Source organism: Mycobacterium colombiense CECT 3035 (assembly GCF_002105755.1).
In the GTDB taxonomy this organism is placed as follows: Bacteria; Actinomycetota; Actinomycetes; order Mycobacteriales; family Mycobacteriaceae; genus Mycobacterium; species Mycobacterium colombiense.
Map to the genome: position 1 here is coordinate 2236586 of NZ_CP020821.1, position 55795 is coordinate 2292380.

Here is a 55795-nt window from a genome sequence, read left to right on the forward strand (position 1 = left end):
GACGCAGCCGATATGGTTCAGACCGCGGTGTCGACGTTCGGCACCTTAACCGGAGTCGTCAACAACGCCGGGATCGTCCGCGACGCGATGATCAGCCAGGCAACCGAGGCCGACTGGGACGGCGTCATCGCGGTGCACCTGAAGGGCACATTCGCGGTAACCAAGCACGCCTGCGACTATTGGCGCGGGCAAGCCAAGGGCGGAAGTGCGGTGGACGCGCGGATCGTCAACACCGTTTCGGGCTCGGGACTGTGGGGCAACATCAGCCAGAGCGCGTACGGTGCGGCCAAGGCGGCGATCGCCAATCTCACCGTGGTGTCGGCCATGGAAATGCGGCGCTATGGCGTGACAGCCAACGCGATTTCCCCACTGGCCGCCACACGGATGAGTGCTGAGGTGTTCGCCGACCGGGCCGGCGACCCGGCACTGGAGCCCGCGCGCAGCTCGGCTGTGGTGGCCTGGCTGCAATCGGCCGAATCGTCGTGGCTCACCGGGCAGATTCTTCGGATCAATGGCCATACGCTCAGCCGGATCGAAGGCTTCACCGAATCCGACCACTGCTACCGCGCCAAGGACGGAATGAATCTGGCTTTCTCAGAAGTCGGTCAAGCGGTCAGCTGGCTGTGGGGGGCCTCCCCGCGCGGGTTGGCGGGCCCTCTACCTACAGCATGATTCTTTGCTACGATAGCTAATCATTTAGCGGATTTGGAGTCTTAGGTGTCGGCTGTCGACAATGCGGTGCGCGTGACGGATTACGCCACGCGAATCTCCGATTATCGTCATGCCTTACGCCACTATCTGGCTGAATTGTCATGGGCCGCCCAGTGGCGGTCAGCTGCGTTCGGTAGCAGCGAGGAAGCGATCGCTTTTGACGCCGAAGTGTTGTCTCGGTTGTATGCGGCGGGATGGAACCGCTACGGCTGGCCGACCCAGGTCGGTGGCCTAGGCGGCAGCGAATTGCACCGGGGTGTGCTCTTCGAGGAGCTCGCCAACGCCATGTTGCCGGTGCCGGCACAGTTCTGGACCCTCGAAGTGCTCGGGCCGGCCTTGCTGAAGTTCGCGCCCGCGTTGGCCGCAGAGTATCTCCCGCGATACCTGCAAGGTGCCGAATGGTGGGGCCAGGGCTTCTCTGAACCCCAGGCGGGCAGCGACCTAGCCGCTTTGGGCACCCGAGCCAGTGACGACGGCGCGGGATCCTTCGTCATCAACGGCCAAAAGACCTGGACGAGTCAGGGCACTACGGCGACAAGGCTGCTGGTGCTGGCGCGGACCGGTGCACCTGATAGTCGCCACCACGGATTGAGCATGTTGCTCGTCGATGCCGACGCGCCCGGTGTCACCGTACGACCGATCGAGTTGGCGAGCGGACGGCGGGAGCTGGGCGAACTGTTCTTCGACGATGTCCGGGTGCCGCACGACCGATTGATAGGCGAGCTCGGTGGCGGTTGGGCAGTCGCGATGTTCTTGATGCAGTACGAACGCGGCATGTACGGCTACGGGGTTTCCACCAAGCTGCTGGGCGACTTGAGTCGGCTCAGGGAACACATGGTGGCGAGCGGCGCTTCGGAGGTGGACCGCAACCGGTTCGCCCGCATCTATATTTCCGTACTCACAGCCCAGGCACGCTCGGCCTCTACCGTTCGCCAACTGGCAAGAGGTAGTGCCGTCGGCGCGGACAGCAGCATCGACAAACTTTTGTTCACGCGTGCCGAGAAGGACGTCAGCGACCTCACTTTCGACGCACGTCGACAGTGGATGATCGCGGGTGAACCTCACTGCAGTGCAGCCGAATTGGATACCGAACGGGCACAGTGGTGGTACTCGCGAGCCGCGACGATCATGGGCGGGACCGCTCAGATCCAGCGCGGGATCGTCGCCGACCACATCCTCGACCTACCAAGAGAGGGGCGAGGGCGATGACCGATGAGTCCTGGCCGATCATCGAAGAGGCGGTCCTGCGACTGTTCGGCGAGACGTCCGGAAGGTATACCGTCATCGGGCCGCGGCTTGCCGAACTCGGCTGGGCAGAGATCCATGCCGAATATCCGGTCGAGGCTTGTGAATTGCTGTTTCGTGCGCAAGGCCGCACGCTGGCGCAGACCGAGTGCCTGGACCAGATCATGTTGGCCGAATTAGCTGCCGCCCTCGGGAGGCCGGCTGATGCAGTGCTTATGCCGCTTCCCGCCCATGGCTGCAAGCCTGGCTCGTCGATCGATCGCGCCAGTGGGCTCGTCCTAGGCGAACTACGGGGACAATTGGCGGTTCCGGTCGTGACCTCGATGGGCGGGGTTGCGGTAGGCGTCGTCGACACCCAAGATCTGCACGGTCAGCGGTGCGACGCCTTCGACGCATCCGTGCTCTGGACCGCGGTGAGTAGCCCCTTGCGGGGTTCCTTCAATGAGTCGAACGACGCATGGCGACGTGCAGTGGCGGCGGCACATCGCGCCCTGGCCACCGAACTCGTCTCACTCGCTGGTGAAATGTTGCGGATTGCGGTCGATTACGCGAAGGCGCGCAACCAGTTCGGTGTGCCCATTGGCGCTTTCCAATCGCCACGCCATTTGCTCGCTGAGGCGTGCGCTGCTGTGGAAGGAGTGCGAGCGCTCCTCGATGAAGCGTGGCGGTTTGGCGAGCCGCTCTGTGCACATGCGGCGAAAGCCGCCGCGGGCCGTGTCCACCGATCGGTAGCGGGTACGGCCATACAAGTATGCGGTGCAATCGGACTCACAGCCGAACACGACCTGCACCGGTACGTCAGGCGAGGGTTCCAAATAGATGCGTTGTTGGGCTCTTATCAGCAACTCGAGACATCACTCGCCGAGCAAATTTTTGATTCCTACGCGCCTGGACGTCCGCTGCCCGCGGTCGTCATGTGCGCCTGACCGGACGGGGAAGCATGCGCCGCAACATTTTCGAGCAGGTCCACGACGATTTCCGAGACACTGCTCGCACATTCTTCGAACGCGATTGCGCACCCAACACTGACGTTTGGGAGCGCGAGGGCAAGGTGAGCCGCGAAGCCTGGCTCTCCGCCGGAAAACATGGGCTGATCGGCTGGGCGCTTCCCGAAGAGTATGGCGGACTCGGTGTCACCGATTACCGGTTCAACCAGATCATCTCCGAGGAGTTCTTCGGCACCGGCACGGTCGGCATGGGGTTAGGGGTGCAGAACGACATCCTGGTCCCCTACCTGGACGAGCTCACCACCGAAGAACAGAAGGAACGTTGGCTGCCGAAATTCATCAGCGGTGAATACATCGGTTCCATCGCCATGTCGGAACCCGCCGCCGGATCGGACCTTGCCGGAATCAAGACCACGGCACGCGACGAGGGCGACCATTGGGTGGTAAACGGCCAGAAGACATTTATCAGCAACGGTTTGCTGTCCAGCTTGGTGCTCACGGCGGTCAAGACCGATCCCTCGGCCGGTCACCGAGGTGTCAGCTTGTTGATGATCGAAGACGGAATGCAAGGCTTTACCCGCGGACGCAAACTCGACAAAATCGGGCAATACTCCGCCGATACCGCCGAGCTGTTCTTCGACAACGTGCAGGTCCCGAAGAACAACCTCGTCGGCGAACTCAATCGCGGCTTTTACCACCTCGTTTCGCACCTGCCCAGCGAAAGATTGGGTATCGCGTGCTACGCGCTGCCCATGGCGCGCCGCGCGCTGGAGCTGACCAAGACCTACGCGCTGGACCGCGCAGCGTTTGGTCAGCCGATCGGGAAGTTTCAGGTCAACCGCCACTTCCTCGCCGAGATGCAAACCAAACTCGATGCGGCTCAAACGTATCTGGACCAGTGCGTGCTGGCCGCGAACGAGGGCGAGCTGACCGCCGCGGATGCGGCGGGGCTCAAGTGGTGGACGTCCGAGGTGCAGTGGGAGATCATCGATCGGTGCCTGCAGATGCACGGCGGGTACGGCTACATCAACGAATATGAAATCGCCAGATTATGGCGCGATTCACGAGTGCAGCGTCTATACGGCGGCACGACCGAGATCATGAAGGACCTGATGGGTCGCGCCATGGGTTACTGACGGCGCTGTTGGGCGAACGATCAGTTAGCCTACAACGAGTTATTTGTTCACCGCGACAGCCATCGCCGAGAGGGGCTCCATGGACAGCGTCGATGTTCCGGTGGTAAGTCTCCGTGAGCCGAAAATGGCGGCGCGAGTGGCCGATCAGTTGCGCCGGATGTTCATTCGCGGTGAGATCCCCGAGGGCGCCCTACTGCCGCCTGAATCGGAGCTGATGTCGCGGTTTGGAGTATCCAGGCCGACGTTACGGGAAGCCTTCCGGGTGCTTGAGTCCGAATCGCTCATCGAAGTGCAACGGGGGGTCCGTGGCGGCGCCCGGTTCACCCGCCCCAAGCGAGAAACGCTGGCACGGTATGCAGGCCTGATCCTCGAATACGAGGACGTCACCCTCAAGGATGTCTACGACGCGCGCGCCACGCTCGAGACGCCGATGGTGATCGAGTTGGCAAACCGCCGAAACCCGGAGGCAATCGCCGAACTCGAAGACATCCTCGAGCGCGAGGAACAGTTCACCGGCGCCGCCGGAATCAACGTACGGACTGAATTTCACGCCGCCATCGCGCGACTATCGGGCAACAAGACGATGCAAATGGTCAGCGAGATGTTGCACCACATCATCGAGACGGCAAACCGTTCGCTGCAACCCACCAAGGGCGCACGCGCCGAGTCGTCCGCGAAACGCGCTTCGAAGACTCATCGAATGCTGCTTGATCTCATCAAGGCAGGCGAGGGCGACAAAGCCGCCGAGCTGTGGAACAAACACTTGAAGAAAGCCGAGGAGTACGTTCTCACCGGCGCGGAGATGTCGAAGGTCGTCGACCTCCTGGAGTGACTACTTTGCGGTCCGGTTGCGGAACGCAGCCACCCGTTCCTTGAACTCCTCGGTACTGAATGACATGTACTCCTCGGCGAGCGCATACTCCAGCACCCCCAGCGCGGCCCGGCTGAGATGCATATTGAGTGCCACCTTGGATGACCGAACGGCCTGCGCCGGTAGCGCGGCGAGCCGCTCGGCAAGGCCCAAGGCCGTTTCAAGCACCTCGCCGTCGGGCACGACTCGGGTCACCAAGTTCAGCTCTTTGGCGATTGACGCAGTGATCTTGTCCCCGAGCAATACGTATTCCTTGGCCTTCATCATGCCGATTAGCAGTGGCAGCATCGCCGCGCCGCCGTCGCCGGCGGTCAGCCCGACAGCCACGTGCGGATCGGCCAGATAACTGCCCTCCCCCATCACCAACAGATCGGAAAGCAACGCCACCGAGCAGCCCAGCCCCACGGCTGGTCCGTTGACCGCTGATACCAGTGGTTTCCCGAAATTGATCAGCTCAAGGAAAACCGTTCGTGCACCCGCGATTTGATGAGCACGAGCCTGCTGATCGTCGATCAGACGCCCGAACATCACCATGTCGCCGCCGGCCGAGAATGCCTCGCCCTCACCGGTGATGACGACCGCACGAACGTCGTCATCGTTAAGCAAGACACGCCAGATCGCGGCCATGGCCTCGTGCACCGCTTCATCGACGGCGTTGAACGCCTTGGGCCGGTTGATCTTCACGACATGCACCGCACCTACTTTGACCACAAGCAGAGACGGGGCGAACTGCTCATAACCGGGCAACGTCGAAATTTCGGAGATAGTCATGGTGCTCCAATCACGGCTTGTCGGCGGACAGGATCGTTACAGCGGACACCGCGGTGGGGCCACCGATGTTATGCGCCAATGCGATCCGAGCCCCGTCGACTTGGTTCTCGGCCTCGCCGCGCAACTGATTGAACAACTCGTAGCATTGGGCGACCCCGGTCGCGCCCGGCGGATGCCCCTTAGCCTTCAGGCCTCCGCTCGGATTGATCGGCTTTGAACCGCCGACATAAGTTTGGCCCGATTCAATCAGTTTGAACGCCTCGAACCGGCTGGCGAATCCAAGGTCCTCGTAATTGATCAGCTCAACTCCGGAGAAGCAGTCGTGCACCTCGGCGACGTCAATGTCGTCCGGCGTCACACCGGCCATCGCCATCGCGGCTTTCGCGGCGCGCACCGTCGGGGGGAACGTCGTCATGTCATTTTTGTGTTGGTGCATAACGCGATCCAGCCCCAGGCCGACGCCACGCACCCATACCGGCCGGTCCGTGTAACGAGCGGCGACGTCCTCAGCGGCCAGGATGACCGCAGCCGCGCCGTCACTCTGCGGTGTGCAGTCGTACAGTCCGAAGGGATCGACCACTATGGGCGCGGCCAGCGCCTGTTCGACGGTGATCTCGTATCGCAGTTGGGCTTTAGGGTTCTTGACCGCGTGGAAATGGTTCTTCACCGCGACCATCGCCATGTGCTCGCGGGTGGCGGGCGACTCGTGCAAATAGCGCGTCACGTGCAATGCGAAGTTCGCCGGCGCTACCAGTCCCAGCGGGTAGTCCCAGGCATTGTCCCGCGTCATGGCAGCCCATTCCCAGAAGGTGGTGCTCGACTCGGTCTCGCGAACCTTATCCGCGCCGACAACCAGCGCCACATCGTAGGCACCCGACGCGATGGCCAGCGTGGCGTTGCGGATCGCGTCATTGCCGGTGGCACAGGCATTTTCGATACGTGTGACCGGAATCCCGGTCAAATCCAAAGTGTCGGCGAGAATGCCAGATGGAAAGCCATCGGTCGTGGACAATTCGCCGAACCACGCCGCTTGGATCTCGGACTTGTCAATTCCCCTGTCCACGTGGGCAACTGCCTCGGCGTAGGCCATCGGAATCAAATCCTTAACGCCCAGCTCGAAGTGTTCACCGAACGGCGTCATTCCGGCGCCGACCATTGCCACACGCCTCACACCACTGCTCCTTCAACCTCGGCGGCTTTACCCGGCCAGAACATATATCCGTAGTCAGGAATGCCGGTCCGGGTGGCGATTCTGCGCAGCACGATGGAGCCGGGCTGGCCGATCGTCGCTTCCCCCGCAGGCATGCCGGTCACCTTCAGCAACGCCCGCACCGGACTATCGTCCAATTGGACGACGGCAAGCGTGTAAGGACTGGGTAGATCGGGCACCGGGATGCGCACGGTGGCATGCGTGTATACCGTGCCCGTGCGCGGAAGCGGCTGCAGGCGATAGTCGTTGGACAGTCCGCCGGCGGCATCGACGCGGGCGCGTGGGGGAAAAAGCGGGGTTTCGTCGATACCCGGTCGCGGTTCGAAGACCGCGGCTTCCCAACGCAGCTTCGGCTCGAACGCCCGCGCGTATGCAGCCAACGAGATCGGAATGCCCGGGCCATCCGACGTGCGCAGTGTCGGAAGGGGGCGAGGTGATGCCTCGTCGCGATTCACTTTTACCGGTCCAGGCGTCAGTCGGGCCGCGGTGATCGTGGCCTGCTCCACGCCGAGCACGAGTCCCTGCGCGCCCTGCTCGACCGCGTCGGCGATCAGCCGGATCACGCCGCTCGCCGACACGACCCCGTCCGCAAAGGCGTTGCGTGTGTTTAACGCAGATCCCAATTGCGCAGCGGCAACCCCGCTGACCACGGCTACCTCGGTCGGACCTTCAAGTCTCAGCCGTTTCACAGACGCCTTCACGCCCGCCTCGCGCTGCAGCCTCGGATCGACGTAAGTTCGCCTCGAGCCGTCATCGCGCCGGCTCTGCAGCGGCAGGCTACGGTTTTGCCGAGCGACACCGGCAAGGGTGGCGCCACCAGTCGCCCCGGTGAGGACTGCCGCCGAACCCACCGCAACCGCGGAGTCGTCGGCCGCGATGACCAGGGTCCCTTCGTCGGCCGCAACGATCTGGTCCAGGACGGCTGGGCCGCCCCGAGCACCTCGGCGACAGGCACGTCGGCGGGCAGGGACAGCCCCGCCAGCAGTACCGCGCCGTTGCCCCCCTCCAGCAACGGGAAGTTTCGCGACACCATTACGACCCGGCGTGCCGAGGCGCTCGGGTCGGCGGCGCGACCAGCGGCAACCGCCATGGTCAGCGCATCCTCGTCGGGCCCCGCGATGCGGCGCCCATCCTTCTCCCACGGCGGCAGGTAGGTCCCGATCACGCCGATGTCCGTCATGCGATATCTCCCGAAGCGGTGGACGACTTCATAAAACGCTATATAGTTATATCATTAGCGGACGAGCGAAGATAGGGGCCTCATCGTGTCGAGTCTTACCGACCGCAACCTCAAGGACCGCGCGGTGGTGGTCACCGGGGCCAGCCGAGGTATCGGGCGCGAGATCGCATTGCGCGCCGCCGCGGACGGCGCTCGCGTCGCACTTCTCGCGAAGACCAACGCGCCCCATCCCAAGATAGCGGGGTCGCTGCCCGAGACCGCGGCAGCGGTTGAGCGTGCCGGCGGCGAGGCACTGTCGCTGGCGTGCGATGTCCGCGACCCGGCGGCGGTGACCGACGCGGTCAACACGATCGCCGAGCGGTTCGGCGGCATCGACATCGTGGTCAACAATGCGGGAGCTCTGGATCTGCGCCGCACGCCCGAGCTGCCGTACAACGCGTTTGACCGGCTGCTGGCAATCAACGTGCGCGGGCCGTTCGCTTTGGTGCAGGCGGCATTACCGCACCTTCGACGGTCTGACAATGCGCACATTCTGACAGTCTCGCCGCCTATCAATCTCGAACCCGCTTGGGCTGGGGCCCATCTCGGTCACACGATCAGCAAATACGCGGAAAGCATGCTGACCCTCGGCTGGGCAGCCGAATTCGCCTCGATTCCGATCGCCGCCAATTCCTTGTGGCCTTCGACCACGGTAGCCAGCACCGGAATCATTGCGGTGCTCGGAGAGCGAGCCGCCCGGGCGCAGGGCCGTACACCTCAGATCATGGCCGATGCCGCCTACGTCATCGTCACGCGCCCCGCCGCAGAGTGCACCGGGCAGTTCTTCACAGATGAGCAGGCATTGCGCGAAGCAGGCATCGATGACTTCTCCGGCTATCGACTGGCCACGCGTGAGGAGGACCTCAGCCCCGACTTCTACTTACCGGCGACTCCATTGCCGACGATCTGACCCGGCATCAGACGCGGGCTCGTGGCAGATCTCCATCCGGGCTCGATGCTGACAACAGCGGAGCCAAACGGCCGCAAATGGTCTCAACATTGCGCAGTATCGTCGCCTCGTCGAGACCGGCGATCGTTGCCCAGAGGATCACAGTCCGCACCGGCGCGCCGGCGGTGTACTCCCGTATCCGCTGCGCGACGAATTCCGGTGTGCCGTAAGCGATGGACGCTGTGCCATCAGCGTTCGCGTTGCGCACCGATTGTGGGTCGATGGGGTCTGGCGTCGCACGTCCGGTTCCCTCGACGGTGTGGCGGCCATACGAATTCAGCCGGTCCGCAAGGTGTTCGGACACCAGCGGCCAGTCACGCTCAGGGTCCTCGGTGGCCCAAGCCGGAAATCCACCGGCCATCACGCCAGTGCTCGCCGAATGGCCCGCCTCGGTGAGCCCCGCCAAGTACGCCGGCCACAATGCCGCATCGGCCGACAGCAGGTGTTCTCCGAGCAGCCCGGCCCGGCGTGCACCACGGGCCGCGAGATAGCCCATCCAGATCGGCACCCGGTCCTGTACCGGGCGTGGCCGCACACCCCCTGAATCCCACAGCTCCCGAAGCCGACGCGCGGTCTCATCGGTACGCCGATAACGATCCGCCAAGGACACACCGAAGAGCTCGAACTCCGGGACGCGATACCCTGCCCCAATCCCCAAGTCGAGTCGCCCGTCAGAGATCAGATCCACTGCGGCGCTTTGTTCCGCGATCTCTACCGGATGGTGCAGTGGTGCAATAACTATCGAGGTTCCGATGCGGATGCGCCGGGTGCGGGCGGCAACCGCCGCGGCGAGAGTGAGCGGATTGGATATGTAGTCATCGTCAAAAAGGTGGTGCTCGGAGAACCAGACCGATGATGCACCGAGTCGCTCCGCCTCCTGACACACCTCGATGGTGAATCCGTATTGCCGCGACGGATTCCGGTACCACCGGGCGGGATTGCGCAGATCGAATGCCAGTCCGATGTCGACGCCCGCCCAGCCATGCTGTGCGGCACCGCCGCCGTCCTTCACGTCTGATGCCACCAGGTAGCCCCTTTCGCGATTAGCCCAGTGGAACAACCAATTAGAGGCAATAATTTATTCCACCACGGACTATAATCTACGTACCGCTGGGCCAAGGAGGCCAAATGACCAATTCGACTACCCGCCGCGAGGCAGCCAGCCCATACGGCGAGTGGGCCGGCGCGCTCGAAAGCCTTATCACCTATCGCTATTTGGCATCGAGGCCCCACCTCATCGATCGAACACACGCCGACGGCTTGATGGAGCTTCGCCCAGACCTGCGCACATCGGCCGGCGCCGTGCTGGGAGCTCCGCTGGCGATCGCGATGCTCGACGTTGCGGGTATCACCATCGACCGACATTGGATCCTAGCGCTGACGCAGATCGACTTGGCGGTGTTGGAGGATGCGTCGAACGTCGGTGAGGTGTTTCTGGCGGGCGAGGTGATCAAAGAGGCCCGGTCTCAGATCTTCACGCAGGTGCGGATCTACGATGCGGAAGATCGCAGCCGAGCGATCGGATTTGGCACCGCAAACTGGTCGGTGATCACCGAAACACCCAGCGGCTTCACATATCCCGAGCCCGGACCGGGCATCGCGGGCATGGCCGAAGTACCGCCCCTGTGGCAGGCCTATTCGGGGCGGCGGCGGCCCGACGGGCTGATCGAAATCCCTTGCCTTAGTCCTGCGATCGGCACCGACCGGCTGCACCATGGGCCGATGCTTGTGATCACAGAGGCGGTGGCCCTCGAGGCCGCGGCTCAAGCCGCCGGGACCGACGAGCTGTCCATCGAACACCTCGCGCTGACGATCGTCTCCCCAGGACGTGTTGGTCCGTTCGTCGCCACACCGGTATTCGTGGCGGCGCAAACAGACACAGTTGGCTGTCGCGTTGAGCTTCGGGATCACGGTCGTGCGGATCGCCTCGTCGCAGCCGCGTTCGTTCAACTGCGTGTTTCGCGATGACTTCCCGTCCGGCCATTATACGCTGTATAGTCGTTGTCGACGGAGGGCAACTTGCAGTGCCGCAGGGTTCGACTTCTGTAAGGAGACCGCAGATCTCATGGACGACGCTCAGCTGCGCACCCGCGTTGGAGCGGCCAATCTTATGGCCAGCTATCAGTTCCTCGCCGACCACGGCAAGGTTCGCGAACTCTCGGAACTATTCCTCCCGGATGGGGTGTTCGTCACCGACACCGAGGAATTTGTTGGCCCCGACGCGATCCTCGGCTTCTTCAGCCGCGTTGGAACAGCATTTGTGTCCGCAAGTTTCCTTCCGGCCCGCCATCACCTCAGCTCGATCTACATCGATCCGCAGCCCGAGGGCGGCGCCAGTACCTATGCATGCTTCCAGTTGATCGGTTCCAAGGGACTGGACCATTGGGGCACCTATCGCGACGAAATCGTCGACACAACTCAGGGGTGGCGCTTCGCACGTCGAAAAGTCAAAATCGAGGGTCACATTCGTGACTCGCCCGTAGTTGGTCTGCTCGGGCTGCCCACGGTCGAAACGTGAGCGCGGGACGACTCGGTGGGCGTGTCGCGGTGGTCACAGGTGCCGGCCAGGGTCTAGGGAAGGCCACCGCGCTCGCTCTCGCTGACGACGGAGCCTCGGTAGCCGTGCTGGGCAGGACACGAAGCAAGCTCGACGCCGTTTGTGGTGAACTGACCAAGTCCGGGCACCAAGCACTTGCCGTTGAGTGCGACGTTGCAGACCGGCAAGCGGTGACCGGCGCGGTCGAGGAAGTACTCGGGCAGTTCGGCGGGATCGACATTCTGATCAACAACGCCCAGGGCGGCGCACTGGGCGCAACCGTACCCACTGCCGAGCTCAGCGATGAGGATGTCCTGGAGTTCTTCCGGACCGGCCCGCTCGGCACGCTGCATCTGATGCAGGCGAGTTTCCTGGCGCTCCGCCAGTCGCCCCACGCGGTTGTCGTCAACTTCGGGTCCGCCATCGGAGTCCGGGGCGCCGCTTGCATGGCCGGCTACTCGATGGCCAAGGAAGCGATCGGTGGGCTGACAAAGTCAGCCGCCATCGAGTGGGGTAGGTACGGAATCCGCGTCAACCAAGTATGTCCTGCGGGCCTGTCCCCTTCCGCGGAAAGATTCCGCGACGCCGATCCGGCGCGGTGGGCGCAGATCGAAAAAAGCATCCCGCTTCGCCGGATGGGCCTGGCCTACGACGACATCGGCCGCGCCATCGCCGCTTTGGTCAGCGACGACATGAGGTATCTCACCGGAGCAACCATCATGCTCGACGGCGGCCAAGTCATCTTGCGCTGAGTCAGTTTCGCATGTACGCGCCACCGCACACGTTGATGATCTCCCCGGTGATGTGCGCCGCGCGTCGCGATGCGAGAAAGGCGATGACTTCGGCCAACTCGTCCTTGTGCGGAACCGAGCCGAGCGGTCCGACTGCGTCGGGGCGCGAACGTATTTCCGGATGATCGACAATGAATTTCGTGCCGTCGGTAACACCCGGGCTGACACTGTTAACGCGGATGCCGAACGGTCCGGCTTCGTGCGCAAGACATCGTGTCAGGGTATTCAACGCACCCTTGCTCACCGCATACGGCGTCTCCATGCCCATTCCGCCAACGTCGCCGGCGTAACTGGTGACGTTGACGATGACACCGGCGTTGCGGTCTCGCATCTGGGGCAACACTCGGCGGGATAAGTACCATGGCCCGTCGATGTTGACGGCCATCACGCGATCCCAATCCGCTGGCTCGTAGTCGAACACGGAGCCGAGGATGTTGATCGCGGCGTTGTTGACCAAGATGTCAATCCGGCCGATATCGGCAAGTACTTTTTCGACGACATCGTCGATGTGGCCACGGTCGCCGGCGTCCATCGGGTAGCCGTACACACGCGACTTCGGATACTCTTCCGCGATCGAGCGGGTCACGTCGTCGGTGCGCCCCGGGTGAATATCCGTGACAACGACGCTAGCGCCCCCGGCGGCCATCCGCCGCACAGTTGCGTTGCCGATGCCCATTCCCGCGGCTCCGGTGACAAACGCCACCGCGCCGTCGAACTCCTTCGCACTATCAGCTGTCAATGGGTCACATCCGTTTCTTTACTTGCCGAACAGGCTGAGTCCGTTGTCGCGCAGGAAGTGCCGGCGTTGGGCCTCCCCCAAGGCTTCCACCCGCAAGTACATTTCCGCGGGCTCGCGCAGGCCTTCGGCGTGCGGCCAGTCCGAGCCCATCACCAGGGCGTCGGTCCCTTCGAGCTCGTCCACCAGGGCGACGGTGTCGTCTTCCGGATACGGCACCACGAAGACGTGCCGCTTGAAGATGGCGCTAGGCCGTTCGGTCAGCGGACCGCCCAACCAGGGCCCCAGCCGGCCCATTCCGCGGCTCTTGTCCATGTGGCGCAGGAAATGCGGAACCCAGGACGCGCCGAACTCACTGACCACAACCCGGATATCCGGGAAACGGCCGAACAGGTTGTCGAAGATGAGTGCTGACAGCGTATCCGTGATTGGGCGCTCACCGTACGTGTTCTGCCATTGCCACGCGGCGAACTGGAATGGCGCCCCGACCTTCCAGCCCCAGTGGGACGCGACTTCCTGCTGATAGTGGAACTCCGAAATATGGTAGGAGACCACCGCTTTGGCTTCGTTGATCCGCGCCCAGAAGGGATCGAAGTACGGGTCGCCCGGGCTGCGACCGTATGCGGGACCGGCAGGCAGGATGATGAATTGCGCACCCGCCTCGAGCACCCGGTCCAGCTCGGCGACTGCACGGTCGAGGTCGCGCAGCGACAGCATCGCCGGCGCGTAGATGGTGTCCTTGTAGTTGAAACCCCAGTCGTCGTTGATCCAGCGGTTGAACGACTCGAAGTTGTCGTACAACGGATCGATGCCATCGAGGAAGGGTTCGGCCAGCAGTGCCCACCCCCCTGGGTACATGATCGACTTCTCGATCTGCTGTTCGGCAAGTTGCTTCAGGCGCGCGTCACGATCGAGGTACTCCGGATGCATGGGCTCGAAGAACCGCTCCGCATCGGCGGGGTTACCCGATGACCGCTGCTTGAGCATCTCGGCGAGTGACCCTGGCACGTAAGCCTTCTCGAGATCGTGCTCTTTCTCAAATGCGGTGATAATGCGCTCGTTCGCCAAGAGGGCCTTGTGACCGCTGGGCGTGTCGATCAGCCGGACAGCGGTGTCCAGCTTGCTCTTCGGCATGTACCGCGTGAAGCAATCGAGGGCCTCGTAGGAATGCTGGTCAAAATCGGTCAGCAGATACGGCAGCGGACCGACGCTGTCTTGGATGATCGCCATGTTTTACTCCTTTGCCCGTTGGACGAGGCGCGGTGCCATCTTCTCGGCGTGCTTCCTGATTAATATTCCATACTGGCATATTTTGAGCTCACGCGGGTCCCACGCGCATATTCACCGCAGGACTAGGCGATCACTTTACACCGTATGGTTCGGTATGAAAACGCCTCCATCCAAAATTTCTGAGCGGTTCGCACGCATCGCCGTAGCCGGCCGGCGGTATCCCGCGCTAAGCGCGACGCCTGCGCCGCCCAGAGGGTGTCGCCGCCGACCGGGCACGCAACCCGTCGATGATCGTGTCCAGCCCGAAGTTGAAATAATCGCGGCCACGCAAGCCGTTGAGGTGCGGCATCAACTCCGCCAGCGTGTCCTCGAGCTCCCCCGGCGGATGCAGGTCGTCGCTCAATCCGACGACCTGGTAACGGCCGAATAGGTAGGTATGGATCGTGGCATACGCCAGGTGCACATCGCGGCCCTGCAGTCCCGCACTGACGAGGATCTCCATGATCGCATTCAGGACCCGGCGGTCGGTGCTCTTCATCCGCTCCAGCAAGACGTTGGCCATGCCGGGATACCGGTGGAGTTGTTCATCGATGGCGTGGATGACCGCACGAAGCCGCTCGTCCCAGGGCCCAGACTCCGGCGCCGGAACGTCAACCCGCGACAAGAGCTTCCTGGCCACCAGATCGAGTAGTTCACTCTTGTCGGCGACATACCAGTAGGCCGCCATCGCGGAACGGCCCAGTTCCCGGGACAACCGACGCATCGAGAGCGCATCCAGCCCCTCAGCACGGATAACGTTGAGCGCGGCGTCGACAATCTGATCTTCCGTGAGCGTGGGCGGCTTCGCACGTCGCGGGGCACGGGCCGTCGAGTCGCCAGCTCCCTTCGTGGCGGGTATCGCAAAACTCCATTCTGCTGGGACCTTGTCCTGTAGATCGTAACGGAGCACCCGACATTCTCCATGGCACTGACATCACCAAGCCATGACTGTACGGTGTAAGGTTGAGTCGTCTCGTCGGCAACGACTAGGTAATGGAGGTAAGCCCATGGCGTCCGAAGCCCCGGTGGCGACAACCAATGACTTCGCCGCACTGCTGAAGCCGGACAACCTATCGGCGCTGATGCGTGCCACGTGGACCTGGGACGACCGTGCACTTCGCCGCGACTTGGCCACACTGTTGGTGGATCTCGATGCCGCCGCGGGCGAGTACATGCCCGCCGGCGTCGACCCCGACGTGCTCGCGGCGCTGCGCAATCGCGCATTGACCTCAGGCGCCCACTTCGTGTCCACCGTTCTCGGCCCAAAGCTGCTCGTCGGCACCGGTAGCGATTGGCCCCCGGATCTGATCGACGCCGCATTGGACCCGGCGTGCTTCGCCCGGGCCGCCGATGCCTCGACCGCACACTTTCACCGGACCGGCCCGGATTACATCGCCACGCACGTCCAGGCCGCCGAGCACGTGGCGGAACCCTCGTGGCACGGGCTGGCGATCAGCGGATCTTTGGGACTCGCGGAAGCGTTCCGGGCCTATGGCTACTCGCTCAGTGACGCAGCACTTTTCGGCAACATCGGTCTGGCATGGCAAGCGCTGAAAGCCACGCCGGACTCTGCGACTGCCGTCGAATATGCAGGTCGACTGGAACAAGGCGCCATCTGCGCCGCGTTCGCCGCGGCGGAGATGACCGGTTCCTGGGACCCGGCTTTGGTGCGCACTCGCGCCACCCAGGCGCCAGGCGGTTGGCGACTCACCGGCGTCAAAAACTATGTCCCCGCGGCCGGCACGGCCGACATACTGTTCGTGATTGCGCGGTCGGTGGCCGGGCCATCGTTGTTCGCTGTCGATCCGTCCGCCCAGGGGGTCCAGGTGGACCCGCGAGCCGGTGTCGATCCGTCACGGCCACTATTTGACGTGGCGCTTGCCGATACCCCCGCCGAACTCGTCAGCGACGAAGGCCGAGGCGGCCGGCTAATGTCTGAGGTCATCGATCTGGCCACAACGGCACTCGCGGCCGAACAAGTGGGATTGATCGAGCGGGCCATCAACGTACTGACCGACCGTAGTCCGGCTGACACCGGGGCGTTGCCCGAACGGGTACTCGAGCACGCCGCCGCCGTGTCGCTGTGGCGGCGAGCGGTGGAGAACCCGTCGCCGATTACGGCCGCCGCCGCCCACATCGGCTGCTCGAAGGCCGCCGTCAGCGCTGCTACCGCGGTCGCGGCGCACTGCGGGCCGGATGCGCAGACCGATGCCATACTGCGCCGTGCGATCTCGGCGAACCTGCTATTTGGGGGTCCCGCGGTGTCGCACGAACGACTGCTCGAGCGGCTAGGTATCTAAAACCGACAACCAATACCGATATCTGTATAACAGATACAGGCTCGAATCAGGAGGTGTGACCAGTGAAAGTCAGTGTGGACAACAGCAAATGCATGGGCCATGCACAATGTTACGCGATCAACCCCGACCTGTTCCCTATCGACGATGCCGGCTATTCGAATCTCAAACCGTATGAGGTTCAGCCCGACCAAGTCCAGCTGGTCCGGGAAGGAGTGGCGGCGTGCCCTGAGCGCGCGTTGATTCTCGAGGGGGACGATTGACCGATGCCGGGCAGAGTTGACGGCAAGGTCGCATTCATCACCGGCGCGGCACGCGGGCAGGGCCGCAGCCACGCCGTGCGGCTGGCACGAGAAGGCGCTGACATCATTGCGATCGACGCCTGCAAGCAATTCGACGCGGTGCCGTTCCCGCTGTCCACGCCCGACGACCTGGTCGAGACGGCGGATTTGGTCAGGGCGGAAGGCAGGCGCGTCTTCACCGCGGAAGTTGACGTCCGTGACTATGACCTGCTGAAGGCTGCGGTGGACAACGCTGTGGAACGGTTGGGGCGCTTGGACATCATCGTCGCCAATGCCGCCATCAACAGCGAAGGCAGCCCCCTGGCGGCCATGGCCGAATCCGACTGGCAGGACGTCATCGATATCAACCTGTCCGGAGTGTGGAAGTCGGCCAAAGCCGGAATTCCCCATATCGTCGCGGGCGGCCGAGGCGGTTCCATCGTGCTGACCAGTTCAGTCGGCGGATTGAAGGCCTACCCCAATATCGGCAACTACGTCGCCGCCAAGCACGGCGTGGTGGGCGTAATGCGCGCCCTGGCCGTCGAGCTCGCTCCGCAGTTCATCCGCGTCAACTCCGTGCACCCCACCCAGGTGAATACACCAATGATGTTGAACGACTACGGATACAGCGTTTTCCGCCCCGATCTGGACAACCCGACTGCGGAGGACATCGCCCCGGTGTCGCAGATGATGAACACCCTGCCGATACCGTGGGTGGAACCCGATGACGTCGCCAACGCCGTACTATTCCTGGCCTCCGATGAATCCCGCTACATCACCGGGGTCGCGCTGCCCATCGACGCGGGCGCACTACTGAAATAGCGCGGCCGACGACACCCCACTATTCGGCCGCGCCGCTAACGGCTGCCTGGTAGAGGTCTTCATCGCTGGATTTCCGCCAATTCTTCAGCGCGGCTCGCGCCACCGGGTCACAGCCTCGACGCATCGGGCCCTCGTTGTCGAAAATTGCATCCACGATTGCCGCGGCGGCGACTGCCGGCGGCGTCGCCAAGTGGCGAATCTGCTCGAAACCGGCCGTGGTGCGTTTGGCCATTTCCGCATATTCCGCGAACCGCACGGCTTCCGGCGGGCGGATCACCGCGCATTCGTAGAGGGCATCGGTGTCCACTATCGCCGGAACGATCTCGACGACCCTAATACCGAACGGCGCCAGTTCAATCCGTAGGGAATCGTCAAGGGCGCTCACGGCTGCCTTCGCCGCGCGATATGCCGATACCCATGGTGTCGGCTGCAGGGTGGCCGCCGTCGAAAAGTTGCAGATCACGCCGCCGCGCCGTGCCCGCATGATCGGGACCACTCGCCGGGTGAGCTCGACGGCAGCGAACACGTTCAGCTCAAAGGTGCGCCGCCACTGGTCCATTGGCGTGACCTCGAATGGAAGATCATCTTCCATACCGCCGGCGTTGTTCACCAGAACCGCGGTCGTTTCCGGGAAACAGAAGTCACCTGGCGCGGTGACGTCAAGCGCAACCACATCGATGAGCTCGACGGCCGAACCCGCGGCGCTCAACAACTTGTCCGAGGCTGCGACATTACGCATTGTCGCCAAGACCCGGTGCCCGCGGTTGGCGAGTTCGATTGCCACCGCGGCGCCAATGCCACGGCTAGCACCGGTAACAACCGCCACTGGATCCGTTGATGACATCCCTACGCTCCCAACCGCGCGACGGCGAGCATCGCGGCAAGCCCGTTTCGCTTTCCGAGTGGCGAACGCACCGCCATGGTGATCACCGCATCACCATGCCGTCACCCGCCTCTTTCGACCTTCGCTCCGGTCCACACCTAAGCTTCACATTGTCCATCGAGCCACTCCTGATGGCGCTCATAGTGATTCGACGGCCGCCGGACCATGGTTGCGTGGGCAGACGCCAGCACCGCGCCACTGCTGGTCAGACTGAGCTCGGCGGCAACGTACACCCGGCGACCTTCACGTCTCACGACGGCCGCCCGGCTGGTCAGCGGACGGGATATCGGCACCGGTTTGACGAAGTCGATCTTGAGGCTGCCCGTCACGACGAACTCGTCACCCAGCGTGACACAGTGTCCGACGATTTCGTCGAGCACCCCAGCCGTCCATCGGCCATGTGCGACTTGATCGGCCGCCTCGTACTCGGGCGGGCAGATGATCTCGCTGATGACCGTGCCGTCGTCCTGGCGGTGTTCCCGCAGTAGGCCCAGTCGGCAATGGTTGAGCGTCCGGCACCCAAGGCAAAGCTGAATACCGTTCGGACAGCTGACGATAAGCGACGATCCGTTGTGCGTGAGCTCGCGCAGACGCGCGAGCGGTCTCTGCGCGTGACTTGTCACGGCGTCTCGCCAAGTGTCGAGCGCGCCACTAGGGAGCTCATCACTCGGCGCATAATCTTACAGCGTAAGGTGGAGAGGTCGGCGATGCAAGGGCGACTCGTTGTCCTCACTGCCGGCGTTCCGAACCGCTGAAAAAGTCCATCAGTGCCGATTTGCCGCCGTGTTGCGCAATGGCCGACATGACACTGGGCATCAACGCGGTCGATGCGTGCAGAGTATCCACATACTCTCGCACGGCGACGATGACATTGCGGTCCGCGGCCAGTTCGGTCACAAACGTATATACGTTGTTGTAGATCGCAGTCTCACTGACCGCGCCATGGCTTTCAACCATCAGGGCTACGTGATTACCCTCCACGATCGAATCAACGAAATCGAACCGCATGGGTACGATCTCGAGGATTTCGGCCAACACCGCCTTCATCGCGGCCATCGGGTGATTCTGCCGCGTCACCATGTCCCACCAGGTGCCTTCGTCATCGAACGTCCCGAGGCCCTGGCTGATCTCGCCCTGACTGATCAGGCGCCACGGTAACCACGCCAGGGCGGTTGCGGTATCGCGGTCGCGCACGCCGCCTGCCGTCGCCTCAGTCGGGCCATCTCCTCTAGCACTGTTCGTCATGCGCTCACGTCGCAGCCGTGATTGCGGTCGCGGCGTTACCTTTTGGCGGGGGCGCTGCGAGAAGCGGTGCTAGTCGGGTGCAGATCGTTGTGATGTTCGCGGCCACAATGTCGTCGGCCATACCCCCGAGGGATGCCCACAGGAACACCGTCCGGACGGGCGCCCCGGCGCAGTGGGCGCGGATACGTTCCGCAACGACCTCGGGGGTGCCGTACGTGAAAGAACCGAGCGGAGCATGGGTGGCCGAATTAATCACCCGGTCGAGGTCGATGGGCTTGGGCGGCGGGCGACCGGTGCCTTCAACCATGTGTTGTCGATATGAATCGAGCTGATAACCAAGGTGTTTGGACACGACGCTCCAGTCCCGTTCGGGATCTTCGGTGGCCCATCCCTGGAAGCCGCCCGCCATGACGGCTTCGTTCAGCGGATGCCCACCTGCTTCCAGCCCCGCCGCATAGGGCTGCCAGAGTGAGGCGTCGGCCGAAAGTAATCTTTCCCCCAAAAGTCCCGCCCGACGCGCGCCCTGCGGCCCCTGGTAGCCCATCCAGATGGGTGGTCGCTCCTGCACCGGGCGCGGGCGAATACCGTTAGGTCCCCATAATTCTCGCAGCCGGCGAGCGGTCTCGTCGGTGCGCGCATACCTGTTCTTCAGGGAGGCGTCAAACAGTTGGAACTCCGGCACCCGGTAACCGGCCCCGATTCCAAGATCGAGGCGCCCACCCGAAATCACGTCCACGGTTGCGCCTTGCTCGGCGATCTCGACGGGATGATGCAGCGGAGCGATAACGATCGCCGTGCCCAAGCGGATTCGCTCGGTACGTGCCGCCACTGCGGCCGCGAACGTCAACGGGTTCGACATGTAATCGTCGTCGAACAGATGATGTTCGGTGAACCACGCCGAGGCCGCCCCTAAACGCTCCGCCTCCTGACACATCTCGATCGTGAATCCGTATAGATACGAAGGGGTCTGGCGCCACCGGGTGGGATTGCGGAGATCGAAGTACACGCCGACCTCGATGGTGCCGGGGCTGATGTCGGGTGGCCTTGTTCCCCAGGGGGGTTGAGAGGCGTCAGTGACGGGGATCACTCTTACACTGTAACGTACAACGCGTTGCTCATCGATTTCAGGAGACCGCCGTGGTTCGACTTCAGCTGGGATACGACTTGCGACGCGCGCCGCAGAGCACGGCTAGTCACACCGATCTCTACGCGGCCATGCTGGATCAATGCGAATGGGCGGATCGACTCGGTTTTGAGTATGTCCAGATCGGCGAGCACCACGCGTCGTCCGACGGCTACGCGTCGAACCCCATCACCGTGTGTGCTGCCATCGCGGCCCGCACAACCCGGATCTTCCTGCGCCCGGTAGTTCTTGTCCCGCTGTACGACTTGATCCGGTTGGCCGAGGAATTGATGACGGTCGACCGCATCAGCGCGGGCAGGCTTCACCCCCTCCTCGCCGCAGGGTACCGGCCCGAGGAGTTCGAGATGTTCGACAAGAATCTGAACGATAGGGGACGCGCCCTCACCGCTGGCGTCGAACTGCTGAAGCGGGCATGGAGCGGCCACGAGTTTTCCCACCAAGGTCGTCTCGTACGCATCACCCCAACCCCGCACCAAAGGCCGCACCCGTTGACCTACCTCGGCGGCATGTCGTCGGGCGCAGCCAAGCGGGCCGCCCGGATCGGTGACCGGTTTCTTGCTGGAGAACCGGGCCACTGGGCTACTTATGTTGCCGAGTGCGAGCGGCTCGGCCGCGAGCCTGGTCTCCGCGACAGCGGCGGACCCGGCTTTTTGCACGTGACCGAAGATCCGGAGCGCGCATGGCACCAGCTAGCACCCTATTTGCTGCACAATGCGCGCGAATACGAAACCTGGATGAAGCCGACGATCGGCCGAGCCGCCACCATGTTTCCTCCCGTGCGCGACTCCGGCGACCTACGACGTCTGCCCTCCTACCAGGTGGTGACCCCAAGCGACTGCCTGGAATTGGCGCGCCGCTTCGAGGCATCGAATCGTGCGATGGTCTTCCTCCCCCTACTCGGCGGCATTCCGCCCGAGCTGGCTTGGGAGAGTTTGAAGCTCTTCGAACGCGATGTGCTGCCCCACCTAAACGTCCACCGTTTAGGTGAACAACCCAGCTAGAAGACGCGGAAGCCATCCGGCACCGAGCTTGTCCACCCGTTGCGCTGACCTTACACTGTAATGTGATGGCCGCCTTCGGCGACTATCGTTACAGGACCGGTCAGTTGGGAGAAGCGCCAATGCCTGATGTCACGCTTTCGGACATCTGTAGTGAGCACCGCCGCCGTTACCCCACCAGGTTGGCGGTGATCGACGGCGACAAGCGATTGACTTGGCCGGGCTTCGACGACCGCGTCAACCGCGCGGCCCGCATGCTGACCAGCCACGGGGTGGTGCGTGGCGACCGTGTGTTGTGGCTGGCGCAGAGCTCGTCGCGGTTCCTGGAACTCATGATCGCGTGTGCGCGCATCGGGGCCATGATCTGCCCGGCGAATTGGCGCCAATCCGGCGAGGAGCTCGCGTTCGTCATCGACGACTTCGATCCGAAGGTCATCGTGTGGCAGGACGAAGAGATCGGTGAACGAGTCACCAAGGCGCGCTCGCTCACGTCGTCGTCGGCGGCCTGGATCAGACACGACTGCTCGGATCCGGGCAGTTTCGACGATCTCGTCGCCGCCGCGAGCCCCGATCCGGTGGCAGCAGAGGTTGACCCCCACGATGCCCTACTCGTCATCTACACCGCGGCCCATTCAGGCAGGCCCAATGGCTCGATGCTCAGCCATCGCAACCTGGTCACGATGGCCCTTCAGACTGGCAGGATCACCGAAGCGGATGACGCATGCACGTTCATCAATTCCGGCCCGCTGTTTCACATCGGAAATTTCCAATTCGACTCACTTCCGGTGTTCGTCATGGGCGGCACGAACGTCTATGTCCGACGGGTCGAGGAGGAGGAACTGCTGAAGGTCATCGCGGCCGAGCGCGCGACCTCTGCATTTCTCATGCCGCCCACGATCTTGCGCATTAAAGAACTGAATGCCACTGCGGGGCTGGATATCTCGTCACTGCGTCCAGGCCCCTTCGCCCCCGTCTGGGGTGACGCCCTTCCGCCTGACACCACGCGGTGGGGCACCACCAGCGGTGGGTTCGGCCAGACTGAGCTCACCGGACTGTCGGTGCTCAACGGCTATGGAGGCAGGGGCCTCGGCAACTCGGGCCGCCCCACTCCCCTATGCCAGGTCCGCATTGTCGATCCGAGCGGGATCGATGTGCCGGATGGAGAGACCGGAGAGATCACCGTCCGCGGGGACACCGTCCATGTCGGATACTGGAATCGGCCCGACATCAACGCACTTCGGATGCGCGATGGCTGGTGGCACACCACCGACGCGGGTCGTCGAGAGCCCGATGGGACCATCACATTCTTGGGAACGCTGACTCGCATGATCAAGTCCGCGGCCGAAAACATCTATCCACCTGAGGTCGAGTCGTGCCTAACCGGCCATCCCGCGGTCAAACAGGCCGCCGTGATCGGCGTGCCCGATCCGCAGTACACCCAATCGGTAAAGGCGGTCGTCGTCCTGGCGGATGGTCAGAGCGTGACCGAACGCGAGCTCATTGACCATTGCCGCGAACGTATCGCCTCGTACAAGAAGCCAAAGTCGGTCGAGTTCGTCGACGCCTTGCCCACTATCGAAGGCCGGGTGGATTACGACGCGCTGGACGACAAGTTCGGCGGCGGCGGTTACCCGGGCGGTGCCAACATCGGCGGCGTCGGAACGGCCTAACGCCAACCGAACCCGCGGCAAGACAACCGGTTTGGGCCGCCGCTACGACGCCGGCGGCCCAAACCGAGCCTTAGCCGGAGACCGGGAAGCTGATCTGGATGTTCTCGATCGTCCGGACCGCGCGATTGTCGAAAACCAACCCGTCGACATCGATCGAGTACTCCGGGATCCGCTGTAGCAGTTCTTCGACGGCCAGTCGTAGTTCAAGCCGGGCCAAATGCGACCCCAGGCAGCGATGGGTGCCGCTGGCGAACACCATGTGGTCCTTGCGGCCACGGTCCAGCTTGACGGCAAGCGAGTTGTCGAAGTGAGTGGGATCGACGTTTGCGGTCGCCCAGAAGGCGCTGATTTCGTCGCCGGCCCGAACCACGAGTCCGTCACCGAGATCTATATCTTCTTGCGGGTAACGGATTCCCGACGGCACCGGTGACTCGTACCGCAACAGCTCCTCGACCGCCGCGGGGATCAGCGACGGATCCTCAACCAGGCGCTTTCGTTCCTCGGGATGCCGTCCCAACCAGGTGAAGATGCACGCCATCGAACATGTGACCGTGTCCAGACCGGCGAACATCAGCAAAAACAGGATGTTGATCAGGTCAGCGTCGCTGATGGGTTCACCGTCGACTTCGGCGGTGATCAGCTTGGCGATCACGTCGTCTTGCTCGTGGGCGGTTTTACGCTTGTCGGAAAGAAATCCGACGAAGTACTCGACGAGCTTGCCGCCCGCCACCGCCATGTTGGCCTCGATCTCCTCGACGGTGTCCCCCTCGGGATGCAGCACACCCTTCTTGAATTCCAAGAAGAAGTCGAGATCACTGACTGGTGCGCCGACCAGCCGCAGAAAGGTCAGGCACGGCAGGGGAACACAGAAATCCTCGGACAGTTCGGCTTTGCCATTGGACACAAAGCGATCGATGAGCTCGCGTGCGAGCTCGCGCACCTGAGCCTCGAGAAGCGCGACCCGCTTCGGCGCGAACATCGGGTCCAGCAGGCGCCGCCACTTCCGATGGTCCTCACCGTCGATCTCCAGCGGGATGAGCTTGGCGCCATGCCCGAAGGTACCCCCACGTCCACCGTTGCCGAGCACCGCAGGGTGACGGTTGATGGTCAGGATGTCGTCGTGCCGGTACAGGTGCAGAGCGCCGTCGATATATTCCGCACGTATGTTCTTGGCCTTGTCGTGGTACACACCTTGCGGCTCGGCCACGGACTTCAGCTGCACACCCAAGCCCTGAACTCGGGGGTCGAATCGGGTCGCTTGCGTCATTTGTCCTCACTGTTGTCCGGATCCGACATTACACTGTAAGGTGATGTTTACCACATCGCCTCGTTCGGATCAATCGATTGAGCAAATCGGCAGAAAGAAAACCTAGGGGTACGCGCGGTTCAAACCTTGGTAGCTCCCATATCCAGGGTGAGCTGGGTTCCCGTCACCGTGCGGGACAGGTCTGAAGCGAGCCAAACGACGGCGTCGGAGATGTCGTCGGGATCGGCCAGCATGATGGGCAAGACGCTACCGAAGGAGACGGCATAGTTGGGGTGCTCGCCGAGCATTGTGGCTACGGTTGGGTCCTCCCCCATCGGTGTTGCCACACCCCAGGGATGGATCGAGTTAACCCGGATGCCGTACTCGCCCAGCTCGATGGCCGCAGTCTTGGTGAGACCCACCACGCCGTGTTTCGCCGCGCTGTAGTGGGCCTGGCCGGGCAGGGATTTGATTCCGCCGACAGAGCTCACCGTGATGATCGATCCTCCGTTTGCCGCCGAAAGCATATGTGGCACCGCGGCTTTCATGGTCCGCCACACTCCGGTGAGATTCACGTCGACCATCGTCGACCATTGCTCTTCGGGCATTTCCCAAAATCGGCCCCAGTTGCAGATGCCGGCATTGGCGACAACTACGTCCAGGCGGCCGCCCAGCAACTCGACGCCTTCGGTAACGATGTCTTGGAGCGCAGTCAAGTCCCGCACATCAGCGGTGCGAGCGACGAAGCGGCGACCGGTCGCCTCCAAGAGAGTGGCGGTCTCCTTCAAATCGGCATCCGTTGCGGCGGGATAGGTGTTGTGGGTGGACACCGCGTCCGCGACGTCGACGGCGATAACCGACGCCCCTTCTCGCGCCAAACGGACGGCGTGGCTGCGGCCCTGTCCGCGTGCGGCACCGGTGATGAATGCGACCTTGCCATCGAGCAGACCCATACGAATTCCTCCTTACTGCGCTACCGGGCGAAAGACCGGCAACGCGCCACCGTCGACCTCGAGAAACGCAACCTGCACGGGCATCCCGACGCGGACCTCGTCAGGACTGCAGTCGACGATGTTGGTCAGCATGGCGCACCCCTCCTCGAGGTCGACCACCGCCAGGATGTATGGGGCGTCGAAGTCCGCTGAAGGCGGCCGGTGCACCACCGAAAACGTGTATACCGTTGCCCGCCCGCTGCATTCGGCATAGCTCCAGTCGGTGCTGGCCGTGCCTGGAACGCATCGCTCCGGGGGGAAGAAGTACCGTCCGGTCCCATTGCACCGCGGGGCGACCAGCTGTTGCTGCGACGCGGCCTTCCAGAATTCGGCGGTCAGCTCCGACGGTTCGGTCATGAGTCGACGCATGCCTAATCCCTTCCCAGAACGGCAATTTCGTAGTGTCCGGCCGCCGACCCCGCGTTGGCCGCAACCGCCAGGCGGGCATCGGTCACCTGGTTGACAGCGGTTCCGCGCAGCTGCCGGACTCCCTCGACGGCCTTCAGGGTCATCTGCTGCGTACCGTTCCAGGTATACGACAGACATCCCCCATCGGGGTTGATTGGGTGGTTACCGTCGAGCGCGATGTTGCCCGCTTCAACGAACGGCCCGCCGTCCCCCTCCCCGCACAGCCCCAGGATCTCGACTTGGCGGATGATCTCAAAAGCGTTCGGGTCGTACAGGTTGAACACGTCGATATCGCCAGGCCCCACACCGGCCATCGCGAAGGCGCGGCGCGCCGCCTCGGCGCCGAGCCGGCCGACCTCACGGTATTGGGGTGGCGACACGTAGGGCGCTCCGGAAAAGTCCATTCCGCCGCCGAGGACCCGCACCGGTGGATGGGGCAAGTCGCGCGCGCGTTCCAGGCTGGTCAGCACCACTGCCGCACCACCCTCGCCGGCCAGGCAAACCTCGAGGCGGTGCAGCGGGGATGCCAGCATTGGAGAGGCCAGCACATCCTCGACGGTGTAGGGCCCTTTGCCATACATGATGGCCTCGGGGTTCACGTGACCGTTATTGCGGATCGTCGCGGCGGCAAGCGCCAATTGCTCTGGCGTGGTGCCGAATTGATGCATATGCGTAGTCGCCACCAGGGCGAACAACGGCAACACGTAAGCGCCCCAGACATCGGTGAACTCCAGCGGCTGGGTGCCCGGACCCACCGACGCCCCGCGGAACATGCCGGCCATTCCCCCGCCAACCACGGCGACGTCACACAATCCGGCATCGATCGCGGCGGCGGCCTTGAGGATCCCACGGCTGCCGGAGGTGTCCAGCATCCCGTCGCTGGTCCATCGCAGCGGATGCCCAAACACGCGGGCCCACGACGACGGCTCTCCCGGGTGTCCGCCCGGGCCGGGCCAGTCGGCCGCAACCCCGTCGACGTCCGCGGGAGTCAAACCGGCATCGGCGATCGCGCCGAGGATCGCTTCCTGCGCCAGATCGAGCGCCGTGCGGTCGGGCAATTGCCGCGCTTGCTCCGTCGCATACGCACCGACGATCGCCACGTCGCTCAGCGTCACGACTCCTCCTGCTGGGCCAGCCATTCCTCATGACGGACAAAGTGATCCGCTGGACGCTTGATGAGAATTCCCTTCGCCGACGCGAGCAGCGCACCGTTCTGGGCGAGTTCGACCCGCGCGGAGACAAACACCTTGCGGCCGTCCCTCTTGTCGATCGTCGCCGTGCCGATCAACGGCGTCTCGATCGGTGTCGGCTTGTGGAACACCACTTCCAGGGTGCCGGTGACCGCGAATTCCTCCCGGAGCAGCAGTGTGTGCCCGACGAGTTCGTCGAGCATGCCCGCGGTCCATCCACCGTGGGCAACGTTCGGGCCGCCTTCACCGTCAGACGGGCAGACGATTTCGCTGACGACTACACCATCGTCGCCTAGCGTTTCGGCCCGCAGGCCCATACGACAGCGGCCTGCGCTTCTGCAGCCATGGCATAGCAGCACTCCGGTCTCCGAGCTGGGCGTGTACAACGGTGACCGGGGGTCAGAGCGATGAATCCGGGCAGGTGCGGACTGGTCCGCGTCACCAGGTTGTTGTGCTGTGTTGGTCATCACGTTACAGTGTAAGGTCAGATGGCCAGGATGCCAACTAGCCCAGTTAGACGGAAGGCAAGACATGACCGAGACCGCATACGAAGGTCGGCTCTTTATCGATGGCGAATTCCGAGAGGCCAAGTCCGGCAAGCGGTATGACGTCATCAATCCGGCCGACGAGACCACCGTCGCCACGGCAGCCGACGCGGCGCCCGACGATGTCTACGACGCCATAACCGCCGCGCGCCGCGCCGCCGACGAAACGTCATGGGGAACCGACCACAAGTTCCGTCGGCACTGCCTCGAGCAGTTGCAGACCGCACTGCGCAACGAGGTCACCGAATTCCGCACGCTGGTAACCGCCGAGTCCGGTGTAGCCGGCTCGGTGATCGCCAGCCACGTCGACGCGATGATCGACGGGATGGACTTCTGGAACGACCTGACCACCTCGTTCCCGTGGGAGGAAGAACTCGCCGCCCATCAATTCATGGGGCTGAACAGCAACCGGCGGATCCGCTACCAGCCCTACGGCGTGGTCGGCGCGATCACTCCGTGGAACGCGCCCTTCATGACGGCGATATGGAAAGTCACCCACTCGATGGCCACCGGAAACACGGTGGTTCTCAAGAGCGCTCCAGACACCCCGCTGACGGCGGCGAAGATGGCGCAGGTCATCGCCGCATCCACCGACATTCCAGCCGGCGTGGTGAACATGATCAGCTCCGAGGACAAGGCAATCGCGGGAGACGCGCTGACCGGTGATCCGCGCGTGGACATGTACCACTTCACCGGTTCGCCCGGCGTGGGTCAGCGCATCATGGAACGCGCGGCCAACGGCATCCGCCACGTCGTGCTGGAACTCGGCGGAAAGTCGGCCAACGTGTTGCTGCCCGACGCCGACCTCGACTTGGCCTGCGCCCTCGGCGTCGGCTGGTGTATGTCCAGCAGCGGGCAGGGTTGCGCCCTTGCGACGAGGATGATCGTGCATGCCGACATCTACGACGAGGTGCTGGACCGCGTCGTCGAAATCGTACGGAATCTGCCATGGGGTGATCCCAACGAACTGACCACGGTGGTGGGTCCGATCATCCGTCTGGAGCAATTGGAACGCATGGAGGGCATGGTGAATCGAGCGCGGGAGGCCGGCGCTCGGGTGCTCTGCGGCGGTAAACGTGGCGACCGCGGCGGCAAGGGTTTCTGGTATGAGCCGACCGTGGTTGCCGACGTCGACGAGAACTCCGAGATTTCTCAAAAAGAGGTATTCGGGCCGGTGCTGTCGGTGATCCGCTACGAAGGCAACGACGACGAAGCGGTGCGCGTCGCCAACAACACCCGATACGGGTTGTCCGCCTACGTGCAGTCCCGCGACGAGGAACGGGCCTGGCGGGTGGCCAATCGGCTGCGGGCCGGTACGGTGAACATCAACAACTCGTTCTATCTGGGTTCCGATGCTCCGTTCAGCGGATGGGGCATCAGCGGCGTCGGCGTCGAGCACGGCGTCGCCGGGTTCCGCGACTACCTGCGCATCAAGACCGTCGCCAGCCCAGCTAAATGAGCGACTTCGACTACATCATCGTCGGCGCCGGCTCGGCGGGTTGTGTTCTGGCGAACCGGTTGTCGGAAGAGCCGCGCAACCGAGTACTGCTGATCGAGGCCGGGCCCAAAGACACCCATCCGTTGATCCGGGTGCCGAAGGGGTTCGGCAAGATCGTAGGAGATCCAAAGCTGGCGTGGCACTTCCCCGTTCGTCCGATCGGACCATCGCAGAACAGCGAACAGTGGGTACGCGGCCGCACGTTGGGTGGATCGAGTGCGGTCAACGGAATGATCTACAACCGTGGCAGCGCAGTGGACTACGACGCGCTGGTTGACCTGGGCAACACCGGATGGGGATGGGACACCATCCTGCCGATCTACCGCAAAATCGAAGACAATCAACTGGGCGCCAACGACATGCGCGGCTTTGGTGGACCACTTGGTATTTCGATCGACACCGATCCCCCCGCACTCTGTTCCAAATTCATCGAATCGGGCGCCAACCTTGGATGGTCGGTGACGAATGACCTCAACGAATCCGACCTGGAAAGGATCGGTCCCGCGACGCGGACCATCAAGGGCGGGCGTCGAGTCAGTGCGGCGTGGGCCTTCCTGCGTCCCGTCCGAAGCCGACCGAACCTGACCATTGCGGTGAACACGACAGTGCGCCGGGTCCTCTTCGAGGGCGACAAAGCCGTCGGTGTCGAGGCCATGACGGCCAAGGGAGCGCGGACGACCTATAAGGCAAGTCGAGAGACCATTCTGTCGCTGGGCAGCGTTGCGACGCCTAAGCTCTTGCAACTCTCCGGAGTGGGCGATCGATCATTGCTTCGTAGCCTGGGCATCGACACGGTGGCCGACAGCCCCAATGTTGGGCGACGGATGCGCGAACATCGATGCTTTACGCTCCAGTTCCGGCTCAAGCGAAACATCGGGTACAACAAGCAGCTCGCCACACCGGCACAACAGGCCGTCACCGCCATCAAATACCTTGCCACACATAAGGGTCCGATGGCGACGGGGGCCTACGATGTCGTCGGGTTCTTCAAGACCTCCCCAGATCAACCGCGGCCGGACGCTCAAATTCTGATGGCACCATTCTCGGCGGCGCCATACGAAGCCGGTAAGGATCTCGGGCTGGAGCGCGAGCCTGGTATCCAGGCCATTGGCTACGTCCTTCGGCCCGACAGCGAGGGGCATGCGACGATCACCTCGGCGGATCCCGATGCGCCGTTGGACATTGACCCTAATTTCTTTGCCACTGACCATGATCGGGAAACCTTTGCGGCAGCTTTCAGGACGGCGCGCCAACTCTTCGAACAGTCACCGATAGCTGACGAATTGGTCGCCGAGACGCGGCCAGGCGCGGACGTCACCGACGACGATGCGATCATCGACGCCGCGCTCGACCAGGGCTATTGCGGTTACCACGCGGTTGGCACGTGCGCGATGGGTACGAGCGACGACGACGTCGTCGATCCCACTCTGCGCGTGCGAGGCGTACACAACCTTCGCGTGATGGACTGCTCGGTGATGCCGACGATGGTGTCCGGCAACCTGAACGGGCCTGCGATGGCGATGGCTTGGCACGCAGCGGATTTGATCCTGGCGGCCCGCTAGCGATCCGCCAGGATCAAATCTTCACGGCGTCGCGATAGGTTCGATCTTCATCGAGAAGATCGGACAGTCGGCTTGCATGTCACCAGCCACCAAATCGCCGGTCGACTCCGACCTTGCGACGGCGCAATTGTTCTTGGCGCTCAACCTGATCGATCCGACGGACGCCGGCGAGCTCAGCGTCGAGCTCGTCGAGCTTCACCAATTTCGCGGCCGGTGTCGGTGAAGTCTCGGCGTCGACCCACCGGTTCGGTATCAATCCGACACCATGTCCGCCGGTATCCAGCCAGTTGAGGATGCCCGGATCGCGGTGGGCGACCACGACCACGACGCCGCCATCGTCCTGGTATTCGGCCTGTTCGCCGTTGATGGATGAAAGCCGATAACGATAATCCACCGAATTCATCCAATAGTTCCCCAGCTCGAAGTTCCAGTAGTCGCACCGGGGCGGCACCACCCGGATCACAAGCGCCTCGTCCGGAGCGATGTCGAAATAGCAGAAGTGCAGCAACCGGCCCAGCTCATTTTCGCCACCATCGGTCCACCCCGGCATCCCCGTGACGAATTCATTGGGCTTGTCGCGGTAGAAATCGATCCAGTCGGCCCATCGCGCGGAATCCGCGATGAGCCAGTCCATGGTGGCCGTTAAACCCGCCGCCACGCTCTGGGGCGAGGGTGGGGGCGGAGCTCCCGTGGCACCAATTCGCTCAATTCGCAGGCGCATCGGGTCCTCGGTGTCCCAGTGTCCGAAGAACTGCCGAATAAACACGGCCTGCCGGCCGGGAGTCGTCTTGATCCAGTTGCCGGCCTGCGGCTCCGGGCTGTACCACACCTCGACGCTGCCGTCGGAATCGACTTCGAGATCAGCACTGTTGATCGCCGAGTTCACGCCCGACTCGGTGCCCCCGGCGAAGGAGACCCACCGCACCGTGCCCCGGTTACCGGTCACCCGGTAGGTCTGCGAACCGTCGATGGCCGCCACCAAATAGTTGCAGTCCGGGTTGTCGCCGAAGCTCTTATGAATCGGCGTCTGCAGGTGCCATAGCTGCGGGAACATCGGGTCGGCGAATTCCCAGCATTGCTGCATCGCCTTGGTGATGTAGCGGGCCAGATATTGATATCCGGCCGCCCGGTCCTGCGGTGTCGTGGGCGCCGTTTCGCGAAATACCAGCCGCTCCCCCGCCTCCTTGAGTCGGTCGCAGAAATCGGCCCACGCGGTCTGCAACAATTCGTCGTCTGCTTTGCTCATCGCTTCTCGCGTCCTTTCCAAGGATCGACCTGAACCTTGCATTCCTCGCTGGGACCTCTTAGGGATTCGAACGCCGCGGGTAGTTCGTCGAGCGACACCGTGCGGCTGACCATTGCACCAGGCTCCACCGCACCCGCATCCAGCGTGTCAATAGTGTGATGAAACTCGCCGAGGCTGTAGGTCATCGAGAACTGCAGCCGAACCTGCTTCATCAGATACAGAGCCGGAACGTAACTGTCCGGAACGGTGCACCAGCCCAACACGATCACTGTCCCGCGCGGCTGCACCACCTGCATCGCCTGCTCGATCGTCCCCGGCATGCCCGCCGCCTCGAACACCAGGCTCGGCGAGCCGTGCAACGCTTCAATGGCTTCTCCGACCGGGTTGTCGCCCGAGACAATGAAATCGGTGGCGCCGAGCTCCTTCGCGTAGCGCTCGCGCCGTCGCGACGTAGCCTGGACGACGATCCGCCCCGCCCCCATCCGGCGCGCCCAGTACACGGCGCTCAATGCGATCGGGCCCGCCCCAATGACCAGTATGTCGGTCCCGGGCCGGATATGGCCGAGGTAGGCGCCATGCAGACCGACCGCGAGCGGTTCCACCAGGGCTCCGTCGCCCCAGGATAGGGCGGCCGGCAGCTTGACCGCCTGCGTCTCGGCCACCATCGCGAATTCCGCAAACGCACCGGCGAAACCAAAGAGCTTTGGCTCCCCGGTACACCATTGTGGTTCTCCGCCTTCGCAATTCGCGCATCGTCCGCACGCTGGAATGGCCATCGCCGTGATGTGGTCGCCGACGGCGAGGCAGTCCACCTCGGGCCCTACATCAACGATCTCGCCGGCGAACTCGTGGCCGAGGATCGCGCCCGGGGGCATTTGCAGAAACCCGTGACCATCGGTGAAATGCAGATCCGTTCCGCAGATCCCGCAACTCCCCACCCGGATCACCACGTGTCGTGGGTCGGGGACTGGAATCGGGCGCTCCTCGACGGCTAAACCTTTTCCAACGCCTTGGAATACAGCAGCGCGCATTGTCATGACTGACCTCCGAAAATGACGGGCCGCATGGCGGCATCAACAAGTTCCACGTAGGCACCCGTTCGGGCTTGGTGGATCACGAACGGTGCCGCGGCGTCGGGGTCGTCGACGCCGATCTTGGCGCACAGCGGTAGGCCGCGCCGCGTGAGCTCCGCGGAGGCCGCCTCGACGTCGTCACACCAGTAGCCGAGATGATGCACCTGTCCCGGCCCGCTGACCGTCCACAATGTCCCGGGAATTTGTCGGACCAATTCCAGATGGTGCGGACCCTGGGTGGTGTAGGCGAATCGGAACGACACCGTCGTTGGTCCGTCCGGAAGACAGACCGGCATGTCGACCTCGCCTTCGGGTCCCCACGTCACTCCCGTCAAGTCGCTGTATTCGGCCTTTGCCGCGTCGACGTCCTCGACCACGATCCCTGTGTGGTAGAGGTCGGTGAATTTGATGAGTGGCGTCATTGCAGTTCGTACTCCTTGATGTAAGGCCCGAAGTGTTCTTCGATCGTGTGGCGATCCACGCCGAGCGCGTCCGGGTCATAGCTATGCGCCCCGCGTTGATCCTTGGGATGCGAGTCAAGCCAGCGCTGCATCGCGTTCGCTACCTGTTCGGAGAGTTCGAGGTCAAAGGCCTCATAGAGTCGGCGCACCACAGCGAGCGGTCTGTTGATGAATTCCCGGTAATCCACGTCGTAGAACGAGGATTCGCGACCTCGGCGCGCCTCGGCGATCCGACGCACACCCTCCGACCACACCGCGATCTCACGACGCGCGATGTCGCGAGGCGGGCGCTCCACACCGACGGTCTTGCCGATCATGGACAAGACGCTGACGACCGAGCCCAGTGCGGCCTGTGGGTCGCGGTGAGTCTGAACGACTCGCGCGCCGGGAAACACGTCGAGCAGTTCGTCGATGAAGAGCACGTGGCTGGGATTCTTCAACAGCCAGGTCTTTCCCGGACTCGACGAGCCGATGAGGCGCAGAAAGTTGGCGTACCGCACCAGTGACGGGGTCATGTCCTGCGCGAGCATCCACTCGTCATAGGCGGGTATCGACGCGATCGAGCCAAAGTAGTTGCTGACAAAAGACTGCGCCATCGGAGCCAGGCACTCGTCGGCCTCATCGGCACCGACGAAGTGGGTGCGCCGCAGCCACTCCGGCATGAACTCCGCTTCTGCCACGACCTGCCGAAAGTCGGGATCGTCGGCCCAATTGTCCCGTGGGGGACGCGGCTTCGGATAGCTGTGCAGCCACTTCTCCGACACCTGGAACCGTGGATCAACCGAAAGCAGCTGATGCAACGCGGTTGTGCCGGTCCGCGGTACGCCGACGATGAACACCGGTGCGCCAAGGTCACCGGACAGGCATTCCGGATGCCTTTTCCAGCCTTCTTCGGTGCGCAGTCGCACGGTGAGTACCGAAGTAACCAAGAAGCCGGCGAGGCCGGCAAGACCATCCTCGTCGATCCCGGGAATGGCAACGAAGTCCTCGACCAGCCGCTGCAAGCCCTCGAGATAGTCGTTGTCGCCGAAGTCGGAAAGCTGTGTCGCCGTCCTAGCGTCGTCATGCAATTGTGCGACGAGCGTCCCTATGTGTCTCACAGTGTCATTCATAGCACTCTGTGTCACGATTGGCAATGAGTGCACTCCCCGCTACCGTATGAGGCATGCCAGCAAACCCGTCGCAGGACGAGGAACCGTCGGCCACCATCGCGACCCGCAGCAGAGAATTCGCCAAAGAATTCGTCGCGCGACAGATCGAAGAGGCGGCTATCAGTCTTTTCGCGGAACGCGGCTACGAGAACGTCACCGTCGCTGACATCGCCGACGCGATCGGGGTGTCCCGCCGCACGTTCTTCCGCTACTTCGCGTCAAAGGACGAAGTGCTTCGGGCGCACGCGATCCGCCTGCATGCCCGAGTATTGCGCGCGCTCGAGCGGCGACCGCCCGATGAGCCGGCCGCCGTGGCGCTGTGCAACGCCTTTCTTGACACCGCGGATGTCAGCGCCGAAGAACGGGAGAACATGTTGCGCCGCAATCGTGTGCTTCGCGACCATCAAGGGCAGGCGGGGTGGGCCACGATGACACCGGAGATGGGGGCCGCACTGGTCGACCGGCTGGCGGCCCGGATGCGAGTTGAGGCAAAGACAGATCTACGACCACGGCTTCTTGTTGCCACCATCTGGGCCGCCGCCGACGCCGCGACAGCCCACTGGGTGGCGGCGGGGGACGACGAACCACTGACTATCACCATGCGGTACGCGTTCGACAAAGTTATGTCAGGGCTGTCCGCGCTCGACTCCGATTGAGCCCTACCGCCGTATGTCCATCCCGGCGTCGACCTTGAGCAGACTGCCTGTGAACGACCGCCCGGCCTCGGATATCAAGAACAGAATCGCGTTGCTGACGTCCTTCGGATCGATCATGGGTAGATCCGGGAGGGCAGTTCGCAGTGCGTCAGCGAGGTGAGGATTTTTCTCGATCATTTTGAACAGCGCAGGGTTATCGGTGATCATCGGCGTCGCGCAGTTGGTCGGGGCGACGGCATTTACCCGAATTCTGTGTGGGGCAAGGAGGCTGGCATACGAGCGCACCAATCCAGTGATGGCCAGTTTGGCCATCACGTAGGAGTCGGAGCCACCACTTCCGTCGGTGACGTCCAACAGCGCCGCCATGGAGCTGACGGCGACGAGGTTGCCGCCTTGAGCCCGTTCCTTCAGATGTGGAATGGCGACCTGAAACGTGTTCCATACACCGATCAACATGACGTCAATCCCGAAGCGCAGCGCCTCGGCGGCGTCCCGCTCGTCGGCGTTGGTCAGCACAACACCCGCGTTCGCGACCACTGTGTCGACGTGACCAAAGCTTTGTACGCCGTCATCGAACGCCGCCTGCATTGTGGCCTTGTCCCGGACGTCGGCCTTGTGGAAAATCATTTTCCGGCCGGTCTTTTCGACGAGCCGGGCGGTCTCCGCCAGTTCCTCGGCGGTGCCGAGCCGGTACGGCACAACGTCGACATCTTCACAGATATCGACACCCACAATGTCGGCGCCTTGCTCGGCAAAGGCGACGGCATGTGATCGTCCCTGACCCCGAGCCGCACCCGTGATGAAAACGACCCGGCCGTCCAATATGCCCATTGGCTCCCTTACGAGGCAGGCCACACCGGATCCTGGGTGGCGAAGGCTTTTTCTCTAGCCCAGATCGATTGCGACACTGCCATTGGTTGCCGCACGCACGGACCCGCGAACACCAGTCGGCGTCCGGTCAAAGGTCGCCGCGCGTTCGCGCAGGTTCGTCACACAAAGTTCGCCGTCGTGGGTATCGACCTCCCACTCCTGGTCGTTCACGATTGCGCCGGTGTGACCCGGAGAACCCATGGCCAGGGTGGGTCCGAGCGGCACGAAGGGAAGTACTTGCGCCGACGCGTGAGACAGCTCGTTCAATGCATCCGGTCGCGCCCACACCATTTCGACGTTGCTCAGCAGATCGGTTAATGGTGGTTCCTGTTCCTTCAGCGCCTTGACCGTCTCGGCGGTGATGCCGACGACGGCACGAATCGGCAACCGTTGCAGGAACATCGAAGTACGCCGAGCGTCGAAACCCCACACCTCTGCGCACATATAGGTCGCGCCGATTCGGCGCAGCGCATGGACGACCGGGCTGAACCAAGGAGCCTCCCAGTTTTGCGCTGTCACAAGGACCTGGTCAGCTCCACGAAGACCCGCGTCCCTGAGCATCAGTTCGGCCCAGTCGGTGTCGCGTTCGAACTCCGCCCATCCAATCTCGAACTCGAAATCTGCTGCACCGCAAGGGAAGCTGCCGACGCCGAATAACGGCGCGCGGGGCAGGGTGGCGGCCGCCGCGGTCATGGTCTCGCGACTCATGCCTTCACCACCCGGGAGAACTTCGCGACGCTGGAGGCGGTCGCCAACAAATCATCGATCGGACGTAGTTCCACATCGACGTCCACACCCAAACCGTCTTGCAGCGCACCAGTTGCCCGGCGAGCTACATCGGCAAGATCGCCGGTGCGATCGGGGGCATACCCGGCGCGGATTCGCATCCGGTCCATGGTATCTGCGTAGCGCACGACCTGAAACACTCCGTCGGCCAGTTCGGGAATCGATTCCACGAGCTGCCAGACCTCGGATACCAGGATGGGCTTTCCGCCGACCATCATCTCGTCACCTTTGCGGCCCAATACCCACATCCGCGCGTGCGTGCGCCCGCTGGGCGCCGGTTCGTGGGTGATCCGCACCAGGTCTTCGGAGCGGAAGCGGATGTATGGGGCGGCCAGGTTATCCAAGTCTGTCGCGACCAACTCGCCTATTTCCCGGTCCGCGACCGGCTGACCAGTTGCGGGGTCCAGGGATTCGGCGATTACGGTGTCCTCCCACAGGAAGTAGCCGTCGTGCTCGCGTCCCTCCCACGCCGTTCCGGTGTCTCCAGCGCTGGTGTAGGTGAACAGATTGACGCCCCACTGGTCACGCACCTTCTGTGTCAATGCCTTTCCGAGCGGCATGCCGGCGAATGCGGCAGCTTTCAGCGAGGAAAGCATTGACCGGATGTCGTAACGCTCTTCAAGCTTTTCGAACTCGAGAACCAGTGGCAAGAACAGATGTACCCATGCGATCTGGTGCCGCTCGATCGCCTGCAAGACCGTTTCGCCGCGGCCGACCCACGAGTCGATGCACACGGGAATCAATCCGAGCATGTGCAAGAAGTCGTCGAAGTAGTTGCGGAATGAACCCGGCGGGACCAGCACCTTGTCCCCTGGACGCAAGCCCATCTCCCAGAAATTGCGCGCATAGTTGGTTGGCAGCGGCGGCGCCACTGACCAGATCTCAGGCAGCAGCTCCGGCAGGCCCGTGGTTCCCGAGGTCGAGGTGAGCGACGTGAGCTCCGACGGCTCGACGCACAGCAGCCCACCGAATGGGTCGCCGGTGCGGGCGCGGTACGCCTTGACATCGTCCTTACAGAACGTCGGCAACTTGTTGGTGAAGTCCGCCAGCGACTTGATGTCACCGGGTTTCACGCCGGCGTTTGTCCACAGCTCTCGGTAGAAGCCCGATCGCTCCCAGACATAGGGCACCAGCTCGAGGATCCGCTTCTCCTGAAGCTCGGCAATCACCTCTCGCGGCGCCGTCTCCATATCGGGCTCCAGAAACGACCGATGGTGATCGGGCGCGCTCGGGCGGCTCGTCGTGGCTATGTCGGTGCTCAAATTCGTCTCCGAAGGGTCACGTCGCATGGATTCTTACACTGTAACGTGATGGCCGCCATATAGCTAAATATTTTGATCGTGTGCGCTGCTCTTCGATGCCGATCGGCCAGCGTGCGTTCCCACTTCGGCCACTTTCCTCGCGACTTCGGGCCAGATGGAGCGGTCGTGCTGATACGGCGTGGAAAACGAAATCGAACTGGCGATGGGACCGAATCGTTCGACCAGCGCGCGGGAGACTTGATCGACGTCGCCCACGACCGCGACGGTGTGCAGCATATCGTCGTCCACCAGCGCGGCGAGCTCGTTCCATCGCCCCTGCTTGGTCATCGCCGTCAGTTCCTCGGCGACGGAAACCCAGCCGTGCAGTTCCAGCACCGGGCGATAGGCCGGGGTGGACGCGTAAAACGCAATCTGATTGCGCACGCCGGCAATCGCATTGTCCAACTCGGCCTCGGTTCGACCGACGGCGGTCAGCACGGGGCCACACACAGCGAATCCATCGAGCGTCTTTCCGGCCCGCTCACGTCCACGGGCCACCGCCGGCAGCGTGATCTCCTCGAGATAGCGCACCGTGTTGAATGGGTGGAAGAACAGCCCATCACTCACCTCGCCTGCTATCTCGGTCATCCGCTCCCCGACAGCAGCCAAATAAACCGGCGGTGGCCCGAACGGGTGCGCGGCCGGGCGAAAGAACGGGGGCATCAGGGTATGGGTGTAAAAGTCGCCGGCGAAATCCAGCGGCGCGTCGTTGTTCCAGGTGTCCCAGATGGCGCGCAGCGCACACACGAACTCGCGCATCCTGGCGGCGGGCCGCGACCACGGCATCGAGAAGCGCCGCTCGATGTGGGACTTGACCTGTGAGCCGAGCCCGAGGATGAAACGGCCTCGACTGTATCTGGCGAGGTCGTAGCCGGTGCTGGCCACGGTCAGCGGGCTGCGCCCGAAGGCGATCGCCACTGCTGTCCCCACCCGCAGGCGCTCGGTGGCCGTGGCTGCGGCGTAACAGCGCAGGAAAGGGTCGTATTTGGACTCGCCCAACCACACGGTGCGGAACCCGTCCGCTTCGATGTGACGAGCCTCCTCTGCTGCGACATCGAGATCGTCAGACAGCGTGGCATCTAAGTGGACCATGCGATAAATCTACTAAATGAATTCAAAATTGTCTCTAGAGCGTCGCGGTCCACTCGCTCAATACCTCGTCGGTGTGTTGTCCAGGCTCCGGCGGACGCGCCGGATCGGCCGAAGGGTGACTGGAGAATCTCGGTGCGCGACCAGGCTGGAGCATCCCGCCGAGCACCGTCACCGAGCCGCGGGCCGCGAGGTGGGGGTCGCGCGCCGCCTCGTGCAGGCTGCGCACCGGCGATACGCAGGCATCGGTCACGCCAAATATGTCGGTCCACTGGGCCTGCGTCCGAGACTTGAACGCCTCCGCGATCGTCGCACGCAGCTGTGGCCATGTGGCACTGTCATGTTGGAGATCTGGATCGACGTCTATGCCCAGACCCGCGATCAATGCCCGGTAGAAGGGCGCCTCGAGTGCACCGACAGCCATGTGCCTTCCGTCAGCTGTTTCGTACACCGCATAGAACGGGGCTCCTCCATCGAGGAGGTTCGCACCGCGTTCGTCGGCCCACGTCCCGGACGCCACGCGAGCGTGCGTCCCGGCAAGCAGATGGGAAACGCCATCGACAATGGCGGCATCGACGACTTGGCCTTTGCCGGTCGCCGCGGCCGCGTGCAGCCCGGCCAGCAGACCGATCACCAAATACGTTCCGCCACCGCCGAAGTCGCCGAGCAGGTTGACCGGTATCTGAGGCGGTCCGTCCGCGGCACCGATGGCGTGAAGTGCACCCGTCAGCGCGATGTAATTGATGTCGTGGCCGGCGGTCTGTGCCAACGGGCCGTCCTGGCCCCACCCGGTCATCCGTCCGTACACCAGCGCGGGATTGATCACTAGGCACTCGGTAGGCCCCAGTCCGAGTCGTTCGGCGACCCCCGGACGGAAGCCCTCGATGACCGCATCGGCCCGCGCGACGAGATCTTGCGCGGTTCGTAAACCGTTGACGCTCTTGAGGTCAAGGTCAATTGACCGCTTACCTCGGTGCAGTAAGTTTTGCGATGGCGTGCCCGGAAACAATGTGGCCCGCCCCCGCCGCTCGATGCGCACCACATCAGCCCCAAGGTCGGCCAACAGCATCCCCGCAAATGGGCCTGGGCCGATACCCCCGAGTTCCAGAACGCGAACCCCCGCCAGCGGCCCGCGGGCATCCGACGGTGTCGGCGGATGCTGCTCAGGTGATGTCACTTCGACTCCTCCCGGTCCGGTGATGGTGGAACGGTAGCTATATTGAATTCAATATGCCAATCTTCAGATAGCGAACTTCTGAATCGAGGAGACCAATGAGCGGCGTCCGAGTGCTCTATGGCCTGCGCGTCCACGACGAGGGCGCGGTCCGCGTCGTCACGCTGGACCGGCCGGAACGCCGCAACCCGTTGGACTTGGCCATCCGACCGGTGTTGGCCGACGTGTTTGAGGAGGCGGACACGGACCCGGCGGTGCGTGCCATCGTGTTGACGGGCCGCGACGGGGCGTTTTGCTCAGGTGGCGACCTGGCAACGATGCACCGGATGACCCCTGACCATGCCGTGCCGCGGTTGCAGGCGGCCCAGCGGATAGTCCGGGCGATCGCGGGCGCGGCAACACCGGTGGTGGCCGCCGTCGACGGTGCCGCATTTGCCGCCGGCCTGGGCCTCGCTCTGGCCTGCGACCGGGTCGTTGCCTCGACCGCGGCCCGGTTTTCGGCGTCGTTTACCGGCATCGGGCTGGCCGCCGACCTCGGTTTGTCGTGGTCACTTCCGCGCCGCGTCGGCGCCGCCCGGGCGCAGCAACTCATGACTTTCGGTGGCGTGCTCGATGCCGACCAAGGTCTGCAGATGGGCTTGGTGGACGCGGTTGTAGAGCCGCACGCGACGCTCGCGACGGCACTCGCTGACGCCCAGCGCTTCGCCCAGGGACCGCCCCGCTCGCTGGGGCTACTCAAACGGCACTTCGCCGATCCCCCCACAGATCTCGCATCCGCGCTCGATCGTGAAGTCGTGATGCAGACCGAATTGATGGACACCGATGACTACGCCGAAGGAATCGCCGCTTTCGGCGAAAAGCGCCGCCCCCACTTCACCGGTAACTGACCCGCGACCGACCCATCCACAGGAGGAACCATGCACCTTTCAGGCACATCGACACTCGTCACCGGAGGAGGCTCCGGCCTCGGCCTGGCAACCGCCGCCGCGCTGCTCGCGCGCGGCGCCTCGGTCGTGATCGCCGACCTGCCGACCTCACCCGGTGAGAAGGCCGCCGCCGACCTCGGCGCACGGTTCGTCCCCGCCGACGTCACCGACGAGGGCCAAATGGCCACCGCACTGGACGCGGCGGAGGAAGCCGGGCCGCTGCGAGGCGTTGTGCACTGCGCCGGCCGAGGCGGCGACCGTACCCGCATCATCGACCGCGAGCGCGTCCCAGGGCCCCTGAGCAGCTTCGAAGAGGTGATCCGGGTCAACCTGCTCGGCACCTACAACGTGCTGCGGCTGGCCGCGCAACGCATAGCGGGTAACGCAGAACTCCTCGACGGCGACCGGGGAGCGATCGTGTTGACGGCCTCGGTGGCGGCTTTTGACGGCCAGATCGGCCAGACGTCGTACACGGCCGCCAAGGCCGCAGTCCACGGCATCACGCTTGTCGCGGCCCGCGACCTCGCGAGTTGGGCCATTCGCGTCAACACGATCGCCCCCGGTACCTTCGACACTCCGATGCTCGGGCGACTGCGCAGCGACATCCGCGACGGCCTCGCGGCATCGGTGCCGCACCCCAAGCGCCTCGGAAACCCCGAGGATTTCGGTCGGCTCGCAGTCGACCTGTTGGAGAACGCCTATCTCAACGGTCAAACCGTGCGGTTGGACGGCGCCATCCGAATGGCGCCACGATGACCAGTACCGGCGATGTCACCGTCGCGATCGACGACGGGGTCATGGTTGTCACCATCGACCGCCCCGCGCAGCGCAATGCGATGACCAAGGACGCCGCCGAACGGATCGCGGCAGCCATGGAGGAACTCGACTCGAGCCCCGACATCGCAGTCGGGGTGTTGACCGGCGCAGGCGGAACATTCTGCGCCGGAATGGATTTGAAGCGATTCGCGGCGGGAGAGGTGCCTCGGGTACCGGGCCGCGGGTTCGCCGGGCTGACCGAGGCGCCCCCGGCCAAGCCCTTGATCGCGGCCGTCGAGGGGTGGGCGCTGGGCGGGGGATTCGAGATCGTGCTCGCCTGCGACATGGTGATCGCCGGGCAGAGCGCCCGGTTCGGCCTACCCGAAGTCAAGCGCGGTTTGGTGGCTCGAGGTGGCGGGGCGGTGCGACTACCCCGCCGGCTACCGCGAGCCATTGCGTTACAGGTGCTGCTCACCGGCGAACCGCTCGACGCGGGCACCGCCCGGCACTTCGGATTGGTCAACGAAGTGGTCGAGGACGGGCAGGCGCTGGCGGCCGGACTCGGACTGGCGCGCAGTATCGCGCGAAACGCGCCCCTTGCGGTGGCCGCCGCCAAGCGCATCGCCGTCGAATCCGAGGACTGGGTAGCCAGCGAGCTGTTCACGGGGCAGCAGCCGATCGTCGAGCCGGTCTTCTCCTCGGCGGACGCTGCCGAAGGCGCCAAGGCGTTCGCGGAACGACGCACCCCTATTTGGACTGGCAGATGACCACACGAGAGGAAAGGAACCGACATGCGTGATGCGGTGATCGTCGAGGCGGTGCGCACACCGATCGGCAAACGAAACGGGGCACTCGCCGGGGTGCACCCGGTGGACCTGTCCGCGCTGGTGCTCATGGAACTCGCCCGCCGCACCGGGATCGACCCCGCCGATGTCGATGACGTGCAGTGGGGTTGCGTCACGCAACTCGGGGACCAGTCGAGCAATATCGGACGCTTCGCGGTGCTGGCCGCCGGATGGCCGGAGACCGTTCCCGCGGTGACCGTCAACCGCGCCTGCGGATCCAGTCAGCAGGCCCTCGATCACGCCGCCTACGCGGTCATGTCGGGCCAACAGGATCTGGTGGTCGCGGGCGGAGTCGAAACGATGAGTCGGGTGCCGCTCGGCGCGGCGCGAGAGAGTGGCCTTCCGTATGGTCCCACCGCGCGGGCGCGCTACGACGGCGCAGACTTCAACCAGGGCACGGGTGCCGAGTTGATCGCTGAGCGCTGGGGATTGACGCGACATGATCTCGACGACTACGCCGCAGAGTCGCACGCCAAGGCAGCAGCGGCCATCGACTCACGAGCCTTCGACGCTCAGACGGTGCCGGTGCAGACCGAAACCGGCACAGTCACTGTCGACGAGGGAGTTCGACGCGGCACCACCACCGAAACGCTTGCCGCACTAAAGCCTTCGTTTCGGCCCGACGGGGTGATCCACGCCGGTAATGCCTCGCAGATCTCCGATGGTGCTGCCGCGCTGTTGGTGACGACACCGCAACGGGCTCGCGACCTCGGCCTTAACCCGATCGTGCGATACCACTCGGGAGCAGTGGTCGGCGCCGATCCGGTCATGGTCTTGACCGGACCCATTCCGGCCACCGCCAAGGTGCTGAAACGCTCGGGTCTCGCGATCGGCGATATCGGGGCATTCGAGGTGAACGAGGCATTTGCCCCGGTCCCGCTGGCTTGGCTGGCCGACACCGGCGCCGAGCCGGAACGGCTCAACCCGCTAGGTGGCGCGATCGCGGTCGGTCACCCGCTGGGCGCCTCCGGCGCGATTCTGATGACCCGGTTGATTCACCACATGCGTGCATCGGGACTGCGCTTCGGCCTGCAAACAATGTGCGAAGGCGGGGGAACCGCCAACGCGACGCTCGTCGAGCTAATCGCATAATTGAATTCAATACAGCGACGGCGACGTGCGCCCGCCGAAACGGAAACGCCCTCAACCAGGCTGGCATAGGTCGACATGTTCTGATCGAAAGGGCCTTGCCCTAGGCCTTCGGAACCGTAATAATGAATTCAATTTGCGCAAGCGGCGTTGTTCCAGAATCGGAGGTTCTCGGTGGGATATCTGGAAGAGCTGGCCCAGCTGAACGGCAGGCGAGCCGTGGTAATCGGTGGCGCGGGCGGCCTGGGGGCGCTCAGTTCGCGTGCGCTTGTGCGCGCCGGCGTTGCCGTCTTCGCAGTCGACAAAGATGCCCAAGCGGCCGAGGCGTTGCGCGCCGAACTCGGCGACGGTTTGCACACCGTGGTGGGAGATGCGCGGGAAGCGGCCGTTCTCGACGAACTGGCCGCCGCGGCGGAGGACCGCGTCGACATTCTCGTCAACGTGGTCGGCGGAACGTTTTGGTCGGATCTCGAATCCCTCAGCGACAACGCAATCAACAGCCTGATCCGGTTGAACTTCCTCGCGCCGGTAAGCGCGATACGCCGCTTTCTTCCGCAACTTCGGGTCGCCGGCCGGCAAGGCGGTGCGTCGATCATCAACATCACCTCGATCGAGGCGCATCGCGGCGCCCCATCGATGTCGATTTATGCCGCGATGAAAGCAGGACTCACCAGTCTGAGCGCATCGCTGGCCGTCGAGCTGGCGCCGGATCGCATCCGGGTCAACACGATCGCGCCCGACGTGGTCGAGACGCCGGCGCTTGTCAAGATGCTGGGCCACGAGGGGGCGTCGCCGTCGGCGATCGACTCACGCTATGCCGCGACCATCCCCTGTGGACGTGCCGGTTCGGCCGACGACTGGGCCGGCGCGCTGCTGTTCCTCGCTTCCGGGCTGTCGCGCTACGTGACGGGACAAGCGCTGCATCTCGACGGCGGAAGCAGTGCCGCAAAAGGATTCACGCGCTGGGCCGGTGACGGGTGGTTCCCCTTCTTGCCCCTGACCGTCGCCCAGAACATGGACGAAATCAACGAGTTACGAGGAGCGCAAAGTGGCCACGGATAACCGGATTGCGGTTGTGACGGGCGCGAACAAGGGCATCGGACGGGCCATCGTCGAGCAGCTTGCGGTGGCGGGCGTAACGGTGTTCCTCGGCTCGCGAGACCGGGCGCGGGGGCAGGCCGCGGTCGACGAACTCACAAGCTCCGGTTTGGATGTCCGGCTGTTAGAACTCGACATCACCGATGACGCCAGCGTGGCGGCGGCCGTGAAATCGTTCACTGAGCAGGCCGATCGTCTCGACGCTCTGGTGAACAACGCAGGTGCGGCGTTCGGCTGGTCCACCGCGCCCAGCGCAGAGCCGCTCGACCAGATCAAGGCGATTTACGACGTCAATGTTTTCGGCACCATCCGCGTCACCCAGGCTTTTATCCCATTATTGAAAGTGGCACCTTCGGCCAACGTGGTGATGATGAGCAGCCTCGCCGGGTCGCTCACCGCGGGCTCCGACCGGACCAGCCCCTTCTATCGGGTCAACCAGCTCGGCTACAACTCATCGAAGACCGCCCTAAATGGCGTCGTGGTGGCTTTCGCCAAGGAATTAAGCGCATCTGGCGTCAAAGTCAACGCCGTCGAGCCGGGGTTCGTCGGAACGGAAATGAACGCCGGCCGCGGCCCGCTGACTCCGGCTCAGGGAGCCGTCGAAGCCGTTCGATTGGCTTTGGCGGGCACGGACGGGCCATCGGGGGGATTCTTCGGAGCCGACGGAAGCCATCCCTGGTGATGTCCCGGTGAAAACGGAGGCAGCCCTGGCGGGCTCGTACCCCGAGATGTTCAGGCAACAGTCGCTGCGCGGTCCCGCGCGGCCCGCCCTGACTTTCGAGGGCCAAACGTGGAACTACGCCGAGATCCGCACGCGGTTCGAATCGTTGGCGAGTGGCCTTCACGACCTGGGCATCAGGCGTGGAGATCGGGTTCTGTATGCGGGCCTGAATCATCCCAGCCTGATCCTGTCGATGTTCGCGACGATGGACCTCGGCGCGGTGTTTGTGCCGGTCGACCCCCGGCTGGCGCCACCCGAAAGGGCTTGGGTGCTCGATGATCTCCGTCCGGCGGCCGTCATCGCCGCCGAACAATTCTGTGACGACTTCACCGGGTTTGGCAACGTCATCTCGGCCGATGGCACAGGAAATGCGAGTATCGCCGGGCTGGTGCAAGGCTACGAACCGGCCACCCGCCTGCCGGTGCATCGCTTGGACCTCGCGTTGATCCTCTACACCTCGGGCACGACCGGGCGCCCAAAGGGCGTGATGCATACCCACGAGATGATTCTGGCCAACGGACATCAGCTCGGTACGCTGTTCGGCGCGCGTGGCGACGACGTGGGCTTGGTCATGACGCCGATGTTCCACACCGCCGGATGCAACAGCAATCCGGTCTATCTATGGGGCGTCGGGGGACGAATCGTCGTGTTGCCCAAGATGGATGGGCCGGCCGCCCTCGATGCGATCGTCAGCTGCCGCGTCAGCCGAATCGACACCGTCACCGCCGCGCTCGGCGTTCTCTACAACACGCCAGGTTTCGCGGATGCCGATCTCTCGCAGGTCCGGTCATTGAACGTCGGTGGAGCACCGATCCCCCGTGACCAAGTGGAGGCTTTCCGCCGCCACGGCGCAGACATCTACATGGCGATCGGGATGACCGAATGCCCGGTTGCCTGTGCGCTGGCACCGGAGAAGCTGGCGACAAAACCCGATTCGGTCGGAAAACCATTGGCTTACCTCGAGCGTCGCCTGGTATCGCCCGGAGTGGGTGACGACGTCGCCGCGCCCAATACACCCGGCGAGCTCTGCCTGCGCGGTCCGTCGGTGACATCCGGCTACTGGAACAACCCGACCGCGACGGCGGCGGCCTTCGATGAGGAAGGCTGGTTCCATACGGGTGACATCGCGAAGTTAGATCAAGACGGTGATCTGTACGTCGTCGGGCGAATGAAGGACGTGATCAAGACCGGCGGCGAGAGCGTCGCGGCGGCCGAGGTCGAGCGAGTCGTAGCTGGCCATCCTGCGGTGTCCCTGTGCGCCGTCGTCGGCGCGCCGCACGAGAAATGGGGCGAGACGATCGTGGCGGTCGTATCGCTGGTGCGCGGAGCTACGTTGCAGCTCGACGAATTGCGCGACCATTGCGCGCCGCATCTCGCCCGATTCAAACTGCCCACCCGGCTCGTCGTTACCGATGACATGCCCCTGACCACATCGGGAAAAGTTGCGAAACACAAGTTGCGCGAACGACTTTGATCGTTCCGCAGAGAGAAGAGGAGACCAATTTTGCGAGTGACGGTACTGGGCGCGGGCGGCTATCTCGGCTCGGCCCTGACGCGGCGGTTCATCGCGGACGGCCACACGGTGACGGGACTGGTGCGCAGCGAGAGCGCGGCGGCCGGGGTCGAAGAACTCGGCGCCGCTGCGGTGCTCGGCGACCTTGACGACCTCGAGAACACCCGCGCCGCTATCGCGGACATGGATGCGGTCGTGTTTGCGCCGCAGATGATGCTCGAGCCGGAAAACCGCGCTGTGGCCGACTTGCTGGCCGCCCTCGAAGGCTCCGGAGCGACTTTTATTTTCACCTCCGGCACCGCGGTGCTGTCCCAGCGCACCGACGGAGATTGGAGCGAAGACACGTTCAGCGAAAACGACGACTTCGTTCCGTCGAAGTACATCGGAGCGCGCCGAGAAACGGAGCGTGCGGTACTGGAGGCGGCCGGGCGGGGCGTGCGCTCGATGGTGGTGCGGCCCTCGATGATCTGGGGGCACGGCGGCTGCCCGATGATCAAAGAGTTCTACCGCAGTGTGGCGGCCACCGGCACGGTGTGCTACCTGGGCCGAGGATTGAATCTGTACTCGGACATCCATGTCGACGAGGTCGCAGCGATCTACGCCCGCGCCCTGAAGGCCGGCCAGCCAGGTGCGCTCTATCACGCCGTGTCAGGTGAGACGAACTATCGATCGCTCGCCGAAGCGATTGCCCGTGACTGCGAAGTACCAAGTCGCTCTGTCGATTTCGCCGAGGCAGTCCAGATTTGGGGGAAAACCGGCGCCATTCTCTATTTCAGCGTGTGCAGCCGTTCCCGAGCGCCCAGGACCAGGACCGAACTGGGCTGGATCCCGGACCCAACCCGGCTCGAAATTCTCGACGACGTCGGCCATCCGGCATACCGCGAGCTGCTTGCCACAGCTCCTTAGCCGCGGCGTCCTCGCTGAGCGGCATGCTCAAAGACGCCTCTGCGAACCAGCTCCGTCAACAGCATCTCGGCCTCGTCCGCGCAACGACTCTCCGCGGCGCGGCGGGCGCCGGCGGAATCGCCCTTGGTCAGGGCTCGGCATTCGCCGCGGTAGTGGCGAAGGATGGCGGCCCGGTTGCCGGGTCGGTCGAGCAGCAAGGTATAGGCGGTCGGCATGAAGGTGCGGAACGTCGAGAGCATGGCACGCATCCGCGGTCCACTGGCTGCGGTGTTGACCAGTCGACGGAATTCCCATGTCAACTCGTTGAATCGCTCTTTGTTCGCGTCACGCATCTCTGCAACTAGCGCGCTGAGTTCGTTGGCCAACCCGGCGGTCATCGCCAGGGCGGCGGCCGCAGCGGCATGCCCCGTCACAAGACCGAACAGCTCATAGGTCTCATGCACTGCGTCCGGGTCGAACGGCTCAAGGCGTGCCGCGCGGTGATACTCGCTGCGCACGATACCGTCACGTTCCAACTGGCCAAGCATCTCTTGTACGGGAACACGGCTGATGCCAACTTCGTCGGCGATCCGCTGGCGATCCAGCTTGTCACCGGAGCGCAGCCGCCCGTCGAAGAGCCGTTCCATCACCCATGCCGCGGCGCGGTCGCGGTCCTTGATGCCGTACTGCTTCGGCATCTTTGCTCCTTTCCGGTATGGCTGACGTTATCGAGCCTTGGCGTCTTCCTGGGAGTCCAGGAACGAGAGAAAGTCCGTGTCAGTCATGCTGTAACGCTCGGCCGCCAGCCCATAGTTACGGGAGCTGGCCATGGCGAGCTCCAAGCTCTGGTTCAACGCCCGTTTGGTGTCGCGCAACGCATGCTGTGGCAGCCGTGCTAACCGGGCGGCCAGCTTGTGCGCCTCGGCGGACAGGTCCGCCGCCGGAACAACGCGGTTCGCCAGCCCCATCGCCACTGCTCGCTGCGCTTCGATGCGGTCGCCGAGAAACAGGAATTCCTTGGCGTGCAGCAAGCTCATATGTGCGGGCAGGGTCGCTGCCCCGCCGTCGCCCGCGACAAGGCCCACCATCACGTGCGGGTCGGCCAGAAACGCGTTGTCGGCTACCAGCACCAGATCACTCAGCGCGGCCAGTGTCGACCCTAGGCCGACTGCCGGTCCGTTCACCGCTGCCACCACGGGCAATGGAAAGTGCAGCATCTCGGTGACGATCCGGCGCGCCTCTTCCATGACGCGCCAACGGCATTCCGGGTCCCGGTAGCTACGCATGAAATCGAAATCGCCACCCGCGCTGAACGCCCGGCCCGCTCCGGTGAGCACCACCGCACGCGCCTGCGGGTCGTCGGCGAGTTCTACCCAGATCTGGGACAACCTGCGGTGCATATCGGCGTCCGCAGCGTTAAGTGCCTCAGGCCTGTTCAGCGTCACGGTGCGAATGGGTCCGTCAGCCGTGACGACAACGGTTGGGTTACTCACTTGTGCAGCTCCTCAGTCGGACGGGGCGGTAACGGCGCAAACTGGGGCGGGCGACGCTCGAGGAAACTTCGGACCCCCTCGGCGAAGTCGACCCGGTGCCCCGGCAGGTGTGCGCTCTGCTTTGCGTTGTCCTCGGCATCCGCCCTGCTCCGCAACCAGTCGCCACTGATCTGCGCCTTGGTGTCGGCCAAAGCGATCGGCGATGCCGAGCTGGCGAGATCGCGCGCGTATTGCACGGTTTCGGCAAGCAGGGTGTCGTCGGGCCGTACTGAGTTGATCAACCCGATCCTCTCCGCCTCCCCGGCGTCCATCCGCCGCCCCGACATCAACCATTCGGCGGCCCGCGTCTGCCCGATCATGCGCGGCAGCAGCCAGCTTGTCCCATATTCGGCGTTGAGGCCGCGCTGCACGAATGCAGGAAGGAAATACGATGAGACGGCCGCAAACCGGATGTCGCAGGCGAGGGCCTGAACGAGGCCGAATCCTACACATGGCCCGTTGATGGCGCCGATCAGCGGCTTGCGGAACTGCTGGGCGTGCGTCATACGGCGTCCGCCGGCCGGCATGCTGCGCACGCCGCCACTCGCGTTCTGAAGCGCCTCCATATCCAGACCCGCGCAAAAACCGCGGCCGGCCCCGGTGACCACAACTACCCGGACCTCCGGGTCATCGTCCGCAGCGTCGAGCGCATCGAAGTAGGCGTCGCCCATCTCGTAGGTCCACGCGTTTAACCGCTCGGGGCGGTTGAGCGTAATCGTCAAGACCCCATCCTGGCGATCTGTGAGGATGTCCACGGCCATCGCGATATCGTAGCATTTGAATTCAATACTAGCTTTGCCAGACACGCTGCGTGCGGTAAAATTGAATTCAAAATTTTCCAATCAGACCTCGAAGGAGATCGCCGCCTTGACAACGACCGCGGCGCAGGTGGCCGAGCACCGGGAGAAGATCCGGACCTGGCTGGCGGCAACAACGCTGGAACTGAAGGAATTTCACGGCACGCATGAGCGCACGGCCGAGGGAGCACTGGACGCCGGCCGCCGATTTATGCGGCTGCTCTACGACCACGGGTGGGGGCGGTGGGGCTGGCCCGAGTCAGCGGGCGGACTGGGCGGTCCGGTCGTACTCCGCTCAGTCCTCTATGACGAGCTGGAGTGGGCCAACTATCCGGTACCGGTCCAGTACGAACTTCTCGAAACGATGGCGCCCGCGGTACTCGCCTTCGCGCCCGAGCTCGCTGCTCGCCTGCTTCCCGCGGCACTGACCGGCGAACGAGCTTGGGCCCAGGGGTTTTCTGAGCCCGAAGCTGGAAGCGATTTGGCCGCACTTCGTTGCCGGGCACGTCGCGACGGCGAGCACTACGTCATCACCGGGCAAAAGATCTGGACCAGCCAGGCGATCGGCGCGTCGTGCATCGGCACTCTGGTCCGGACCGGCGCCGCCGACAGCAGGCACCGGGGACTTTCGATGCTCATGGTCGACCTGGACACTCCCGGCGTCGAGGTGCGGCCGATCAGGTTCGCAAACGGCCAGAACGAGCTGGCCGAGGTCTTCTTCGACGATGCGCGCGTTCCGGCCGACCGCCTGGTCGGCGCGGAAGGCCAGGGCTGGGCTGTGGCCATGTTTCTGCTCCAATACGAGCGGGGCAACTACGCCTGGGTGCGCCAAGCTCACATCGGCCGCATGGTCGCCGCCCTGGCCGCGCGAGCGGACGATACCGACGACCGGGCGATGGCACAGATCGGCGGTGCGTGGCTCGCCCAACAGGCGGTGCGCATGCGTTGCGGACGTACGGTCCTGCGGCTGGCCGACGGGGAAGCGCTGGGTCCGGAGATCTCGATCGACAAAGTACTACTGGGCACCGCCGAGCAACGGGTGTGCGATGCGTCAATCGCACTGCAACGCAATAGGTTTCTGTTCTCGGATAGCGACGAAGACGAGTTCTGGCGTGCCCAATGGTTCTATACCCGCGCCTCGACTATCTACGGCGGTGCCGCGGAGGTGCAGCGAAGCATCATCGCGGACCGAGTGCTGGGCCTGCCGAAGGAGAATGCCTGATGGATGCTCAAGAGGTGCACGGCCTGCGCAGCAGCCTTGCTGAACTATTCACCCGCTCCAGGGTCCAGCCGGAGACGGTTACCGCCGCGCTGCGAGACCTCGGCTGGCACGAGGTCGTGGCCGAGGAGCCGGCGGCCGAGTCGCTGCTGTTCGAAGAGCACGGCCGGGCGAACTTCGTCTCGCGTCTGCTCGACGATGCCGTGCTCGCGGCGCTCGGTCTGGACGGAACTGACATCGCAGTCGCCTACCCACTGGCCCCCTGCGACACCTTATTTAAGCCTGCTACCGCCGTGCACAGCAGCCGGCTGAATGTGGACGCGGTACTGCGCTGCGTCGGCACAAAACCCAAAAACATCTTGGTACCCACCACCACTGGACTTCTGCTCATCCCGGAACCGGAAGTCGACATGCGTATCGTCGCAGGCATTGATCCCGATGGCGCGTGGCAGCGGGTCAAGTCAGATCTGCGGGTCGATGCTTCTTGGTCCGTGCCGCTGGATGCGCCCTGGAGCTTTGGTGTCGCCATCGGCAGGCGTCTTCTGGCCGCCGAGCTTGTCGGTTTGGCGCGCGCCGCTCTCGATGCCGCCGTCGCGCACGTTACGACGCGTAGTCAATTCGGTCGCCCGATCGGTAGTTTCCAGGCGGTGCGCTTTCGGTTGGCCGAGGCGAAGGTGGCGATCGAATCGGCCACCGAGGCGGTCCGCCTGGCCTTCGCGGAACCATCCCCGCTAGCGTCCGCGGTCGCCAAAGCGCTTGCGGGAACCGCGATTGACGTCACCGTTCGTCATGCCGCGCAGGTGTGCGGAGCGATGGGTTTGACATGGGAGTTCCCGCTACACCCTGTCGTTCGCCGCGGCTTCGTACTAGACGGGTTGCTCGGCAGCGCAGAAGAGCTCACGCTGGCCCTGGGAGCTCATGTGACGCGATCAGCGGAGCTGCCCCAACTGGATCCACTCGCCGTCGACGCCTGACTCATCCGGGCGCACGGCCATCGGGCGGCCACGGACTCATACCGTCGTCCAGGGGTACCCGCAGGCTGCGGACCAGCACGCTGACATAGTGCCAGGTGGCGACGACGGCGATGAGTTCCAACAGCTCTGAATCCGAATAGTGAGATCGCAGTGCCGCCCAGCTGTGGTCGGACACCTCGCCGGCGGCGATGACGTCGTCGGCGGCCGCAAGCGCGGCCTGGTCGGCGGCGTCGAATCGATCGCTTGATCGCCAATCACGAACGGCCAGAAGGTCTTCAGGGTCGACGCCTGCCCGGGTGGCAACCTGCCAGTGCTGGGCCCACTCGAACTCGGCGGCCGTTGCCCAGCCGATACGCATGATGAGCAGTTCTCGCAGTCGCACCGGCAGCGTGCTCCGGAACAGGAGATCAGTGAGCACGGAATAGAGTGCTTTGGCGAATTTCGGACGCGCCAGCAGCATCGTCCAAATCGGCTGGACGAGGTAACGCGGGTCGATGCCGATCTTGTCCGCCGCCTGCGCGGCCTGCTCGAGCGGTAGCAACGGAAGTCGAGGGTCCGAATCAGTCATGGGACCACCACGGCATGCAGCGGAGGGTTATTCCCGCCAGCCATCGTCGCCAGAAGATCCGACACGTCGCCGACATCCAGCGCCGCGGTGTGCCGCGGCAGCATTTTGAAGCGCTCGTCGGTGTCCAGCATGTCCAGCGCCGCGGCGTAGGCCGTTCCGTCCACGCCCCGGGCTCCGAGGACGCGCAACTCCTTCAAGACGATCCGGTCCGGGTTGAACTCCGGCAGCACGTGGCTGCCGCGAGTCCCGGCGACCACGACCGTGCCGCCGGGGCGAGCGAGATCCAGTGCCTGTGAAAAGGCCTGTGGGGCTGCCGCCGTCACATCCACTACCACGTCGGCCAATCCGCCGACCCGATCCTTGAGCAGTGCCTTGGCATCAACCTGGCTGACATCGACCGCCTCGGTGGCGCCCAGCATCCGGCCCAGTTCCAGGCGCCCGGCGTCGCGGGCGCCGACGCCGGTGAGCAGGATGAAGCCGGCCTTCGCGGCCGAAGCCGCCGCCACAGCGCTCAGCCCACGTAGGCCCGGCCCGAGGACGGCCACCACATCGCCTTCGGAAACTTCTGGAACCGTGGTTCCCCAGCGGATTCCGGCGCCCAGCGGATTGAACAGCGTGGCCAACAGCGGGTCCAAGCTCGCCGGAATACGATGCACCAGAGCGTCCGCCGTCAAAACGACGTGCGTTGCATATCCGCCCCACAGACCTGATCCGGTAGCCAATGGGTTATTGCCGTAGGAATCCCGCATGCCGTGGAGACGACACAACGGATAGGCTCCCGACCGGCAGGGGCCGCAGTTCCCACAACGCTGGAATACCTCCAACGCGACCCGGTCGCCCTCGCGCAGTCCGCGCGCCCGGAGGAATTCGGCACTCGCTGTTTCGATCTTGCCGACCACCTCGTGTCCGGGCACCAAAGGCAGGCTCGCCGGCATCGCGCCGGTGAACATCTCGTGGTCGGTACCGCACAAGCCGCAAGCCTCGACACGCAGAATGGCTTCGCCCGGGCGTGGCTCGGGGATTTCGATCTGGTGGGCGACAAGCTTTTCCGGGGCCTCCAACACCAGTGCGGTTGCGGTGCTCACCGAGTCTCCTCCGCGGGCAGCACGAACGTCGCCCAGCCGCGCACATGAACCCCGCCTGTCTGCCTGGTCGCGGCCAGCTCGACGTCGACCTCGCGTTGGCCCGCCGCACCGTCGCGCACGTCGGTGACTACGCCGGTGTAAGTCAGAACGTCACCGGGCCAAGCTTGTTCGGCGAAGCGGACCCGGAAACGCCGGATGTTGGCGGGCCCCAACCATCCAGCGGCATAACCACCGAGCACCCCGGCGGCCAACATGCCCACCGCGAACGGCCCATCGAAGCCGGCCGAGACCGCCATGCCGTGGTCGTGGTGGATCGGGTTGAAGTCACCTGATGCGCCTTGATAGCGCACGAAATCGGTGATGGATAGCGGCTTTGAAACATAGGGCTCGGCCTCGACGCCCTTCTCGATCACGGTCATTGCTTCGCCGCCTTCGAGGTCTCGACCAGCGTGGTGCGCACCTCGGCCACCAATCCGCCGCCCTCGTCGTGGTACTCGGTGACCAACTCGGTGAATGTCATTGTGCCGCCGCGCTTTCCTTCCTTGACGTACCGCTTGTCAATGCGAGCCTGACCGCGCAGATTGGCCCCCGCCGCAGGGGGTGCTCCGTGGAACACGAATTCCTGCTCTGCGTGTAACAGCCGAGCCAGGTTGGGTCGGTGCTCGCCCCACGGCGAGTTGGCACGCGCCTGCCAGTGCTCAGCCGCCATGAGGAACGTCGGCGGGGTGACCGCACCCTGCGCGAAAGCCGGTTCACGCGATGCGATTGCGCGGGCGAACTCGCGAACCTTGCCGAGTTCGACGGGGAA

At 63.9% G+C, this 55795-nt stretch carries 58 protein-coding genes and 1 pseudogene (2 of these 59 cut by a window edge); 27 read left to right on the forward strand and 32 right to left on the reverse strand.

What is annotated here, in order from left to right; genetic code table 11:
* From B9D87_RS10205 to B9D87_RS10225, 5 genes are all read left to right on the forward strand, one after another.
* Positions 1–672 carry the 3' portion of an SDR family NAD(P)-dependent oxidoreductase gene (locus B9D87_RS10205; protein WP_040629691.1) on the forward strand. Its footprint begins 231 nt before the window's first position, so the window shows 672 of its 903 coding nt (coding positions 232–903); its start codon lies off the left edge, out of view; its stop codon occupies positions 670–672.
* Between the two features lie 45 nt (positions 673–717).
* Positions 718–1920 carry an acyl-CoA dehydrogenase family protein gene (locus B9D87_RS10210; protein WP_007770030.1) on the forward strand — a complete coding sequence of 401 codons (1203 nt, stop codon included), beginning with the start codon at positions 718–720 and terminating at the stop codon, positions 1918–1920.
* Positions 1917–2882, forward strand: coding sequence for an acyl-CoA dehydrogenase family protein (locus tag B9D87_RS10215; protein ID WP_007770029.1), 966 nt, complete (start codon positions 1917–1919; stop codon positions 2880–2882). Before B9D87_RS10210 ends, B9D87_RS10215 begins: the two co-directional genes overlap by 4 nt.
* 14 nt (positions 2883–2896) lie before the next feature.
* On the forward strand, positions 2897–4039 hold the full coding sequence (locus tag B9D87_RS10220) for an acyl-CoA dehydrogenase family protein (protein ID WP_007770028.1): 1143 nt from the start codon (positions 2897–2899) through the stop codon (positions 4037–4039).
* 79 nt (positions 4040–4118) lie between these two features.
* A complete protein-coding gene (locus B9D87_RS10225) occupies positions 4119–4871 on the forward strand; it encodes a FadR/GntR family transcriptional regulator (protein ID WP_040629690.1) in 753 nt (250 codons plus the stop codon).
* Here the strand turns inward: B9D87_RS10225 and B9D87_RS10230 are convergent, their stop codons facing one another.
* The 3 genes and pseudogenes from B9D87_RS10230 to B9D87_RS10240 all read right to left on the reverse strand — a co-directional run bounded on the left by B9D87_RS10230 (position 4872) and on the right by B9D87_RS10240 (position 8071).
* On the reverse strand, positions 4872–5681 hold the full coding sequence (locus B9D87_RS10230; RefSeq protein ID WP_040629688.1) for an enoyl-CoA hydratase/isomerase family protein: 810 nt from the start codon (positions 5679–5681) through the stop codon (positions 4872–4874).
* A 10-nt stretch (positions 5682–5691) separates the two neighbouring features.
* Positions 5692–6852, reverse strand: a complete 1161-nt coding sequence (locus B9D87_RS10235; RefSeq protein WP_040629687.1) for a thiolase C-terminal domain-containing protein — start codon at positions 6850–6852, stop codon at positions 5692–5694.
* Positions 6849–8071, reverse strand: a pseudogene (locus B9D87_RS10240) (Zn-ribbon domain-containing OB-fold protein). Before B9D87_RS10240 ends, B9D87_RS10235 begins: the two are co-directional and overlap by 4 nt.
* Before the next feature lie 85 nt (positions 8072–8156).
* On the opposite strand from B9D87_RS10240, the gene B9D87_RS10245 reads away from it, so the two are divergent.
* Positions 8157–9020 (forward strand): SDR family oxidoreductase, encoded by an 864-nt coding sequence (locus B9D87_RS10245; protein WP_007770023.1) that lies wholly within the window; start codon positions 8157–8159, stop codon positions 9018–9020.
* A gap of 7 nt (positions 9021–9027) precedes the next feature.
* Here B9D87_RS10245 and B9D87_RS10250 read toward each other — a convergent pair whose 3' ends face one another.
* Positions 9028–10083 carry an LLM class flavin-dependent oxidoreductase gene (locus B9D87_RS10250; RefSeq protein WP_238553405.1) on the reverse strand — a complete coding sequence of 352 codons (1056 nt, stop codon included), beginning with the start codon at positions 10081–10083 and terminating at the stop codon, positions 9028–9030.
* 104 nt (positions 10084–10187) lie between these two features.
* On the opposite strand from B9D87_RS10250, the gene B9D87_RS10255 reads away from it, so the two are divergent.
* From B9D87_RS10255 to B9D87_RS10265, 3 genes are all read left to right on the forward strand, one after another.
* Positions 10188–11027 (forward strand): hypothetical protein, encoded by an 840-nt coding sequence (locus B9D87_RS10255; RefSeq protein WP_007770021.1) that lies wholly within the window; start codon positions 10188–10190, stop codon positions 11025–11027.
* Between the two features lie 97 nt (positions 11028–11124).
* Positions 11125–11577, forward strand: a complete 453-nt coding sequence (locus B9D87_RS10260; protein WP_007770020.1) for a nuclear transport factor 2 family protein — start codon at positions 11125–11127, stop codon at positions 11575–11577.
* A gap of 29 nt (positions 11578–11606) precedes the next feature.
* The gene (locus B9D87_RS10265) at positions 11607–12347 is read left to right on the forward strand and encodes an SDR family NAD(P)-dependent oxidoreductase (RefSeq protein ID WP_238553404.1); all 741 of its coding nucleotides are present in this window, start codon (positions 11607–11609) and stop codon (positions 12345–12347) included.
* 1 nt (position 12348) lies between these two features.
* On the opposite strand, the gene B9D87_RS10270 is transcribed toward B9D87_RS10265, so the two are convergent.
* The 3 genes from B9D87_RS10270 to B9D87_RS10280 all read right to left on the reverse strand — a co-directional run bounded on the left by B9D87_RS10270 (position 12349) and on the right by B9D87_RS10280 (position 15301).
* On the reverse strand, positions 12349–13125 hold the full coding sequence (locus tag B9D87_RS10270; RefSeq protein ID WP_238553403.1) for an SDR family NAD(P)-dependent oxidoreductase: 777 nt from the start codon (positions 13123–13125) through the stop codon (positions 12349–12351).
* An 18-nt stretch (positions 13126–13143) separates the two neighbouring features.
* Positions 13144–14352 carry an amidohydrolase family protein gene (locus B9D87_RS10275; RefSeq protein ID WP_007770017.1) on the reverse strand — a complete coding sequence of 403 codons (1209 nt, stop codon included), beginning with the start codon at positions 14350–14352 and terminating at the stop codon, positions 13144–13146.
* Positions 14353–14578: 226 nt separating this feature from the next.
* Positions 14579–15301, reverse strand: coding sequence for a TetR/AcrR family transcriptional regulator (locus B9D87_RS10280; RefSeq protein WP_007770016.1), 723 nt, complete (start codon positions 15299–15301; stop codon positions 14579–14581).
* Between the two features lie 97 nt (positions 15302–15398).
* On the opposite strand from B9D87_RS10280, the gene B9D87_RS10285 reads away from it, so the two are divergent.
* From B9D87_RS10285 to B9D87_RS10295, 3 genes are all read left to right on the forward strand, one after another.
* Entirely contained in the window at positions 15399–16691 is a 1293-nt protein-coding gene (locus B9D87_RS10285) for an acyl-CoA dehydrogenase family protein (protein ID WP_007770015.1), read from the forward strand.
* Between the two features lie 62 nt (positions 16692–16753).
* A complete protein-coding gene (locus B9D87_RS10290; RefSeq protein WP_007770014.1) occupies positions 16754–16951 on the forward strand; it encodes a ferredoxin in 198 nt (65 codons plus the stop codon).
* 3 nt (positions 16952–16954) lie between these two features.
* Positions 16955–17791, forward strand: a complete 837-nt coding sequence (locus tag B9D87_RS10295; protein ID WP_007770013.1) for a mycofactocin-coupled SDR family oxidoreductase — start codon at positions 16955–16957, stop codon at positions 17789–17791.
* 19 nt (positions 17792–17810) lie between these two features.
* On the opposite strand, the gene B9D87_RS10300 is transcribed toward B9D87_RS10295, so the two are convergent.
* The 4 genes from B9D87_RS10300 to B9D87_RS10315 all read right to left on the reverse strand — a co-directional run bounded on the left by B9D87_RS10300 (position 17811) and on the right by B9D87_RS10315 (position 21006).
* Positions 17811–18635, reverse strand: coding sequence for an SDR family NAD(P)-dependent oxidoreductase (locus tag B9D87_RS10300; protein WP_080598515.1), 825 nt, complete (start codon positions 18633–18635; stop codon positions 17811–17813).
* 137 nt (positions 18636–18772) lie between these two features.
* The gene (locus B9D87_RS10305) at positions 18773–19297 is read right to left on the reverse strand and encodes a PaaI family thioesterase (protein ID WP_238553402.1); all 525 of its coding nucleotides are present in this window, start codon (positions 19295–19297) and stop codon (positions 18773–18775) included.
* 106 nt (positions 19298–19403) lie between these two features.
* A complete protein-coding gene (locus B9D87_RS10310; RefSeq protein ID WP_157373213.1) occupies positions 19404–19919 on the reverse strand; it encodes a nuclear transport factor 2 family protein in 516 nt (171 codons plus the stop codon).
* Between the two features lie 4 nt (positions 19920–19923).
* Positions 19924–21006 (reverse strand): LLM class flavin-dependent oxidoreductase, encoded by a 1083-nt coding sequence (locus B9D87_RS10315; protein WP_238553401.1) that lies wholly within the window; start codon positions 21004–21006, stop codon positions 19924–19926.
* A gap of 50 nt (positions 21007–21056) precedes the next feature.
* On the opposite strand from B9D87_RS10315, the gene B9D87_RS10320 reads away from it, so the two are divergent.
* Positions 21057–22064, forward strand: coding sequence for an LLM class flavin-dependent oxidoreductase (locus B9D87_RS10320; RefSeq protein WP_007770008.1), 1008 nt, complete (start codon positions 21057–21059; stop codon positions 22062–22064).
* A 65-nt stretch (positions 22065–22129) separates the two neighbouring features.
* Entirely contained in the window at positions 22130–23731 is a 1602-nt protein-coding gene (locus B9D87_RS10325; RefSeq protein WP_238553400.1) for an AMP-binding protein, read from the forward strand.
* A 70-nt stretch (positions 23732–23801) separates the two neighbouring features.
* Here the strand turns inward: B9D87_RS10325 and B9D87_RS10330 are convergent, their stop codons facing one another.
* From B9D87_RS10330 to B9D87_RS10350, 5 genes are all read right to left on the reverse strand, one after another.
* Entirely contained in the window at positions 23802–24998 is a 1197-nt protein-coding gene (locus B9D87_RS10330; RefSeq protein ID WP_007770006.1) for a cytochrome P450, read from the reverse strand.
* Between the two features lie 119 nt (positions 24999–25117).
* Complete coding sequence (locus B9D87_RS10335; protein WP_007770005.1) at positions 25118–25930, reverse strand: mycofactocin-coupled SDR family oxidoreductase; 813 nt, start codon at positions 25928–25930, stop codon at positions 25118–25120.
* A 12-nt stretch (positions 25931–25942) separates the two neighbouring features.
* Positions 25943–26338 (reverse strand): Zn-ribbon domain-containing OB-fold protein, encoded by a 396-nt coding sequence (locus tag B9D87_RS10340; RefSeq protein ID WP_040629684.1) that lies wholly within the window; start codon positions 26336–26338, stop codon positions 25943–25945.
* Between the two features lie 2 nt (positions 26339–26340).
* Positions 26341–27492: a thiolase family protein gene (locus tag B9D87_RS10345; RefSeq protein WP_007770003.1), complete on the reverse strand. Its 1152-nt coding sequence runs from the start codon at positions 27490–27492 to the stop codon at positions 26341–26343.
* Positions 27489–27770, reverse strand: a complete 282-nt coding sequence (locus B9D87_RS10350; protein WP_007770002.1) for a PaaI family thioesterase — start codon at positions 27768–27770, stop codon at positions 27489–27491. Before B9D87_RS10350 ends, B9D87_RS10345 begins: the two co-directional genes overlap by 4 nt.
* A 328-nt stretch (positions 27771–28098) precedes the next feature.
* Between B9D87_RS10350 and B9D87_RS10355 the strand changes: the two genes are divergently transcribed.
* Both B9D87_RS10355 and B9D87_RS10360 read left to right on the forward strand, forming a co-directional pair.
* On the forward strand, positions 28099–29571 hold the full coding sequence (locus tag B9D87_RS10355) for an aldehyde dehydrogenase family protein (protein ID WP_007770001.1): 1473 nt from the start codon (positions 28099–28101) through the stop codon (positions 29569–29571).
* A complete protein-coding gene (locus B9D87_RS10360; RefSeq protein WP_007770000.1) occupies positions 29568–31172 on the forward strand; it encodes a GMC family oxidoreductase in 1605 nt (534 codons plus the stop codon). The genes B9D87_RS10355 and B9D87_RS10360 overlap by 4 nt, the downstream gene beginning before the upstream one ends.
* Before the next feature lie 79 nt (positions 31173–31251).
* On the opposite strand, the gene B9D87_RS10365 is transcribed toward B9D87_RS10360, so the two are convergent.
* The 4 genes from B9D87_RS10365 to B9D87_RS10380 are packed head-to-tail and all read right to left on the reverse strand — an operon-like array spanning position 31252 to position 35064.
* Positions 31252–32418: a DUF1214 domain-containing protein gene (locus tag B9D87_RS10365; RefSeq protein WP_007769999.1), complete on the reverse strand. Its 1167-nt coding sequence runs from the start codon at positions 32416–32418 to the stop codon at positions 31252–31254.
* Positions 32415–33455, reverse strand: coding sequence for a zinc-dependent alcohol dehydrogenase (locus B9D87_RS10370; RefSeq protein ID WP_202949999.1), 1041 nt, complete (start codon positions 33453–33455; stop codon positions 32415–32417). The genes B9D87_RS10365 and B9D87_RS10370 overlap by 4 nt, the downstream gene beginning before the upstream one ends.
* Complete coding sequence (locus B9D87_RS10375) at positions 33452–33913, reverse strand: VOC family protein (RefSeq protein WP_007769996.1); 462 nt, start codon at positions 33911–33913, stop codon at positions 33452–33454. Before B9D87_RS10375 ends, B9D87_RS10370 begins: the two co-directional genes overlap by 4 nt.
* Positions 33910–35064, reverse strand: coding sequence for a sulfotransferase family protein (locus tag B9D87_RS10380; RefSeq protein WP_080598514.1), 1155 nt, complete (start codon positions 35062–35064; stop codon positions 33910–33912). Before B9D87_RS10380 ends, B9D87_RS10375 begins: the two co-directional genes overlap by 4 nt.
* A 53-nt stretch (positions 35065–35117) precedes the next feature.
* Here B9D87_RS10380 and B9D87_RS10385 point away from each other — a divergent pair, with 53 nt between their 5' ends.
* Positions 35118–35759 carry a TetR family transcriptional regulator gene (locus B9D87_RS10385; RefSeq protein ID WP_007769994.1) on the forward strand — a complete coding sequence of 214 codons (642 nt, stop codon included), beginning with the start codon at positions 35118–35120 and terminating at the stop codon, positions 35757–35759.
* 3 nt (positions 35760–35762) lie between these two features.
* On the opposite strand, the gene B9D87_RS10390 is transcribed toward B9D87_RS10385, so the two are convergent.
* The 5 genes from B9D87_RS10390 to B9D87_RS10410 form a co-directional block, all read right to left on the reverse strand.
* Entirely contained in the window at positions 35763–36590 is an 828-nt protein-coding gene (locus tag B9D87_RS10390) for a mycofactocin-coupled SDR family oxidoreductase (protein ID WP_007769993.1), read from the reverse strand.
* 54 nt (positions 36591–36644) lie between these two features.
* Complete coding sequence (locus B9D87_RS10395; RefSeq protein WP_007769992.1) at positions 36645–37337, reverse strand: hypothetical protein; 693 nt, start codon at positions 37335–37337, stop codon at positions 36645–36647.
* A complete protein-coding gene (locus tag B9D87_RS10400) occupies positions 37334–38677 on the reverse strand; it encodes a phenylacetate--CoA ligase family protein (RefSeq protein WP_101896839.1) in 1344 nt (447 codons plus the stop codon). The genes B9D87_RS10395 and B9D87_RS10400 overlap by 4 nt, the downstream gene beginning before the upstream one ends.
* A 63-nt stretch (positions 38678–38740) precedes the next feature.
* Positions 38741–39808: a TIGR03617 family F420-dependent LLM class oxidoreductase gene (locus tag B9D87_RS10405; protein WP_007769990.1), complete on the reverse strand. Its 1068-nt coding sequence runs from the start codon at positions 39806–39808 to the stop codon at positions 38741–38743.
* A 34-nt stretch (positions 39809–39842) separates the two neighbouring features.
* Positions 39843–40874: a CaiB/BaiF CoA transferase family protein gene (locus B9D87_RS10410; RefSeq protein ID WP_238553399.1), complete on the reverse strand. Its 1032-nt coding sequence runs from the start codon at positions 40872–40874 to the stop codon at positions 39843–39845.
* Between the two features lie 203 nt (positions 40875–41077).
* Between B9D87_RS10410 and B9D87_RS10415 the strand changes: the two genes are divergently transcribed.
* The 8 genes from B9D87_RS10415 to B9D87_RS10450 all read left to right on the forward strand — a co-directional run bounded on the left by B9D87_RS10415 (position 41078) and on the right by B9D87_RS10450 (position 48833).
* The gene (locus B9D87_RS10415) at positions 41078–41866 is read left to right on the forward strand and encodes an enoyl-CoA hydratase-related protein (protein WP_040629680.1); all 789 of its coding nucleotides are present in this window, start codon (positions 41078–41080) and stop codon (positions 41864–41866) included.
* Positions 41867–41896: 30 nt separating this feature from the next.
* Positions 41897–42661, forward strand: coding sequence for an SDR family NAD(P)-dependent oxidoreductase (locus B9D87_RS10420; protein WP_007769987.1), 765 nt, complete (start codon positions 41897–41899; stop codon positions 42659–42661).
* Complete coding sequence (locus B9D87_RS10425) at positions 42658–43428, forward strand: crotonase/enoyl-CoA hydratase family protein (RefSeq protein WP_007769986.1); 771 nt, start codon at positions 42658–42660, stop codon at positions 43426–43428. The genes B9D87_RS10420 and B9D87_RS10425 overlap by 4 nt, the downstream gene beginning before the upstream one ends.
* Before the next feature lie 24 nt (positions 43429–43452).
* The gene (locus B9D87_RS10430; protein WP_007769985.1) at positions 43453–44598 is read left to right on the forward strand and encodes a thiolase family protein; all 1146 of its coding nucleotides are present in this window, start codon (positions 43453–43455) and stop codon (positions 44596–44598) included.
* Positions 44599–44769: 171 nt separating this feature from the next.
* A complete protein-coding gene (locus tag B9D87_RS10435) occupies positions 44770–45657 on the forward strand; it encodes an SDR family NAD(P)-dependent oxidoreductase (protein ID WP_040629679.1) in 888 nt (295 codons plus the stop codon).
* The gene (locus B9D87_RS10440; protein WP_007769983.1) at positions 45644–46375 is read left to right on the forward strand and encodes an SDR family oxidoreductase; all 732 of its coding nucleotides are present in this window, start codon (positions 45644–45646) and stop codon (positions 46373–46375) included. Before B9D87_RS10435 ends, B9D87_RS10440 begins: the two co-directional genes overlap by 14 nt.
* A 46-nt stretch (positions 46376–46421) precedes the next feature.
* A complete protein-coding gene (locus B9D87_RS10445) occupies positions 46422–47888 on the forward strand; it encodes a class I adenylate-forming enzyme family protein (RefSeq protein WP_052002492.1) in 1467 nt (488 codons plus the stop codon).
* Between the two features lie 36 nt (positions 47889–47924).
* Positions 47925–48833, forward strand: a complete 909-nt coding sequence (locus tag B9D87_RS10450; protein WP_007769981.1) for an NAD-dependent epimerase/dehydratase family protein — start codon at positions 47925–47927, stop codon at positions 48831–48833.
* Here B9D87_RS10450 and B9D87_RS10455 read toward each other — a convergent pair.
* The 3 genes from B9D87_RS10455 to B9D87_RS10465 form a co-directional block, all read right to left on the reverse strand.
* On the reverse strand, positions 48830–49510 hold the full coding sequence (locus B9D87_RS10455; RefSeq protein ID WP_007769980.1) for a GntR family transcriptional regulator: 681 nt from the start codon (positions 49508–49510) through the stop codon (positions 48830–48832). The two genes, B9D87_RS10450 and B9D87_RS10455, sit on opposite strands and share 4 nt — an antisense overlap.
* 27 nt (positions 49511–49537) lie before the next feature.
* Positions 49538–50212, reverse strand: coding sequence for an enoyl-CoA hydratase/isomerase family protein (locus B9D87_RS10460; protein WP_007769979.1), 675 nt, complete (start codon positions 50210–50212; stop codon positions 49538–49540).
* Between the two features lie 89 nt (positions 50213–50301).
* Positions 50302–51105, reverse strand: coding sequence for an enoyl-CoA hydratase-related protein (locus tag B9D87_RS10465; RefSeq protein ID WP_007769978.1), 804 nt, complete (start codon positions 51103–51105; stop codon positions 50302–50304).
* 34 nt (positions 51106–51139) lie between these two features.
* On the opposite strand from B9D87_RS10465, the gene B9D87_RS10470 reads away from it, so the two are divergent.
* Entirely contained in the window at positions 51140–52363 is a 1224-nt protein-coding gene (locus B9D87_RS10470; protein WP_238553397.1) for an acyl-CoA dehydrogenase family protein, read from the forward strand.
* Entirely contained in the window at positions 52363–53334 is a 972-nt protein-coding gene (locus tag B9D87_RS10475; RefSeq protein ID WP_007769976.1) for an acyl-CoA dehydrogenase family protein, read from the forward strand. Before B9D87_RS10470 ends, B9D87_RS10475 begins: the two co-directional genes overlap by 1 nt.
* Before the next feature lies 1 nt (position 53335).
* On the opposite strand, the gene B9D87_RS10480 is transcribed toward B9D87_RS10475, so the two are convergent.
* The 4 genes in view from B9D87_RS10480 to B9D87_RS10495 are tightly spaced (each overlapping or abutting the next) and all read right to left on the reverse strand, a layout consistent with a single transcriptional unit that may run on beyond the window.
* Positions 53336–53902, reverse strand: coding sequence for a carboxymuconolactone decarboxylase family protein (locus B9D87_RS10480; protein ID WP_040629675.1), 567 nt, complete (start codon positions 53900–53902; stop codon positions 53336–53338).
* Positions 53899–54987: a zinc-dependent alcohol dehydrogenase gene (locus B9D87_RS10485; RefSeq protein ID WP_007769974.1), complete on the reverse strand. Its 1089-nt coding sequence runs from the start codon at positions 54985–54987 to the stop codon at positions 53899–53901. The genes B9D87_RS10480 and B9D87_RS10485 overlap by 4 nt, the downstream gene beginning before the upstream one ends.
* Positions 54984–55406: a MaoC/PaaZ C-terminal domain-containing protein gene (locus tag B9D87_RS10490; protein ID WP_007769973.1), complete on the reverse strand. Its 423-nt coding sequence runs from the start codon at positions 55404–55406 to the stop codon at positions 54984–54986. Before B9D87_RS10490 ends, B9D87_RS10485 begins: the two co-directional genes overlap by 4 nt.
* Positions 55403–55795: the 3' portion of an FAS1-like dehydratase domain-containing protein gene (locus B9D87_RS10495; RefSeq protein WP_007769972.1), read on the reverse strand. It continues 63 nt past the right edge of the window; 393 of the gene's 456 nt are visible here — the last part of the coding sequence; its start codon lies beyond the right edge, outside the window — the gene reads right to left on this strand; its stop codon occupies positions 55403–55405. Before B9D87_RS10495 ends, B9D87_RS10490 begins: the two co-directional genes overlap by 4 nt.

Bases quoted from the DNA above. Each gene is read 5' to 3' on its own strand.
- B9D87_RS10215 (WP_007770029.1), top strand. From the start codon at position 1,917: ATGACCGATGAGTCCTGGCCGATCATCGAAGAGGCGGTCCTGCGACTG.
- B9D87_RS10220 (WP_007770028.1), top strand. From the start codon at position 2,897: ATGCGCCGCAACATTTTCGAGCAGGTCCACGACGATTTCCGAGACACT.
- B9D87_RS10225 (WP_040629690.1), top strand. From the start codon at position 4,119: ATGGACAGCGTCGATGTTCCGGTGGTAAGTCTCCGTGAGCCGAAAATG.
- B9D87_RS10230 (WP_040629688.1), bottom strand. From the start codon at position 5,681: ATGACTATCTCCGAAATTTCGACGTTGCCCGGTTATGAGCAGTTCGCC.
- B9D87_RS10255 (WP_007770021.1), top strand. From the start codon at position 10,188: ATGACCAATTCGACTACCCGCCGCGAGGCAGCCAGCCCATACGGCGAG.
- B9D87_RS10260 (WP_007770020.1), top strand. From the start codon at position 11,125: ATGGACGACGCTCAGCTGCGCACCCGCGTTGGAGCGGCCAATCTTATG.
- B9D87_RS10275 (WP_007770017.1), bottom strand. From the start codon at position 14,352: ATGGCGATCATCCAAGACAGCGTCGGTCCGCTGCCGTATCTGCTGACC.
- B9D87_RS10285 (WP_007770015.1), top strand. From the start codon at position 15,399: ATGGCGTCCGAAGCCCCGGTGGCGACAACCAATGACTTCGCCGCACTG.
- B9D87_RS10295 (WP_007770013.1), top strand. From the start codon at position 16,955: ATGCCGGGCAGAGTTGACGGCAAGGTCGCATTCATCACCGGCGCGGCA.
- B9D87_RS10300 (WP_080598515.1), bottom strand. From the start codon at position 18,635: ATGTCATCAACGGATCCAGTGGCGGTTGTTACCGGTGCTAGCCGTGGC.
- B9D87_RS10310 (WP_157373213.1), bottom strand. From the start codon at position 19,919: ATGACGAACAGTGCTAGAGGAGATGGCCCGACTGAGGCGACGGCAGGC.
- B9D87_RS10325 (WP_238553400.1), top strand. From the start codon at position 22,130: ATGGCCGCCTTCGGCGACTATCGTTACAGGACCGGTCAGTTGGGAGAA.
- B9D87_RS10330 (WP_007770006.1), bottom strand. From the start codon at position 24,998: ATGACGCAAGCGACCCGATTCGACCCCCGAGTTCAGGGCTTGGGTGTG.
- B9D87_RS10335 (WP_007770005.1), bottom strand. From the start codon at position 25,930: ATGGGTCTGCTCGATGGCAAGGTCGCATTCATCACCGGTGCCGCACGC.
- B9D87_RS10340 (WP_040629684.1), bottom strand. From the start codon at position 26,338: ATGCGTCGACTCATGACCGAACCGTCGGAGCTGACCGCCGAATTCTGG.
- B9D87_RS10350 (WP_007770002.1), bottom strand. From the start codon at position 27,770: ATGCTCGACGAACTCGTCGGGCACACACTGCTGCTCCGGGAGGAATTC.
- B9D87_RS10355 (WP_007770001.1), top strand. From the start codon at position 28,099: ATGACCGAGACCGCATACGAAGGTCGGCTCTTTATCGATGGCGAATTC.
- B9D87_RS10360 (WP_007770000.1), top strand. From the start codon at position 29,568: ATGAGCGACTTCGACTACATCATCGTCGGCGCCGGCTCGGCGGGTTGT.
- B9D87_RS10365 (WP_007769999.1), bottom strand. From the start codon at position 32,418: ATGAGCAAAGCAGACGACGAATTGTTGCAGACCGCGTGGGCCGATTTC.
- B9D87_RS10370 (WP_202949999.1), bottom strand. From the start codon at position 33,455: ATGACAATGCGCGCTGCTGTATTCCAAGGCGTTGGAAAAGGTTTAGCC.
- B9D87_RS10375 (WP_007769996.1), bottom strand. From the start codon at position 33,913: ATGACGCCACTCATCAAATTCACCGACCTCTACCACACAGGGATCGTG.
- B9D87_RS10380 (WP_080598514.1), bottom strand. From the start codon at position 35,064: ATGAATGACACTGTGAGACACATAGGGACGCTCGTCGCACAATTGCAT.
- B9D87_RS10385 (WP_007769994.1), top strand. From the start codon at position 35,118: ATGCCAGCAAACCCGTCGCAGGACGAGGAACCGTCGGCCACCATCGCG.
- B9D87_RS10390 (WP_007769993.1), bottom strand. From the start codon at position 36,590: ATGGGCATATTGGACGGCCGGGTCGTTTTCATCACGGGTGCGGCTCGG.
- B9D87_RS10395 (WP_007769992.1), bottom strand. From the start codon at position 37,337: ATGAGTCGCGAGACCATGACCGCGGCGGCCGCCACCCTGCCCCGCGCG.
- B9D87_RS10405 (WP_007769990.1), bottom strand. From the start codon at position 39,808: ATGGTCCACTTAGATGCCACGCTGTCTGACGATCTCGATGTCGCAGCA.
- B9D87_RS10410 (WP_238553399.1), bottom strand. From the start codon at position 40,874: ATGCTGTTGGCCGACCTTGGGGCTGATGTGGTGCGCATCGAGCGGCGG.
- B9D87_RS10415 (WP_040629680.1), top strand. From the start codon at position 41,078: ATGAGCGGCGTCCGAGTGCTCTATGGCCTGCGCGTCCACGACGAGGGC.
- B9D87_RS10420 (WP_007769987.1), top strand. From the start codon at position 41,897: ATGCACCTTTCAGGCACATCGACACTCGTCACCGGAGGAGGCTCCGGC.
- B9D87_RS10425 (WP_007769986.1), top strand. From the start codon at position 42,658: ATGACCAGTACCGGCGATGTCACCGTCGCGATCGACGACGGGGTCATG.
- B9D87_RS10430 (WP_007769985.1), top strand. From the start codon at position 43,453: ATGCGTGATGCGGTGATCGTCGAGGCGGTGCGCACACCGATCGGCAAA.
- B9D87_RS10445 (WP_052002492.1), top strand. From the start codon at position 46,422: ATGTTCAGGCAACAGTCGCTGCGCGGTCCCGCGCGGCCCGCCCTGACT.
- B9D87_RS10455 (WP_007769980.1), bottom strand. From the start codon at position 49,510: ATGCCGAAGCAGTACGGCATCAAGGACCGCGACCGCGCCGCGGCATGG.
- B9D87_RS10460 (WP_007769979.1), bottom strand. From the start codon at position 50,212: ATGCACCGCAGGTTGTCCCAGATCTGGGTAGAACTCGCCGACGACCCG.
- B9D87_RS10465 (WP_007769978.1), bottom strand. From the start codon at position 51,105: ATGGCCGTGGACATCCTCACAGATCGCCAGGATGGGGTCTTGACGATT.
- B9D87_RS10475 (WP_007769976.1), top strand. From the start codon at position 52,363: ATGGATGCTCAAGAGGTGCACGGCCTGCGCAGCAGCCTTGCTGAACTA.
- B9D87_RS10480 (WP_040629675.1), bottom strand. From the start codon at position 53,902: ATGACTGATTCGGACCCTCGACTTCCGTTGCTACCGCTCGAGCAGGCC.
- B9D87_RS10490 (WP_007769973.1), bottom strand. From the start codon at position 55,406: ATGACCGTGATCGAGAAGGGCGTCGAGGCCGAGCCCTATGTTTCAAAG.